The organism is Candidatus Mycobacterium methanotrophicum (genome assembly GCF_023515995.1).
GTDB lineage: Bacteria > Actinomycetota > Actinomycetes > Mycobacteriales > Mycobacteriaceae > Mycobacterium > Mycobacterium methanotrophicum.
In genome coordinates this window covers 228,518-284,270 of record NZ_CP097320.1, presented here as the reverse complement: position 1 = coordinate 284,270, position 55,753 = coordinate 228,518, and the positions used below count along the sequence as shown (strand labels likewise).

The 55,753-nt window shown below is 65.5% G+C and carries 58 protein-coding genes, 1 tRNA gene and 6 pseudogenes (2 of these 65 cut by a window edge); 29 read left to right on the top strand and 36 right to left on the bottom strand.

What is annotated here, in order from left to right; all coding sequences use genetic code 11:
• Both ltrA and M5I08_RS01485 read left to right on the top strand, forming a co-directional pair.
• Positions 1 to 578 carry the final stretch of a group II intron reverse transcriptase/maturase gene (ltrA, locus tag M5I08_RS01490; protein ID WP_249763030.1) on the top strand. It extends 688 nt beyond the left edge of the window, so 578 of the gene's 1,266 nt are visible here — the last part of the coding sequence; the start codon falls outside the window, past its left edge; it ends in the stop codon at positions 576 to 578.
• A gap of 156 nt (positions 579 to 734) precedes the next feature.
• A complete protein-coding gene (locus tag M5I08_RS01485) occupies positions 735 to 1,565 on the top strand; it encodes an IS3 family transposase (RefSeq protein WP_370328614.1) in 831 nt (276 codons plus the stop codon).
• Positions 1,566 to 1,666: 101 nt separating this feature from the next.
• Here M5I08_RS01485 and M5I08_RS01480 read toward each other — a convergent pair.
• Positions 1,667 to 1,807, bottom strand: a pseudogene (locus M5I08_RS01480) (transposase); the annotation flags it as partial.
• 210 nt (positions 1,808 to 2,017) lie between these two features.
• On the opposite strand from M5I08_RS01480, the gene M5I08_RS01475 reads away from it, so the two are divergent.
• The 6 genes from M5I08_RS01475 to M5I08_RS01455 all read left to right on the top strand — a co-directional run bounded on the left by M5I08_RS01475 (position 2,018) and on the right by M5I08_RS01455 (position 6,944).
• A complete protein-coding gene (locus M5I08_RS01475; RefSeq protein WP_219070705.1) occupies positions 2,018 to 2,374 on the top strand; it encodes a DsrE family protein in 357 nt (118 codons plus the stop codon).
• Between the two features lie 93 nt (positions 2,375 to 2,467).
• The gene (locus tag M5I08_RS01470) at positions 2,468 to 3,742 is read left to right on the top strand and encodes an NAD(P)/FAD-dependent oxidoreductase (protein ID WP_219070706.1); all 1,275 of its coding nucleotides are present in this window, start codon (positions 2,468 to 2,470) and stop codon (positions 3,740 to 3,742) included.
• A gap of 50 nt (positions 3,743 to 3,792) precedes the next feature.
• Positions 3,793 to 4,170, top strand: coding sequence for a DsrE family protein (locus M5I08_RS01465; protein WP_219070708.1), 378 nt, complete (start codon positions 3,793 to 3,795; stop codon positions 4,168 to 4,170).
• A gap of 69 nt (positions 4,171 to 4,239) precedes the next feature.
• Positions 4,240 to 4,515, top strand: a complete 276-nt coding sequence (locus M5I08_RS26445; protein ID WP_370328613.1) for a glycogen debranching enzyme N-terminal domain-containing protein — start codon at positions 4,240 to 4,242, stop codon at positions 4,513 to 4,515.
• Positions 4,442 to 6,280, top strand: a complete 1,839-nt coding sequence (locus tag M5I08_RS01460; protein WP_370328553.1) for an amylo-alpha-1,6-glucosidase — start codon at positions 4,442 to 4,444, stop codon at positions 6,278 to 6,280. The genes M5I08_RS26445 and M5I08_RS01460 overlap by 74 nt, the downstream gene beginning before the upstream one ends.
• Before the next feature lie 10 nt (positions 6,281 to 6,290).
• Positions 6,291 to 6,944, top strand: coding sequence for a hypothetical protein (locus M5I08_RS01455; RefSeq protein WP_219070714.1), 654 nt, complete (start codon positions 6,291 to 6,293; stop codon positions 6,942 to 6,944).
• A 112-nt stretch (positions 6,945 to 7,056) separates the two neighbouring features.
• Here the strand turns inward: M5I08_RS01455 and tnpC are convergent, their stop codons facing one another.
• From tnpC to ssd, 9 genes are all read right to left on the bottom strand, one after another.
• Positions 7,057 to 8,235: an IS66 family transposase gene (gene tnpC / locus M5I08_RS01450; RefSeq protein WP_249763029.1), complete on the bottom strand. Its 1,179-nt coding sequence runs from the start codon at positions 8,233 to 8,235 to the stop codon at positions 7,057 to 7,059.
• Positions 8,236 to 8,239: 4 nt separating this feature from the next.
• Entirely contained in the window at positions 8,240 to 8,611 is a 372-nt protein-coding gene (locus M5I08_RS01445) for a hypothetical protein (RefSeq protein WP_249763028.1), read from the bottom strand.
• Between the two features lie 353 nt (positions 8,612 to 8,964).
• On the bottom strand, positions 8,965 to 9,465 hold the full coding sequence (locus tag M5I08_RS26440; protein WP_307728207.1) for an Rv3654c family TadE-like protein: 501 nt from the start codon (positions 9,463 to 9,465) through the stop codon (positions 8,965 to 8,967).
• Positions 9,466 to 9,496: 31 nt separating this feature from the next.
• Positions 9,497 to 9,799, bottom strand: coding sequence for a TadE family type IV pilus minor pilin (locus tag M5I08_RS01435; RefSeq protein ID WP_219067000.1), 303 nt, complete (start codon positions 9,797 to 9,799; stop codon positions 9,497 to 9,499).
• A gap of 23 nt (positions 9,800 to 9,822) precedes the next feature.
• Positions 9,823 to 10,029 carry a DUF4244 domain-containing protein gene (locus M5I08_RS01430; protein ID WP_219066999.1) on the bottom strand — a complete coding sequence of 69 codons (207 nt, stop codon included), beginning with the start codon at positions 10,027 to 10,029 and terminating at the stop codon, positions 9,823 to 9,825.
• A 36-nt stretch (positions 10,030 to 10,065) separates the two neighbouring features.
• A complete protein-coding gene (locus M5I08_RS01425; RefSeq protein WP_219066998.1) occupies positions 10,066 to 10,656 on the bottom strand; it encodes a type II secretion system F family protein in 591 nt (196 codons plus the stop codon).
• Between the two features lie 49 nt (positions 10,657 to 10,705).
• Positions 10,706 to 11,497: a type II secretion system F family protein gene (locus M5I08_RS01420; protein ID WP_219066997.1), complete on the bottom strand. Its 792-nt coding sequence runs from the start codon at positions 11,495 to 11,497 to the stop codon at positions 10,706 to 10,708.
• Entirely contained in the window at positions 11,494 to 12,657 is a 1,164-nt protein-coding gene (locus M5I08_RS01415; RefSeq protein ID WP_219066996.1) for a TadA family conjugal transfer-associated ATPase, read from the bottom strand. The genes M5I08_RS01420 and M5I08_RS01415 overlap by 4 nt, the downstream gene beginning before the upstream one ends.
• Positions 12,654 to 13,745, bottom strand: coding sequence for a septum site-determining protein Ssd (gene ssd, locus M5I08_RS01410; protein WP_219066995.1), 1,092 nt, complete (start codon positions 13,743 to 13,745; stop codon positions 12,654 to 12,656). The genes M5I08_RS01415 and ssd overlap by 4 nt, the downstream gene beginning before the upstream one ends.
• Positions 13,746 to 14,150: 405 nt before the next feature.
• On the opposite strand from ssd, the gene M5I08_RS01405 reads away from it, so the two are divergent.
• Positions 14,151 to 14,999 (top strand): HAD-IB family hydrolase, encoded by an 849-nt coding sequence (locus tag M5I08_RS01405; protein WP_219066994.1) that lies wholly within the window; start codon positions 14,151 to 14,153, stop codon positions 14,997 to 14,999.
• Positions 15,000 to 15,616: 617 nt separating this feature from the next.
• Here the strand turns inward: M5I08_RS01405 and M5I08_RS01400 are convergent.
• From M5I08_RS01400 to M5I08_RS01380, 5 genes are read right to left on the bottom strand one after another with little or no spacing between them, the layout of a single operon-like run.
• Entirely contained in the window at positions 15,617 to 16,372 is a 756-nt protein-coding gene (locus M5I08_RS01400; RefSeq protein ID WP_249763027.1) for an oxidoreductase, read from the bottom strand.
• A complete protein-coding gene (locus tag M5I08_RS01395) occupies positions 16,369 to 18,063 on the bottom strand; it encodes a dipeptide ABC transporter ATP-binding protein (protein ID WP_219067010.1) in 1,695 nt (564 codons plus the stop codon). The genes M5I08_RS01400 and M5I08_RS01395 overlap by 4 nt, the downstream gene beginning before the upstream one ends.
• Complete coding sequence (locus M5I08_RS01390; protein ID WP_249763275.1) at positions 18,060 to 18,905, bottom strand: ABC transporter permease; 846 nt, start codon at positions 18,903 to 18,905, stop codon at positions 18,060 to 18,062. Before M5I08_RS01390 ends, M5I08_RS01395 begins: the two co-directional genes overlap by 4 nt.
• A 13-nt stretch (positions 18,906 to 18,918) precedes the next feature.
• Positions 18,919 to 19,845 (bottom strand): ABC transporter permease, encoded by a 927-nt coding sequence (locus tag M5I08_RS01385; RefSeq protein ID WP_219066991.1) that lies wholly within the window; start codon positions 19,843 to 19,845, stop codon positions 18,919 to 18,921.
• Between the two features lies 1 nt (position 19,846).
• Positions 19,847 to 21,424 (bottom strand): peptide ABC transporter substrate-binding protein, encoded by a 1,578-nt coding sequence (locus M5I08_RS01380; RefSeq protein ID WP_219067009.1) that lies wholly within the window; start codon positions 21,422 to 21,424, stop codon positions 19,847 to 19,849.
• A gap of 133 nt (positions 21,425 to 21,557) precedes the next feature.
• Here M5I08_RS01380 and acs point away from each other — a divergent pair, with 133 nt between their 5' ends.
• Complete coding sequence (gene acs / locus M5I08_RS01375) at positions 21,558 to 23,507, top strand: acetate--CoA ligase (protein ID WP_219066990.1); 1,950 nt, start codon at positions 21,558 to 21,560, stop codon at positions 23,505 to 23,507.
• Between the two features lie 83 nt (positions 23,508 to 23,590).
• Here acs and M5I08_RS01370 read toward each other — a convergent pair whose 3' ends face one another.
• Positions 23,591 to 24,292 carry a chymotrypsin family serine protease gene (locus M5I08_RS01370; RefSeq protein ID WP_219066989.1) on the bottom strand — a complete coding sequence of 234 codons (702 nt, stop codon included), beginning with the start codon at positions 24,290 to 24,292 and terminating at the stop codon, positions 23,591 to 23,593.
• A 313-nt stretch (positions 24,293 to 24,605) separates the two neighbouring features.
• Between M5I08_RS01370 and M5I08_RS01365 the strand changes: the two genes are divergently transcribed.
• Both M5I08_RS01365 and M5I08_RS01360 read left to right on the top strand, forming a co-directional pair.
• On the top strand, positions 24,606 to 25,136 hold the full coding sequence (locus tag M5I08_RS01365; protein WP_249763026.1) for a phage holin family protein: 531 nt from the start codon (positions 24,606 to 24,608) through the stop codon (positions 25,134 to 25,136).
• On the top strand, positions 25,137 to 26,102 hold the full coding sequence (locus tag M5I08_RS01360) for an alpha/beta fold hydrolase (protein WP_219066987.1): 966 nt from the start codon (positions 25,137 to 25,139) through the stop codon (positions 26,100 to 26,102). It begins immediately after the preceding gene.
• On the opposite strand, the gene marP is transcribed toward M5I08_RS01360, so the two are convergent.
• The 4 genes from marP to nth are packed head-to-tail and all read right to left on the bottom strand — an operon-like array spanning position 26,095 to position 29,499.
• Entirely contained in the window at positions 26,095 to 27,285 is a 1,191-nt protein-coding gene (gene marP / locus M5I08_RS01355) for an acid resistance serine protease MarP (RefSeq protein WP_219066986.1), read from the bottom strand. The genes M5I08_RS01360 and marP overlap by 8 nt on opposite strands.
• A complete protein-coding gene (locus M5I08_RS01350) occupies positions 27,285 to 28,106 on the bottom strand; it encodes an NUDIX hydrolase (RefSeq protein WP_249763025.1) in 822 nt (273 codons plus the stop codon). Before M5I08_RS01350 ends, marP begins: the two co-directional genes overlap by 1 nt.
• Positions 28,107 to 28,147: 41 nt before the next feature.
• Positions 28,148 to 28,801, bottom strand: coding sequence for a TlpA family protein disulfide reductase (locus M5I08_RS01345; RefSeq protein ID WP_219066984.1), 654 nt, complete (start codon positions 28,799 to 28,801; stop codon positions 28,148 to 28,150).
• Between the two features lie 17 nt (positions 28,802 to 28,818).
• A complete protein-coding gene (gene nth / locus M5I08_RS01340; protein ID WP_370328552.1) occupies positions 28,819 to 29,499 on the bottom strand; it encodes an endonuclease III in 681 nt (226 codons plus the stop codon).
• Positions 29,500 to 29,730: 231 nt separating this feature from the next.
• On the opposite strand from nth, the gene M5I08_RS01335 reads away from it, so the two are divergent.
• Positions 29,731 to 30,072 carry a hypothetical protein gene (locus M5I08_RS01335; RefSeq protein WP_249763273.1) on the top strand — a complete coding sequence of 114 codons (342 nt, stop codon included), beginning with the start codon at positions 29,731 to 29,733 and terminating at the stop codon, positions 30,070 to 30,072.
• Positions 30,073 to 30,179: 107 nt separating this feature from the next.
• A complete protein-coding gene (crp, locus tag M5I08_RS01330) occupies positions 30,180 to 30,854 on the top strand; it encodes a cAMP-activated global transcriptional regulator CRP (RefSeq protein WP_219066981.1) in 675 nt (224 codons plus the stop codon).
• A 52-nt stretch (positions 30,855 to 30,906) separates the two neighbouring features.
• On the opposite strand, the gene M5I08_RS01325 is transcribed toward crp, so the two are convergent.
• Genes M5I08_RS01325 through sp36 form a run of 3 tightly spaced genes read right to left on the bottom strand, consistent with a single transcriptional unit; the run spans position 30,907 to position 32,311 of the window.
• A complete protein-coding gene (locus M5I08_RS01325; protein WP_219066980.1) occupies positions 30,907 to 31,701 on the bottom strand; it encodes an MBL fold metallo-hydrolase in 795 nt (264 codons plus the stop codon).
• The gene (locus tag M5I08_RS01320; protein ID WP_219066979.1) at positions 31,698 to 32,153 is read right to left on the bottom strand and encodes a RidA family protein; all 456 of its coding nucleotides are present in this window, start codon (positions 32,151 to 32,153) and stop codon (positions 31,698 to 31,700) included. The genes M5I08_RS01325 and M5I08_RS01320 overlap by 4 nt, the downstream gene beginning before the upstream one ends.
• Positions 32,150 to 32,311 (bottom strand): Sp36 family protein, encoded by a 162-nt coding sequence (gene sp36 / locus M5I08_RS01315; RefSeq protein ID WP_005138621.1) that lies wholly within the window; start codon positions 32,309 to 32,311, stop codon positions 32,150 to 32,152. Before sp36 ends, M5I08_RS01320 begins: the two co-directional genes overlap by 4 nt.
• 102 nt (positions 32,312 to 32,413) lie before the next feature.
• Between sp36 and bagA the strand changes: the two genes are divergently transcribed.
• Both bagA and bagB read left to right on the top strand, forming a co-directional pair.
• Entirely contained in the window at positions 32,414 to 33,439 is a 1,026-nt protein-coding gene (gene bagA, locus M5I08_RS01310) for an ATPase BagA (protein ID WP_219066978.1), read from the top strand.
• On the top strand, positions 33,436 to 34,611 hold the full coding sequence (gene bagB / locus M5I08_RS01305) for an ATPase BagB (RefSeq protein ID WP_219066977.1): 1,176 nt from the start codon (positions 33,436 to 33,438) through the stop codon (positions 34,609 to 34,611). The genes bagA and bagB overlap by 4 nt, the downstream gene beginning before the upstream one ends.
• 118 nt (positions 34,612 to 34,729) lie before the next feature.
• On the opposite strand, the gene M5I08_RS01300 is transcribed toward bagB, so the two are convergent.
• Positions 34,730 to 35,083, bottom strand: a complete 354-nt coding sequence (locus tag M5I08_RS01300) for a WhiB family transcriptional regulator (RefSeq protein ID WP_219066976.1) — start codon at positions 35,081 to 35,083, stop codon at positions 34,730 to 34,732.
• A 313-nt stretch (positions 35,084 to 35,396) separates the two neighbouring features.
• Here M5I08_RS01300 and ponA2 point away from each other — a divergent pair, with 313 nt between their 5' ends.
• Both ponA2 and M5I08_RS01290 read left to right on the top strand, forming a co-directional pair.
• Positions 35,397 to 37,820 carry a transglycosylase/D,D-transpeptidase PonA2 gene (ponA2, locus tag M5I08_RS01295; RefSeq protein WP_219066975.1) on the top strand — a complete coding sequence of 808 codons (2,424 nt, stop codon included), beginning with the start codon at positions 35,397 to 35,399 and terminating at the stop codon, positions 37,818 to 37,820.
• Between the two features lie 56 nt (positions 37,821 to 37,876).
• On the top strand, positions 37,877 to 38,836 hold the full coding sequence (locus M5I08_RS01290) for a metallophosphoesterase (protein ID WP_219066974.1): 960 nt from the start codon (positions 37,877 to 37,879) through the stop codon (positions 38,834 to 38,836).
• A gap of 25 nt (positions 38,837 to 38,861) precedes the next feature.
• On the opposite strand, the gene M5I08_RS01285 is transcribed toward M5I08_RS01290, so the two are convergent.
• On the bottom strand, positions 38,862 to 39,041 hold the full coding sequence (locus M5I08_RS01285) for a hypothetical protein (RefSeq protein WP_219066973.1): 180 nt from the start codon (positions 39,039 to 39,041) through the stop codon (positions 38,862 to 38,864).
• A 214-nt stretch (positions 39,042 to 39,255) separates the two neighbouring features.
• Between M5I08_RS01285 and M5I08_RS01280 the strand changes: the two genes are divergently transcribed.
• Positions 39,256 to 39,329: transfer RNA gene (locus tag M5I08_RS01280), tRNA-Pro, on the top strand.
• A 136-nt stretch (positions 39,330 to 39,465) separates the two neighbouring features.
• On the opposite strand, the pseudogene M5I08_RS27220 reads toward M5I08_RS01280, so the two are convergent.
• Positions 39,466 to 39,561 (bottom strand): annotated as a pseudogene (locus tag M5I08_RS27220) (ATP-binding protein); the annotation flags it as partial.
• 125 nt (positions 39,562 to 39,686) lie between these two features.
• Complete coding sequence (locus tag M5I08_RS01270; protein ID WP_249763024.1) at positions 39,687 to 39,887, bottom strand: hypothetical protein; 201 nt, start codon at positions 39,885 to 39,887, stop codon at positions 39,687 to 39,689.
• Here M5I08_RS01270 and M5I08_RS01265 point away from each other — a divergent pair.
• Positions 39,871 to 40,284: a helix-turn-helix domain-containing protein gene (locus M5I08_RS01265; RefSeq protein WP_249763023.1), complete on the top strand. Its 414-nt coding sequence runs from the start codon at positions 39,871 to 39,873 to the stop codon at positions 40,282 to 40,284. The genes M5I08_RS01270 and M5I08_RS01265 overlap by 17 nt on opposite strands.
• A gap of 100 nt (positions 40,285 to 40,384) precedes the next feature.
• Here the strand turns inward: M5I08_RS01265 and M5I08_RS01260 are convergent.
• Positions 40,385 to 41,017, bottom strand: a pseudogene (locus M5I08_RS01260) (transposase); the annotation flags it as partial.
• Positions 41,018 to 41,190: 173 nt separating this feature from the next.
• Positions 41,191 to 41,655, bottom strand: coding sequence for a GatB/YqeY domain-containing protein (locus tag M5I08_RS01255; protein WP_219066969.1), 465 nt, complete (start codon positions 41,653 to 41,655; stop codon positions 41,191 to 41,193).
• Positions 41,656 to 41,832: 177 nt separating this feature from the next.
• On the opposite strand from M5I08_RS01255, the gene M5I08_RS01250 reads away from it, so the two are divergent.
• From M5I08_RS01250 to M5I08_RS01230, 5 genes are read left to right on the top strand one after another with little or no spacing between them, the layout of a single operon-like run.
• Positions 41,833 to 43,032 (top strand): hypothetical protein, encoded by a 1,200-nt coding sequence (locus M5I08_RS01250; protein ID WP_370328551.1) that lies wholly within the window; start codon positions 41,833 to 41,835, stop codon positions 43,030 to 43,032.
• Positions 43,033 to 43,045: 13 nt separating this feature from the next.
• Entirely contained in the window at positions 43,046 to 43,699 is a 654-nt protein-coding gene (locus M5I08_RS01245) for a DUF4129 domain-containing protein (protein WP_219066968.1), read from the top strand.
• Positions 43,681 to 44,814 carry a DUF4350 domain-containing protein gene (locus M5I08_RS01240; RefSeq protein WP_219066967.1) on the top strand — a complete coding sequence of 378 codons (1,134 nt, stop codon included), beginning with the start codon at positions 43,681 to 43,683 and terminating at the stop codon, positions 44,812 to 44,814. Before M5I08_RS01245 ends, M5I08_RS01240 begins: the two co-directional genes overlap by 19 nt.
• Positions 44,811 to 45,794 (top strand): AAA family ATPase, encoded by a 984-nt coding sequence (locus M5I08_RS01235; protein ID WP_219066966.1) that lies wholly within the window; start codon positions 44,811 to 44,813, stop codon positions 45,792 to 45,794. Before M5I08_RS01240 ends, M5I08_RS01235 begins: the two co-directional genes overlap by 4 nt.
• On the top strand, positions 45,794 to 47,116 hold the full coding sequence (locus M5I08_RS01230; RefSeq protein WP_219066965.1) for a DUF58 domain-containing protein: 1,323 nt from the start codon (positions 45,794 to 45,796) through the stop codon (positions 47,114 to 47,116). The genes M5I08_RS01235 and M5I08_RS01230 overlap by 1 nt, the downstream gene beginning before the upstream one ends.
• A gap of 71 nt (positions 47,117 to 47,187) precedes the next feature.
• Here M5I08_RS01230 and M5I08_RS01225 read toward each other — a convergent pair whose 3' ends face one another.
• Positions 47,188 to 48,180 carry a stage II sporulation protein M gene (locus tag M5I08_RS01225; RefSeq protein WP_219066964.1) on the bottom strand — a complete coding sequence of 331 codons (993 nt, stop codon included), beginning with the start codon at positions 48,178 to 48,180 and terminating at the stop codon, positions 47,188 to 47,190.
• A 113-nt stretch (positions 48,181 to 48,293) separates the two neighbouring features.
• Between M5I08_RS01225 and M5I08_RS01220 the strand changes: the two are divergent.
• Positions 48,294 to 49,031, top strand: a pseudogene (locus M5I08_RS01220) (RDD family protein); the annotation flags it as partial.
• A gap of 42 nt (positions 49,032 to 49,073) precedes the next feature.
• On the opposite strand, the gene M5I08_RS01215 reads toward M5I08_RS01220, so the two are convergent.
• Positions 49,074 to 49,364, bottom strand: a complete 291-nt coding sequence (locus M5I08_RS01215; RefSeq protein ID WP_219066962.1) for a hypothetical protein — start codon at positions 49,362 to 49,364, stop codon at positions 49,074 to 49,076.
• 261 nt (positions 49,365 to 49,625) lie between these two features.
• Here M5I08_RS01215 and M5I08_RS01210 point away from each other — a divergent pair, with 261 nt between their 5' ends.
• Positions 49,626 to 50,342 carry a PadR family transcriptional regulator gene (locus M5I08_RS01210; RefSeq protein WP_219066961.1) on the top strand — a complete coding sequence of 239 codons (717 nt, stop codon included), beginning with the start codon at positions 49,626 to 49,628 and terminating at the stop codon, positions 50,340 to 50,342.
• 84 nt (positions 50,343 to 50,426) lie between these two features.
• On the opposite strand, the gene glpK is transcribed toward M5I08_RS01210, so the two are convergent.
• The 3 genes and pseudogenes from glpK to M5I08_RS01195 all read right to left on the bottom strand — a co-directional run bounded on the left by glpK (position 50,427) and on the right by M5I08_RS01195 (position 52,345).
• A complete protein-coding gene (gene glpK, locus M5I08_RS01205) occupies positions 50,427 to 51,953 on the bottom strand; it encodes a glycerol kinase GlpK (RefSeq protein ID WP_219066960.1) in 1,527 nt (508 codons plus the stop codon).
• 35 nt (positions 51,954 to 51,988) lie between these two features.
• Positions 51,989 to 52,123, bottom strand: a pseudogene (locus M5I08_RS01200) (type II toxin-antitoxin system VapC family toxin); the annotation flags it as partial.
• A pseudogene (locus M5I08_RS01195) lies at positions 52,120 to 52,345 on the bottom strand (antitoxin). The pseudogenes M5I08_RS01195 and M5I08_RS01200, both read right to left, overlap by 4 nt.
• Positions 52,346 to 52,441: 96 nt before the next feature.
• Here M5I08_RS01195 and M5I08_RS01190 point away from each other — a divergent pair.
• Complete coding sequence (locus tag M5I08_RS01190) at positions 52,442 to 53,917, top strand: glutamate-cysteine ligase family protein (RefSeq protein ID WP_219066959.1); 1,476 nt, start codon at positions 52,442 to 52,444, stop codon at positions 53,915 to 53,917.
• 19 nt (positions 53,918 to 53,936) lie between these two features.
• Positions 53,937 to 54,617 (top strand): class I SAM-dependent methyltransferase, encoded by a 681-nt coding sequence (locus M5I08_RS01185; protein ID WP_219066958.1) that lies wholly within the window; start codon positions 53,937 to 53,939, stop codon positions 54,615 to 54,617.
• A 3-nt stretch (positions 54,618 to 54,620) separates the two neighbouring features.
• Here M5I08_RS01185 and egtE read toward each other — a convergent pair whose 3' ends face one another.
• Together egtE and egtD are read right to left on the bottom strand one after the other, a co-directional pair.
• Positions 54,621 to 55,751: an ergothioneine biosynthesis PLP-dependent enzyme EgtE gene (gene egtE, locus M5I08_RS01180; RefSeq protein WP_219066957.1), complete on the bottom strand. Its 1,131-nt coding sequence runs from the start codon at positions 55,749 to 55,751 to the stop codon at positions 54,621 to 54,623.
• Positions 55,748 to 55,753 carry the 3' end of an L-histidine N(alpha)-methyltransferase gene (gene egtD, locus M5I08_RS01175; RefSeq protein ID WP_219066956.1) on the bottom strand. It continues 960 nt past the right edge of the window, so 6 of the gene's 966 nt are visible here — the last part of the coding sequence; its start codon lies beyond the right edge, outside the window; its stop codon occupies positions 55,748 to 55,750. The genes egtE and egtD overlap by 4 nt, the downstream gene beginning before the upstream one ends.

Sequence of the window (55,753 nt, the reverse complement as noted above, 5' to 3'; positions counted from 1 at the left end):
TGGATGACGCGGTGATCCACTGTGTCAGTGAGCGTCAGGCGCTGATGCTGAAGGCCGCCATTGGGGAACGTTTCGCCGCGGTGGGGTTGGAGCTGCATCCGGACAAGACGAAGATCGTCTACTGCCGGGACGAGAACAAGCGCACGCTCGATTCCGAGCACACCTCGTTCACGTTCCTCGGCTATGAGTTCCGAATGCGGTCGGCGCGCAACAAGTTCGGGGAGTTGTTCACCTCGTTCTTGCCTGCCATCAGCCGCGACGCGGAGAAACGCATCAACCGGGAGGTCCGCAGCTGGGGCCTGCACCGACACACGGATTGGACTCTGGGCCGGATCGCACGATGGATCAACCCCATCGTGCGAGGCTGGCTGCGATATTACGGTCTGTTCTATCGGACGAAACTGTATGCGCTGTGCAAACGCATCAATACCTACTTGGTGCGGTGGGCTCGCAAGAAATATCGACGGTTGCACGGGTTCAAGAAGGTCAACGCCTGGTGGAAAGCCTTGGGGGAACGATATCCTCGAATGTTTGCTCACTGGGAATATACCCGTGGCTTCATGGCGACTGGATGGTAAGAGCCGTGTGACGGGAGACTGTCATGCACGGTTCTGTGAGAGCCCGGGGGTGAGATTCCCCCGGGCCACTCGACCTACCGCCTTCTTCGCGAAGAAACAGCAACCGTAGACGTTTACGCAGCTATTTCCGCTGAAGAAGGCAACTATTCGGTGGCCATGATGTGCAATGCCGTATCAGTGTCCCGGTCGGGCTATTACGCGTGGAAAAACCATGTACCGTGTGCCCGGGACCTCGAACGGCGTCGCTTGGAGAACCTGATCGTGGCGATCTTCGACGATTCCGACCACACGTATGGCTACCGGCGTGTGCATGCCCAGCTGGCGCGCCAGGGTGAGCAGATCGACGACGACACCGTCCGCCAGATCATGGGTGATCTGCACCTGGTGGCCTGCCAGCCACGGCCGTTTAGGCCTGTCACCACGATCGCTGGCGATATCGCCGGCCTGCCTGATCTGGTCAACCGGGACTTCACCGCGACCGCGCCCGGGGCCAAGCTTGTCGGGGACATCACCTACATCCGCACCTGGGAAGGATGGTTGTACCTGGCGACCGTGCTGGATTGTTTCAGCAAGAAAGTCCTCGGATATGCCATGGACTCCACCATGACATCGGCACTCACCTGCGACGCATTATCCATGGCTGCTGACAGAATTCCTATCACTGCCGGAATGACAATTTTCCATTCGGACCGCGGGACTCAGTATACTTCCCAGGATTTCGCCGATCACGCGAAAGGGCTTGGCATCCTGCGCTCCGTCGGCCGCACCGGTGTGTGTTACGACAATGCCTGGGCCGAATCGTTTAACGGCACCCTGAAAAACGAGCGAGTGAATCGCACCGTCTATCCCACACGTGAACACGCACGAAAGGACATCACCAAATACATCGAACTGCGCTACAACAACAAACGACTTCATTCAGCACTGGACTACTGCACGCCGAATGAGGTAGAACCCGAATGGTTCAATAACCACAGGGCCGCCTAAAACGATAAATAAACAACTGTCCGAAAACGGCCGGGCAGGTCAAGTCGTGCACGCTCGTCGATCTCGAGTGGCTTTTCCTTGAACTCGCCGCGTTTCTTCGCTGCTTTCACCCAGTTCCCTAACGTTCCGTCACCGATTCCAAGATCTCGGGCAATTTCGGCTATCGGCTTACCCGAGCTGATGACCAACTCTACGGCCTCGGACTTAAACTCAGGGGTGAACTTCCGCCGTGTCGAACCCATAACAGTTTTCTCCTTGCAGACAATCATTCCACTTCGATGACTGTCTACGGAAGCGGTCGTCCTCCAGTGTGCGGTCTGCCGGCCATACCGGAATTCGCTTCGTTTGTGGCGAGGTGAACGAGCAGTTGTCCGAGACTATGGTTGATCGTGATATCGCCGCACATCCAGTCCTAGTGAGAGCTCCGACCCCAGTAAGAGGAAGGCCACCACATGTCCGGATCCGAGACGTCGACTCTGGTTGTGCTCACGACCGGAAAAGAGGCCTTCGTTCGGGCGAACGCGATACTGCAGATGACCCTGATGGTGCGCAAGACCGGCAGAATGCCTGTGGAGCTGCTGCTGCTTGGTCCCGGAATCGAGATTGTGCGGTCGAACCAAAAGAATTCCCCGCAGTTTGAGCAGCAGCTGACAGAGCTGCGCCAGGAGGGTGTGCAAGTCGCCGTCTGCGAGGTATCACTGGCAAGTCTGGGGCTCACCCGAGACCAGATGTTCGACGCTGATGTGGTCAAAGGTGGGGTTGAAGTAGGCACCCGGATCATGCAGGGGTGGAATGTCCTTACCTTTTAAGCCTTTTCGGTCTTCTCAGCAGCGGTCGTCTGGCGGCCGGCTCCCGGCGGCCTTAGCCGGCCGGCACTGTTGTACCAAGAGAGAGGATCTATTGTGAGTCCAGCCAAGCCGAAGGTGGTGGTGTTGGGCAGTAGCTTCGCGGGGCTAACGACTGCCCGTTTTATCCGGGAGCACGCCGGTGACAGAGTGGATGTTGTGGTCGTCGACCGCAATCCATATCTCACGTTCGTGCCGAACATCCAGATGGAGGTCTTTGCCGGTCACGATCCGTTGGAGACGATGCTGCTTTACACCCCGGCCATCCATGCAAAGGACGCCAACACGTTTCTGAACGCCGAGGTCGTGGCGCTCGACCCGGATGCGCGTCGAGTGCAGATCGTGCCCAGCGACCGTCCCGGTTCGGCGCCGGAGAGCCTGAGTTATGACTATCTGGTGGTCGCGCTGGGCTGTCGTCTTGCCTATGACCAGATCGACGGGTTCGGCGACCACGGCGACACGGTATCCAGCGGGTTCTACGGCAACAAGCTGCGCCGACGGCTGGCGGCCTACAAAGGTGGCCCGATCGCGATCGGCTCGGCCCGATTCCATCAAGGCCTGCAAGACAAACCGGACTGGCTACCGGTGGGCCTGGCCGCCTGCGAGGGTCCGCCACTGGAGCTGGGCCTGGGCATGGCGCACTGGCTGAGCACCCACCACCTTGGGGACGCACAGAAAATCACGTTGTTCACCCCGGCAGGCATGATCGCCGAAGACGCCGGCGAGGCGATCGTCACACCGTTCCTCGAGATGGCGGCCAAGAAGGGGTTCGGTTACCTTAACAACGCCCAAGATGTGCGGCACGTTCACGCCGACGGGATCGAATTTGAGTCCGGAGCAAGCCTGGACGCCGAGATCAAACTCATCGTCCCCGACTGGGTGCCGCACCGGTTCCTGGTGGAGCTGTCGATCACCGACGAACGCGGTTTCGTGCTGACCGATCGCTGGATGCGCAACCCCACCCACCCGGAGATCTTGGCGGTCGGTGACGCCGCGGCCCTGACCGTCCCCAAGCTCGGCAGTCTCGGTCACCAGCAGGCCGAGATCGTGGCACGTCAGATCGCGATCGCCGTCGGGGCACTCGGCCATGGCGACACCGGCGCCGACTATCAACCCGAAATCCTCTGCTTCGGCGACATCGGCGGCTTCCAGGGCTTTTACATCCACTCCAATACTTGGTACGGCGGGACGACCAGCGTGTTCAAGATGGGTTACGCGCCCTACGCGATGAAGCTGGCCTTCAAAGAGATGTACTTCCGCACCGGCGGCAAACCCCCAGCTTTCGGGGTACCCGCCACCCACCTGCTCATGGATCACTTTCCCGGCGAATAACACACGGGTTCATTCTCGCCAACCATGCTGATCGAATAGCGTTCTGTCATATGACGGCCAGCGGCGACGATCGGCTCGATGTCAGCCACGTCCGCGCGGTGATCCACGTCGACGACGCCGATATCGGGCGCCAGCGCCTAGCATCGGGCAACGTGCTGAATCTGCTGGACGACACGGCTGTGGCCAGCGCCGACATCGAGATTGTGTTCAACGGTGCGGCGATCTGGGCGCTGACCCGCCAGTCTGCGTTAACTGCTGAGCTCGCTCGACTGCAGGCGCGAGGCGTCGCGCTTCTCGCGTGCAACGATTCGATGCGCACTGCCGGCGTCACCGTCGATCAGCTCATCCCGAATGTGACCGTGGTCCCTTCGGGGATTTCGCATCTCGTCGGACGCCAGCACGAGCAATGGGCATATATTCGGCCCTGATTTACGGGGAGCAGGAACAGGGTGCAGGCAAAGAATCGTCACCTTCTGCGCGAAGAGTCTTGGGGCGGGATGGCGTTGGTCTCAGGCCCAGCCCCGGCTGTTGGTCTGGGCCGAACGAGCTGCGGTGAACTCGAGGTCGCGGAGCGCCGCGAGTGGCTGGTGGCAAACGGCCGGGGTGGCTATGCCTCCGGGACGGTGGCCAACATGCTCACCCGGCGGGTATCACGGCCTGCTGGTCGCTGCGCTCTCGCCGCCGTTGGGGCGCACCGTCATGCTGGTGAAGACGGACGCGACACTCACCTACCGCGGATCGTCTTACGACTTGTTCGCCAACCGTTGGAGTGACGGCGCGGTGGCTCCGGCGGGTCATCGGCTCATCGAGCGATTCTGGCTTGATGGCACGATCCCGGTCTGGCGGTTTGCTTGCGGGGATGCCCTGGTGGAGCAGCGTATCTGGATGGAGCCCGGCGCGGATACCACCTATGTCCAGTACCGGATGGCCGCGGCGCGCGAATCCGCCATCATCGGCATCAAGGCCATCGTCGATTATCGGGATTTCCACGGTCGGACCGGGGCGGGTCAGTGGGAAACCAGCTACGAGATGATCGATCAGGGGGTGCGGATTGTTGCTTTCCCGGGTGCACGACCGTTAATCCTTCGGGCCAGTGCTGGTGACATTTCGATCGCCAATCACTGGTACTACGGTTTCGAATTGGCGCGTGAGCGGGGGCTGGCGGACCGCGAGGATCATCTGCACGCGGTGACCGCGCACGCGGAGGTCAAACCCGGCGAGAACTTCATCCTGGTGGCGAGCACAGATGACGCTGCCCGGCCGGACGCCACCGCACTGGATCGTCGACGCGGCTACGAGACGGGTCTTCTCGATACCTGGTCGGCTACTCGGCCCGACAACGAGTCCCCACCCGCGTGGGTACGTCAATTGGTGCTCGCAGCTGACCAGTTCATCGTCGCCCGCCCAACTGATATGGGCACGGATGGACGAACCGTGATCGCCGGCTATCACTGGTTCGGCGATTGGAGCCGCGACACGATGATCAGTCTGCCCGGTTTAACCCTCGCCACCGGGCGGGCGACCATTGCTAAAAATATCCTTCAGACATTCGCCGGTTGTATCAGCCAGGGCATGCTTCCTAATCGATTCCCCGACCGGGCCGAGACCGTGATGTATAACACCGTCGACGCCACACTGTGGTATTTCGAGGCGATCCGCGCCTACTATGAGTCGACAGGTGACAATAATTTCCTCAACGGAATTTTCCCCATTCTCGACGATATTATCACCCAGCATTTGCGCGGAACCCGCTATCGCATCAAGGTGGACGAGGCCGACGGCCTGCTCTACGCGGGACAGCCAGGCGTCCAGCTCACCTGGATGGATGCCATCGTCGACGGGCAGGTCGTCACAGCCAGGATCGGTAAGCCGGTCGAGGTCAACGCACTTTGGTACAACGCACTGGTAAGCATGGCGCGTTTCGCTGTGCGACTGGGCCGGCCGGTGGCCAGATACCAGGATCTAGCCGCCAGGGCGTTGGCGGGATTCGAGCGGTTCTGGAATCCCGGCATGGGATATTGCTTCGATGTGCTCGACGGTCCAGCCGGCAACGAGGACCGGCTACGGCCCAATCAGATTCTCGCGGTCTCGCTGCCCGCATCTCCGCTTCCTCCTGATCGACAGCGCGGCGTGGTGGACGCATGTGAGCGCTTCCTATTGACTTCGGCGGGATTGCGTAGTCTCGACTCCTCCGATCCGGATTACCGGGGAACCTATTGCGGGGACCAGTTCCACCGCGATTCGGCTTACCATCAAGGTACTGTCTGGGGTTGGCTTTTAGGACCGTTCATCCAGGCTCATCTGCGTGTTTATCACGATGTCGATCGGGCCGAGTCGTTTCTGTGGCCCTACATCGATCTTGTTCGCGCCATGGGGCTGGGCAGTCTCAGCGAGATAGCCGAGGGCGACCCGCCGATGCGCCCGGTGGGTTGTATCGCTCAAGCCTGGAGCGTCGCCGAGGCGCTTCGCGCGTGGGATCTCGTCCAGCGGGCTCACCGCGCCGGACTAACCTCGTCCCCCAATTCCGTCCAAACTTAGGTGATCGGTAATGACGAGCCAACCAGTCAACCACACGGCCGAGGAGCGGCGGCTGGCCGAGGCCAAGCAGGTCGAAACCCTCACCGGCGATGCCACAAAGGCGATCAACTGGCGTCTGTGGGGTACGTATCTGAGCGATCGCCAATGGGGAACCGTCCGCGAGGATTACAGCCCGGACGGGACCGCATGGGACTACTTACCCCACGATCATGCGCGGTCACGCGCTTATCGCTGGGGTGAGGACGGCCTGGCCGGCTTCTGTGACCTCAAACAGCGGCTCTGCTTCGCTCTCGCACTGTGGAACGGCGTTGATCCGATTCTCAAGGAGCGGCCCTTTGGTCTGACCAACGGTGAGGGCAACCATGGCGAGGATGTCAAGGAATACTATTTCCACCTGGACAATACCCCGACACACAGTTACGCGAAATGGCTCTACAAATATCCCCAACAATGGTTCCCCTATACCGATCTCGTTAATGAGAACGCCCGACGCAAGGCCGATCCGCACTCGTTCGAATATGAGCTGCTCGATACCGGCTGCTTCGCCGATAATCGCTACTTCGATGTGGTTGTGGAATTCGCTAAGAAGTCCCCCACCGACATTCTTATCCAGATCAGCGTCACCAACCGCGGTCCAGAGGCCGCCGTAATCCACGTCCTGTAAACATTCAGCCCCGACGTTGACCTGTGGTTCGACTTGTGTGATTGCGCCCCGCGGCGCCCCCGCCGGAATGGTTGGATTCGGTGGTGGCGGTCGGGCCGCTGTCGCGCCGCGGTCAGGCCGGGGCTGGGTCGGGTGGCATCCAGGGTTGGCCGATGATGGCCTCGCGCAACGTGCCGAAAGTGTTGCGGCCGTGCTTGGCCGCGGTGGACAGGTAGCCGCGGATGCGGTAGCGGTCTTCGGTGCGTTTCTCGCTGGTGAGCCGCCCGGAGATGTTCTGCTGGATCTTGGCCGGCCGCAGGTCGCGTTCGGCCTGGTTGGAGGTGGGCGGCACACGCAGGTCGAAGGCGAAGCGCAGCGTGTCGGCCTCGCGGTCGCGCAGGGTTTCCAGCAGCAGCCGAGCCTTGCGTTCGCCCGGACGGTCGCCGCCGCTGGTTGTCTCCGAAAGCCCTACCAGCACTCCGTGTTTGAACTCGCCGACAAGGTTGTCACGCACGGCGGGGTCGATGCCGTCGGCACCGGCGGCGCGGGCGAGGTTGGCCTGGTGGATCAGCGAGCGCAGCGCCCGAGCGACCTGGGGCGGCCATTCCGCGTCGGGGTAGACCTCGCCGGCATCGCCCAGATCCCGCCCGAGGTGCTGACAGCACAGCTGATGGGTGTGATCGCCGAGCGCGGCAGAGTCGTAGTTCTGGTAGCGGTCGTGCACGAGCACCGCGCCGTCCAGCTCGGTGATCACGGACCTCTTGAACGTGTCCAGATCCCGGTCGCCGACCAGATAACTGGTGCACCACTCGGTGCAGGCGACCAGCAGATACTTCTCGGCCTTCTTCCGGCCGAGCTTGGGGGTCCTGGGTCCGACCCGCAGCGGGGTCTCGTCGCAGCACACCGCGTACGCCAGGGTGATCAGGGCGCGGATCCGTTTGTCCACCTCGGCCAGCAACGCGGAGGCGCGCGCGAGCATGCCGTGCACGAACCCCACCGAGGGGGCGGCGCCGGTCAGCGAGTCCAGCAGCTCCACCACCCGGTGCGCGGGGATGAACTGCACCACCATCAGATACACCGCGAGAGCCTGCAGGTTCGGCCCGTACCCGACCGGCCCGGACCGGGCACCGTCGGGGCGGGTCGCGGTGTGCACCCGGCCGCAGCCGCACATCACCCGATGCTGGTCGTACTGGGTGATCCGCACTTCGATCGCGGGGATCTCGTGCTGCTGGTAGCGGTCCACGATCCCCAGATCCGCCGCCCCGGCCAGCTCCGCGCCGCACCCGCACCGCCCCTGCGGGAACCGGTCCACTCGCTCAGCCGGGCCGTCGGTCCAGGCCAGATGCGTCCCCGGGGCTCCGGGCTGCTTGCCCCTCTTCCGCCCCGACCCGCTCCGACGCTTCGGCTTCACCGGCCGACGCCACCGGCCCCAACAGCCGCGGCTGTTCACCGAGTACCACCACGTCGCTGATGTCGCGGCCGCCATCGGCGATCGATACCGCCACGTCGCGCAGCACCGCGCCCCGGTCGTGGACCACTTCCGGGCGCGACACCGCCGCCGACAACCCCGCGGTGAGTCCGAGCCCATCGGCCAGCATCCGCGGCAGTACGCACCCGGCGTGCTGCGCCACATCGTCGCCGCGGACCTCGACTCGCAGATTCTTCGACCAATCACTGATAGCCTGCATCTGTCAGGTGCACTCCCGTGTCGGGTACCGGAACCATTAACACTCCGATTATCCTTGCGGCAGTGCACCTTTCGTGTTAGCGACACCCACCAACACCGAGTTAGTTGAAAAACCGAGGCCGACAGCCCCGCAAGGGTCGACCGTGATCGCCGTGCCACGACGAGGCACGGTACCACGGATATTAAGAATAATAAGGGTTACTTAAGCTAACAGTAAGGTCGCTGGCAACGTCGGAACAGGCGTGGACGGCTGACCTTCCCACCGCAAAGTGCTGACCTGGCCAACCCCGCCACGTAAGGCCAGGGCCTACCGCGGTGCAATGGGAGCCAGGCTCGGGAACCCAGGCGGGCTTGTCATCTGCAAGCTCTTGCGAAAGAAGCGGCACCGAGTTCGTCGAACGCAGCCTCTCGTTGTTGCAATCGAAGGAGCGTGATGAACTGGGAGGTCAGAGGATAAAGGACCGGCTCCCTGCGATAAGTGAACTGCGGGGAGGATGTCAACGAGTGATCCGCACCGAGCCCACGTTGATTTCGGAGGCTCGCGTGGGGCGACTGGACCCGGTCTGCCGGGCCGGCGCGGGCGGCGGCGCGCGCCTTGCCCCATCCGCCGACTGCGAGGCGGACCTCGGTTGTGACGACGACGTCCAGGTCTTCCACGACGCAGCCCGTGGTGTCAACCCGCATCTTGCTGGCCACCGCCTTCGCCTGCGCGCACGCTGTCTCGGGTCCAGCGGCCAAGCGCGCCGCAGCGGCCAGCGCGGCCAAATCGGCCGCCGCCTGGGCCCGGTGGCGGGCTACCACCGCAGAGCCCAGATACACGCCGCCGCCGGCGATGGACAGCAGCACAGCGGCCATCGCGGCCGCGACTAGGGTGGCTGAGCCCCGTTCACCGCGGCGGCTCCACAGCCGACACACCGGTAGCCGTGATTCCCAGCGCCGGCAGCACATTCGACCGGGCGGTGACCGTCGCAACGACGAACTCACCGTCTCGACGCAGCTGCACCAGGGCTCCGCCGGGCGCGATACCGCGCGCGGTGGTGATCGCCGAACGCTCATCGCCGCGCGCAGCCAACCGGGCGGCCTCCCGGGCGGCGTCAATGCAACGCAGCTGCATGGACACCGCGGCGACACCGGCCAGGCACAGCACCAGCACCGCGACCAGCGTGACGACGCCCAGCGCGGCCTCCACGGTGCTCGCGCCGGCATCGTCGACTATGCCTTGGTGTTGAGCGCGCGGGCGATGATGTTGGTCAATGCCTTGACGATGGAGTCGCCGGTCACCACCGTGTAAAGAACCGCAGCAAACGCCGCCGCCGCGATCGTCCCTATGGCGTACTCGACCGTCGACATCCCGGCCTCGTCGACCGCCAAGACGATCGCACGCGCGCGTAGCACCCGAAACTTGTTGACTATCTTCATTTTTCCTTCCTCGGTAACCACGTCTAGAGCCCGCCGTCATAGCAAGCCCGACTGCAGTAGGTCGCCGGCCAGCCCGGCTACCACCGGAACAATGCCCAGGCACACGAACGCGGGTAGGAAGCACAGTCCGAGCGGACCCGCGATCAGCACCGCGGCACGCTCGGCAGATGCCGTGGCACCGTGCGCGGCGTCCTGGCGACAGTGCGTGGCAAGCGCGGCCACCGCCTCGGCCAGCGCCACACCCGATGCCGAAGACCGTCGTGCCAGCCGCAGCAATGCATCGGTCTGCTCGTCCAGGGAACCGGGCGGCAGATCCGGCGGCGCCGCCCATGCGATAGCGGGGTCGGCACCCAACGCCAGCAGATCGGCGGCGCGACGCAGCACCCGTGCCAGCAGTGTCGGCGCCGAGGGCGCAGTCGCTGCCGCAGCGCTCGATACCGCCATGCCCGTCGCCAAGCACACAGCCAGCACGTCCAGGGTCGAGGCGACGGCCAGTGGATCCGGGCCGCGCGTCGGCCGTTGCGGCGTCCCGGGCGTGCGGGCGGCCATCATGGCCCGCGCCCGAACCCTCGACGGCCGGGCACCGCTCAACAGAGCGAAGGCCAGCAGCAGCGCGGCCGTACTCATGAGCGCGGCTCCTCCCCATCGCTTCGCTCCGCATCGTCGCCGACGCGAGTCATGATGCCGCCCCATCGGTGATGCGGTCCGACCACAGCAGGCCGCCGCAAACCAGTACCGTCCCGGCCACCAGCAGCCAGCCCCCGGCCTGCCCGGCCAGCAAGAACCCCACCGGGTCCGCCCCGACGACTTGGCCGAACAACACCGTCAGCATCGGCAGGCCCGCCAGGATCGCCGCGGTGGCACGGGCACCAGCCATCGCAGACATTACATGTCCTGAAAACCGATGCCGCTCAACGATATCGCGCTGCGCCGCGCGCATTAGGGCCGACATCGCCAGACCGTGTTCGGATGCCAGCTCCCAGCACACCGCTAGCCGATCCCAGTGCGCCGGCAGCGCCGAGGTCTGCGCGACGCTGCGCAATCCGGCGGTGACGTCGGCGCCCAACCGGGCCCGAGCCGCCACCGCTCGGCACGATTCCGCGACCGGGCCGGCCGTTTCGTTCGCCGCGACCGCGAACGCCTGAGCCGGGTGGGCGCCGACCCGCAGTTCGCCGACCAACACATCGATCGCGGTTTCCAGCTGCCGGGCCTCATCCATGCCGCGACGGCCACGGCGCCGGCGGCGGTAGCGCAAGCCTGCGGTTGCAGCCAGCGCCGCAGTCGCGAGAACCGTTGTCGGCGGCAGCAATACGGCACCGCCAGCCGCAGCACAGACGGCACACCATCCGATGACCCGCGGCGGCAACCACGTGCGGCCGCGATCAGGGCGCGCAAGTCGGCGACGCGGCGATCCCGGTGATACCAGCACCGCTGCTGACAATGCGAGCGCCGCCACCGGGGCGGTCATCTTGACGTCCTGCTCTGCATCAACAGGCGCAAGCTCGCGACCTCATCGGTTAATCCGCGGTCGGCATGCCACACAGTGACGGCGCCGACCCTTCCATCGCTTTGACGTAGCACGGCAATTTCGTTCAGTCGCCGCTGGCCGGTGCGATCACGCGCAACATGCAGCAGCACCTGAACGGCCGCCGCCAGCTGACTATGCAGCGCACCGCGACCCAGTCCGCCGAGAGCGCCCAGCGCCTCCAAACGAGCTGGGACCTCGCCCGGATTGTTGGCATGCACGGTGCCCGCACCGCCGTCGTGACCTGTGTTCAGCGCCGCCAGCAGATCGACGACTTCGGCGCCCCGAACCTCTCCGACGACGATGCGGTCCGGGCGCATCCGCAGCGCTTGCCGAACGAGTTGACGGACCGTAACTTCGCCGACGCCTTCGACGTTGGCGCAGCGCGCGACCAACTTGACCAGATGGGGATGCGGCGGGGCCAGCTCAGCGGCGTCCTCGACGCACACGATCCGCTCGTCCGGCGCCACCGCGTTCAGCATCGCCGCCAGCAGCGTCGTCTTTCCGGCGCCGGTGCCACCGGACACCAAAAACGCCAACCTGGCGGCGATGACGTCAGCGACCAGCGCGGCGGCCGTGGGCGCGATGGAGCCCGCCGCGATCAGCGCGGGCAAATCTTGGGTGGCCGGCCGGAGTACCCGCAACGACAGGCACGTGCCGGCGACGGCGACCGGTGGCAGCACGGCATGCAGCCGGACCGCGAAGCCGCCAGCGCCCACCCCGGTCAGCTGACCGTCCACCCACGGTTGCGCGTCATCGAGACGGCGACCCGCCGCCAACGCCAGCCGTTGCGCCAGGCGCCGGACGGCGGCTTCGTCGGCAAACCGAACATCGGTGCGCCGCAAACCATTTCCATCGTCGACCCACACCGCGTCCGGCGCGGTGACCAGCACGTCAGTGGTGCCGTCCGCGCACAACAGCGGCTCGAGAATCCCGGCGCCGGTCAACTCCGTCTGCAGTACCCGTAGGTTGCTCAACAGCTCCGTGTCGCCGAGCACCCCGCCGGATTCGGCCCGAATTGCGTCGGCCACCACTACGGGACGCAGCGGAGCGGATTCCGTTGCCAGCCGCTCACGCACCCGGTCGATGAGCGAACCGGTCATGCCGCCCTGCTTTCCATCGCACCCACCGGCCGTGCCGGCAGCACATCCAGGACCCGGCGAGCCGCCGCCGCCAGCGCAGAGCGTAGTGATAGCCGCAGACCGCCGTGTTCGAGCTGCTCGGCCAGCCGCGGGTACGGCCTCATCGAGGCCAGCAGTGGCACGGCGGCGATCTCGGCCACCTCCTCTGCCCGCAGCCCACCCGGCGAGGGGCCACGCACCACCAGCCCGACGTTGGGATTGATGGCGGTAAGCACCGCCGCGATGGTCGCCGTGGCCGCACACGCCCGCACATCGCAAGGGCTGACTACGACGACGAGATCGGCGGTGTCCAAGGCAGTTTGGGCGGCATCAGTTAGTCGGCGCGGAAGGTCGCAGACCACAGTCGCCCCGCCACGGCGGCCGGCATCGACGACGGCGTCCACCGCCGCGGCGTCCAGTTCGTGTCCGCACCGAGTGCCCGACAGCATGCAGATCCCGCGATGGCGCGGCAACGCCTCCCGCACTGACGACCAGTTCAGCCGCCCGCCTTGCAACGCCAAGTCGGGCCAGCGCACGCCGGGGGTGGTCTCGCAACCCACCAGCAGATCGATGCCGCCGCCCCAGGGATCGAGATCGATCAGCAACGGATCGGTGGTGACGTGTGCCAGCGCGGCGGCGAACACCGACGCGCCCGCCCCGCCACGCCCACCGATAACTGCGACGACCTCGCCCCGCGGGCGGTCGTCCCGCGTGCAGTCGCCGGCATCGGCGAGCGCGCGGACCAGCTCACGCTCTTGGATCGGCAGCCTGAGCACCTGCCGGGCGCCCACGTCGACGGCCGCGGCCCAGGTCGCCGACGCCGGTTCGCCGCCCGTCACCACGATCACGTGTGCGCGGCGCGGCAGTCCAGAGCGTGCGCATCCGTGCGCCGCGGCCTCGTCGAGCACCACCGCCGCGGCCGCCGACCAAGTTTTCCGGCTGATGGGCGAGGCGCCCCCGGTGTGGACGACCCGTACACCGACGGCGGCCGCAATCCGGTCGACGTCATCGCGCAATGCGGGTTGAGCTACGCCGGCGAGGATTCCGCGGATGCCGGCAGAGGTGGTCATTGGGCCACCGTGCCCTGGCATGCTCCGGCGCCGCCAGTCGCAAACGAGGATTTGTGGACAACGTCTGATCTGTGCACAACGCGGAACCGCAACCCGGCAAAGCCCGCGGGCCGCGGCGACGGCTGTTACCCGACAAAAGGGACGACCCCCGCCAGGGGGGGAGGAGGCGAGGGTCGTCGTGTATCAGCCCCGGGGGGTCGGGCTGATACACCCTCGGCTAAGCCGAGTACTGGTTACTATACACATGACAGCATCTTGCAGCGCAAGAGCCGTTTTGGTTGTGCACACGGCTTTTGGTCGCGTCGCGCGTGCGCCGTGCCGCCGTCGCGAGCAACCGAGCCGTCGTTGACCGGGCATTTTGTGCGCCATGTGCGTTTTGTCGCCTTTTCCCCCTATGCTGGGGCGGTGACCGTCCCGCACTCGGCCGCTGACCAGCAAACATCACCACCAAGCACCGGTCCCAGTCCGCGCACCGCCGCATTTTTCGATCTCGACAAGACCATCATCGCCAAGTCGAGCACGCTGGCGTTCAGCAAACCGTTCTTCGATCAGGGATTGATCAACCGGCGGGCCGTGCTCAAGTCGAGCTACGCCCAGTTTCTGTTCCTGCTGTCCGGCGCCGACCACGACCAGATGGACCGGATGCGCATCCATCTGTCCGCCATGTGCACCGGCTGGGATGTCGAGCAGATCAAGTCGATTGTCAGCGAGACTCTGCACGAAATTGTCACGCCGCTGGTGTTCGCCGAAGCCGCAGACCTGATCGCCAGCCACAAGCTGTGCGGCCGCGATGTCGTGGTGGTGTCGGCATCTGGCGAGGAACTGGTGGCACCGATCGCGCGTGCGCTCGGCGCCACCCACGCGATGGCCACGCGCATGGTCGCCGAGGACGGCAAGTACACCGGCCAGATCGCGTTCTACTGCTACGGCGAAGGCAAGGTGCAGGCCATCCGCGAGTTGGCCGCGTGCGAGGGCTACCCGCTCGAACATTGCTACGCCTACTCCGACTCGATCACCGACCTGCCGATGTTGGAAGTCGCCGGGCATCCGAGCGTGGTCAACCCTGACCGCGCGCTGCGCCGGGAAGCGGCTGCCCGCGGCTGGCCGGTGCTGGCGTTTTCGCGGCCGGTATCGTTGCGCGACCGTATTCCGGCGCCGTCGGGAGCTGCGGTCGCCACGACCGCGGCGGTGGGTGTCAGCGCGCTGGCCGCCGGGGCGCTGACTTATTCGCTGCTCCGCCGGTTCGCGCTGTAGTCGCCGTCACCGGTCGTAGCAAACTCATTCGGTAACCCGGCAGGCATATCCCGTGCGCGCTTTGAGGGTAATCGACTCCCTGATTGACCCCGTCAGGCAACAAGTCTTTAGTGTGCCAATATGTCTGCGGCGCTGGCGGGCGCGTTGGTGCCTGCGGCGCTGGCGGGCGCGTTGGTGCTGGAAGCGTTGGCACACACTTGACCCCGAAAACACCCGCAGTAAGGGGCTAGCTCACCCAGGTGAGGCACGTTTGACTCTTGATGTGAGCAGGGTCACGTAGTACAAAGGAGTCACGGAAGCCCGATGAGGCCAAGATCGTTCCGGAGGAGAAGGCTCGATCTCCCGAACTGGGCGACCCAGCACGGTTCCCGGCACCCACGCGGAGTCACAGCCGCGAAAATGGCAGAAGTGTTGCGGGCCTGCGTGATTGCGAGGAGCGGACGACGTCGACGACCCTTTGGGTGGGGTTGCCGCCGGAAGCTTCGCAAGATCGCCGAGGCCAACCCACGCAGCCCGGAGTTGCACGCTTGGTAACCGAGTCCCGTGCTGGCGGGCGGCGAGCCGAAATCCTTCGGATCGTCGCCCGCTTTGTCCGTCTGGACCACGCGTGCGGCAACCTAATCGGTAAGCGATTCGGCGATCAACAGTGCCTCTTGTGCGCCGTCGCGCATCGCGCGGCAACACAGCACCAACCATGCAGCCATCCCGTTGGGCGTTCCGGCGGCGAACGCGCGGGCGGCGTCGCGGTAGTCCGCGGCGCGACGCATCCAGCCGACCTCCGGTACGCCCAGTCCGTGGGGGTCGAGACCGGTGGCGATGGTGACCAGCCGCGCCACGGCCCGGGCAACCACACCGTCTGCGCTGCCGAACGGTGCCAGGGTCAGCAGTTCACCGTGGGCAACCGCGGCGATCACCGGGGCCGGCGCCCGGCTACCACCGGTGACGACCTTCGCGAGCAGTTCGAGGCGGGGCCCGACATCGGGCTCGGCGCGTGGGCGGCCCAACCGGCCCTCGTCGACCTGGTCGGCGGCGGCGAGCATATGCAGCCGCGCCAGCGCCTGCAGCGGCGCACGCTGCCATACGCCGACCAGAGTGGTCTCGCCGCCTTCCAGCGCCTGGGCGACGCGCAGCGCACCGGCGAACACCGGATCGCTGGTCGCCGAGACTTCCAGTTGCTCATCGTGTTTCAACCCGCCGCCGTCGAGCACGGCCGACGCCCTCGCCGCGCGCAGCGCCGCCTCGGCGGCGGTCACCGGCCAGCGCCGCAAGTTGGCGCGGTGGCGATGCGCTCGGCCGAGCGCATCGCGCGCCTGGTCGCTGGCGTCGGCGACGCCAGGAAGCGCCATCAGCGGCGCCAACGGGTCAGAACTCACGAGCTTTGACCATAGGGCCTACTTGATTGCGGCGACCCGCCGCGCCCGGCTTCGCCGCGCTTGCGATCGCCGCCCGGGATCGCCGCCAACAGCTGACGAGTGTAGTGCTGCTGCGGGCGGGTGAAGACCTGGTCGGTGGCCGCGTGCTCCACCACCCGGCCGGCTTGCATCACCAGCACCTCATCGGCGATCTCTCGGATGATGGCCAAGTCGTGACTGATGAACAGATAGCTCAGGCCCAGCGCCTCCTTCAGCTCGGCAAGCAGGTCGAGTATCTGCGCCTGCACCACGACGTCGAGCGCGGAGACGGCTTCGTCGAGAACCAGCACCTGAGGCCGCAAGGCCAGGGCCCGCGCGATCGCGACGCGTTGCCGTTGCCCGCCAGACAACTCGCGGGGCCGCCTATCCAGTACCGACGACGGAAGCGCCACCTGTTCGGCCAACTCTCGAACGGCCGCGCGCCGCTCGTATCGGTGACCGACCCGGTGGATGCGCAGCGGTTCCTCGATGGTCCGAAACACCGTGTACATCGGATCCAAGCTGCTGTAAGGGTTTTGGAAGACCGGCTGCACCCGCCGGCGAAACGCCAGGGCATCGCGTCGGCTCAGCGCAGCAACGTTTCGGCCGTCGAAAGTCACCGTACCGGAAGTCGGCGCCAGCAGGCCAAGCGCCATGCGCGCCAGGGTGGATTTGCCAGATCCGGATTCACCCACGACTGCCAGCGTGGTCGCTTCGCGAAGGCGAAACGACACACCGTCGACGGCATGGAATTGCTCTTTGCGCCATGGCTTTCCGCGGGTTGGCCGGTAGACCTTGGTGAGCTCACAAGCGATCAGGAGGGCGTCGTCGTCGGCCTTCTCGACGGGCGCTGCGTCGCTGCGCCGTGGCTCAGTCGACGTCCCACCGGCAGGATGCACCTGTGGTGCGGCGGCGACCAGTTGCCGGGTGTAGGGGTGCTGCGGGTCCGTCAAAATCGATTGCGCTGGCCCGGTTTCTACGACGTGGCCGCGGTGCATGACGTAAAGCTTCTCGGCGCGCTCGCCCGCCAATGCCAGATCGTGGGTGATCAGCAGCAGCGCGGTGCCCAATTCCGCTGCCAGCTGCTGCAGATGGTCGAGCACCTGCCGTTGCACGGTGACGTCCAGTGCCGAGGTTGGTTCGTCGGCGATCAGCAGGCGCGGCCGGCCCGCCAACCCCATCGCAATCAGCGCCCGTTGACACATCCCACCGGAGAGCTGATGCGGATACCGTCCGGCTTGAGTCGGGGGGTCCGGCATGCCCGCGTCATCGAGCAGCTGCAGTGAGCGTTGCCCCACGCCGCGGATATTGTTGGCGCGCAACGCCTCCCGTATCTGAAAACCAACCTTCCACACCGGGTTCAGGTTGGTCGCCGGGTCCTGTGGCACATAGCCGATGCCAGTTCCCCTGATCGAGCGGAGCCGACGGGGATCCGCCGATGTCAGGTCGATGCCGTCGAACACGATGCGGCCGGCGGTGGTTCGTCCGCCCGGTGCGAGCAGGCCGAGAATCGCGGCGGCGGTCGTCGACTTTCCCGAACCCGATTCACCGACAACGGCGACAGTCTGCCCGCTGTGCACCGACAGCTCGACGTTGCTGACGGCGGGAGCGTCGTCGCCGAACCGGACTTCCAGACCCACGACGCTCAGCAGCGGCTGATCGGCGGTCGTCACCGGGAATCCAGGACATCGCGCAGCACATCGCCCATCATCAGAAACGCCAGCACTGTAAGGCCCAGGGCGCCAGCGGGATAGAACAGGATCGGTGAGCCCGCCCGTAGCCTTGTCTGTGCCACGTTGATGTCGCCGCCCCATGACACCACCGACGGCGGCAGCCCCACGCCGAGGTAGGACAACGTCGCTTCCGTCACGATGAACAGCCCCAGCGAGATGGCGGCGACGGCGATCACCGGGCCAAGAGCGTTGGGCACTACGTGGCGTATCAGAACCCCGAATCTGTTCAACCCCAGCGCCTGCGCGGCCAGCACATAATCGCTGCCACGCACCGCGAGCACCGCACCGCGGGCGATCCTGGCCACCTGCGGCCAACCGAACAGCCCGAGGATCGAGATCACTGTCCACACCGTCCGGTGATGCATGACCTGCATGAACACAATGGCCGCCAACAGCAGTGGGATTGAAAAGAAAACATCGGCGAGACGGGAAACAACCACCTCAATCCAGCCGCCGTAGAAGCCGGCCAACGCTCCCGACACGCCACCGACAACGAAGACCAGCAGGGTGGCGCCGACGCCGACGGTGATCGAGGCGCGGGCGCCATATACCGTGCGGGCGTAGATGTCGTGGCCCTGCAGGTCGGTGCCGAACCAATGCGCCGCCGACGGTGGCAGCAGGCTCTGATACGGGTCGGCGTAGCCGGGATCGGCTGACGTGAACAGCGCCGGGAATACCGCCAACACGAGAAAGAACACGATCAGTGCGGCCGCGATCACGAATTTCGGGCGCCGCCGCAAGCATCGCCAGCTATCACGCCAAAACCCTGTACCGCCATGCATTTCGGCGCTGTCATCAGCCATAACGGATCCTGGGATCCAGCGCAGCGTACAGCAAATCCACCACCAGATTGGTCACCAGATAAATCACCACCAGCACCGTCACGATCGACACCACCGTCGGCGCCTCCTGACGGGTGACCGCCTGATAGAGCACTCCCCCGACACCATGAATATTGAAAATGCCCTCGGTGACGATTGCCCCGCCCATCAACGCCCCGAGGTCGGCGCCCAGGAAGGTCACCACCGGGATCAGTGAGTTGCGCAGGATGTGGATGGCGATGACCCTGGGCCGCGACATGCCGGTGGCCGTCGCCGTGCGCACATAGTCGGCGTGCGCATTGCCGGCCACCGCAGAACGGGTCAACCGCACCACGTAAGCCAGCGATACCGATCCCAGCACCACACCGGGCAGCAGCAGCCGCGCGAACGTCGGTTGATCACCGACGGTGACCGCCGCAACACCCAGCCGGACCCCGAATACGAACTGCGCCAAGAACCCCAACACGAAAATCGGGACCGCAATGACAACCAGACTAGTGATCAGCACCGTGGCGTCGAAGCCGCGGCCTTGTCGCAGCCCGGCGATCACCCCGAAGCCGATTCCGAGGACTGCCTCCACTGTCAGCGCTATCAAGGCCAGCCTGATAGTCACCGGAAATGCTTGGGCGAGAACGGCACTGACCGGCAGCCCGGAGTAGGCGCGGCCCAGGTCGCCGTGGATAATGCCGCCCAGATAATGCAAGTACTGCAACAGGAACGGGTCGTTGAGATGATATTGGGCGCGTAGTTGTGCGGCCACCGCGGGACTCAGCGGACGATCACCGCCCAGAGCGGCAATTGGATCGCCGGGCAGCGCGAACACCATGGCATAGATCAGCAGAGTGGCACCGATAAAAACCGGAACCATGATCGCGATACGGCGAGCGATATACCAACCCATGTCAAGCCTTGACGACGCGCTCGTAGTCGGGCAGGCCATTCCAGGTCAGCGCGACGTGGCTGACGGCGGGTGATGTCCCGGCCACGCTGACCGTGTACCACAGCGGCACCACAGGCATGTCCCGCAATAGAATTCGCTGGGCAGCGTTGGTGAGGGAAAACGACTGCGGCAAGTCGGGCGCGGCTTCGGCCGCGGCGATGGCGGCGTCGAATTGCGGGTTGGAATAGCCGACGTCGTCAGCGCCCGCGCCCGTGACGAACAGCGGCTCTAAAAATTCCAGCATCGACGGGAAGTCGCCCTGCCATCCGGCACGGAAAGCGGTCGCTATGCCTCGGGTGGTGATCTGGGTGCGAAACGCGGCAAAAGTCGGCTGCGGCGCGCCGAGGGCGTCGATACCCAAAATGTTCTTGATGCTGTTGGCTACCGCGTCCACCCACTCCTGATGCCCGCCGTCGGCGTTGTAGGCGATCGCGTATCGGCCGGACCATTTCGAAATCGCGTCGGCCTGCGACCACAGCCGCCGCGCCCGGTCCGGATCGAAGTTGAGCGCTTCGTTGCCCTCAATGTGGGGGTCAAAACCGGGCAGCGAGCTTGCAGTGAATTCACGCGCCGGTGCGCGCGCTCCGGCATAGATCTGGCGGCAAATCTGCGATCGGTTGATGGCCGCCGAGATCGCGAGCCGGCGCAGCCTGCCTTCCTCGCCGCCGAAATGCGGCAATCGCAGCGGGGTGTCGAGGGTCTGATTCGCCGCTGCCGGTGCGCTGACGTAACGATCGCCCAGATCCCTGCGGTAAACGGACAGCAAGCTGGACGGAATCGTGTCCAGCACATCAAGATTGCTCGACAGTAAATCGGCGTACGCTGTGTCCAGATTGGCATAGAAGACGAAGCGCAGCCCGTTGTTCCGCGGCGCCCGGATGCCGTGATAGCCGGGATTGGGCACGAGATCCAGTTTGACATTGTGTTGCCAGGCGGCACCGCCCGGCGCATCGGCGAACTCGTAAGGGCCGTTGCCAATGGGATGCTGGCCGAAGGTCGTCATATCGTTGAACGCGGCAACCGGTAGCGGATAGAACGGCGAAAACCCAAGCCGCAGTTTGAAGTCGATGGTCGGTGCCTTGAGCCGCACGGTGAACTGGTGATCGTCGATGACGTGCAACCCAGACATTGTGGTCGCTGTCGGTTTCGCCGCTGTCACCTCGTCGAAACCGGCGATCGGGCTGAAAAAGCTCTGCTGCAGTTGGCCGTTGGCAGCCAGGGCGCCGTAATTCCAGGCGTCGACGAACGAGTGGGCGGTCACCGGTGTGCCATCGCTGAAGGTCCAGCCTGGCTTGAGAGTTATCCGGTAGTCGACGTCATCGCTGGTGTCGATCGACTGGGCAACCTCCAGTTCGGGCTCGCCCTTAGCGTCATAGGCCATCAGGCCCGCGAACACGCGGTCGATGATGCGGCCGCCGTTGATGTCGTTGGTGTTAGTCGGAATCAGCGGGTTCTGCGGCTCACCGGCGTTGACGATCACCATGTCGGTGCGGACATTGCCGACCCCGCAGCCGGCCAGCGGAGCGACAGTGAGCAGCATCGCCGTCGCCGCCACGACGCGTAACCGACGCAAGCCGTCCTCCTCCGATCAGCTCTGACGACTACAACCGTCTCACGGGGCGGGCTATCCGGTGCCCCGCCCGCCCCCTCAACGGCCGACTACGCTCGATTGTGTGACCGAGACGCAGACCCATGCACCGTCGCCGTCCGCGGAGTTCGCCGCGCGAGCCAACGCCGGCGACGAGCTATACCGCGAGGCCGAGCAGGACCGGCTGGCGTTCTGGGCCAACCAGGCCAACAGCCTGACCTGGGCAAAGCCATTCGACGAGGTGCTGGACTGGTCGCAGGCCCCGTTCGCCAGATGGTTCACCGGCGGAGCGCTCAATGTGGCCTACAACTGCGTGGACCGCCACGTCGAAGCCGGCAACGGTGATCGCGTGGCGATCCACTGGGAGGGTGAGCGGGTCGGCGAAGCCCGCGCCCTGACCTACCGCGACCTGCAGGCCCAGGTATGCAGAGCGGCCAACGCGCTCAGCGGTCTGGGCCTGGTGGCCGGTGACCGCGTCGCGATTTATCTGCCGATGATCCCGGAAGCCGTCATCGCGGTGCTGGCCTGCGCGCGACTGGGCGTCATGCACAGCGTGGTGTTCGCCGGTTTCACCGCAACCGCGCTGCGCGCCCGGATCGCTGACGCCCAAGCCAAACTGCTGATCACCGCCGACGGACAGTTCCGGCGCGGAAAGCCGGCGCCGCTGAAGGAGGCCGCCGACGAAGCGGTCGGCCAGGACAGCCCTGTCGAGCATGTTCTGGTGGTGCGCCGCACCGGGGTAGACGTCGGGTGGACGCAAGGCCGCGACCTGTGGTGGCATGACGTCGTCGAGACGGCGTCGCCGGAACACCACGCCGAGGCGTTTGACGCCGAACACCCGCTGTTCCTGCTCTACACCTCGGGTACCGCCGGAAACCCCAAGGGCATCGTGCACACCAGCGGCGGCTATCTCACCCAGTCGTCCTACACCCACCACTGCATCTTCGATATCAAGCCGGAAACCGACGTGTTCTGGTGCACCGCCGATATCGGCTGGGTTACCGGGCACACCTACAGCGTCTATGGCCCGTTGTCCAATGGTGTGACGGAGATTCTCTACGAGGGCACGCCCGACACGCCTAGCCGGCACCGGCACTTCGAGATCATCGAAAAGTACGGCGTGACAATCTATTACACGGTGCCGACGATGATCCGGACTTTCATGAAGTGGGGCCGCGAAATCCCTGACGCCCACGACTTGTCGAGCCTGCGGCTGCTGGGATCGGTCGGCGAGCCGATCAACCCGCCGGCCTGGCGCTGGTTTCGCAACGTCATCGGCGGCGACCGCACTCCGGTGGTGGACACCTGGTGGCAGACCGAGACTGGCGCAGCGATGATCTCGCCGCTGCCCGGCGTCGCCGCGCTCAAACCGGGATCGGCGATGGCGCCGCTGCCCGGTATCTCTGCGAAGATTGTCGACGACGACGGCAACGAGCTCATCCCCCCGTCGAGCGACGAGGGCGAGCACGTTAGCGGATACCTGGTGCTCGATCAGCCCTGGCCGGCCATGCTGCGCGGCATCTGGGGCGATCCGGACCGCTTCCGGGAGACGTACTGGTCGAAATTTGCCGAGCAGGGCTGGTATTTCGCAGGTGACGGCGCTCGGTACGACTCTGACGGGGCGATCTGGGTGCTGGGTCGCATCGACGACGTGATGAACATATCGGGGCACCGCATCTCGACCACCGAGGTGGAGTCCGCGTTGGTCGGACATTCCGGGGTAGTCGAGGCTGCGGTGGTGGGGGCGACCGACGACACCACCGGTCAGGCGATCTGCGCGTTCGTTGTGTTGCAAGCCGATCATGCCAAGACGATGGGCGAAGAGATTATCGACGAACTGCGCACCGAAGTGGCCAGGGTCATCTCGCCGATTGCCCGGCCGCGCGAATTGCACGTAGTGCCCGAATTGCCGAAGACCCGCAGCGGCAAAATCATGCGACGCCTACTGCGCGACATCGCCGAGGATCGCGAACTCGGTGACACGTCGACGCTGCTCGATCCGGCTGTGTTCGACGCGATCCGCGCAGCCCGGTGACGATGCCGCAGGTCACCCCCAGCCCTGCAGCGGCGAGGGGGCGAACCGGGCGATCGGTAGCGGCCCGGCGCGCAGTCCGCCAATCAGGGAGGAACCGGCACGAATCCCGCGCCGGGACGGTTCTTTGCGTTGACGTCGGCGAGGATCGCGTTGATCGACTGAACCACTGCTGGGGTGTGCAGCGGGATGTACTTGGTGACGCAGACTGGCAGCTTATCGCTGAAGGCGCCGTGGATCATGCCGACCAGCAGGTTGTTGACCGTAACCGGAGCGCCCGAGTCGCCCGGCTGTCCGCATACCTGCATGACGATCGTGCCCGGGTCTTGGCCCGGGCCCCACGTGACGCCGCACGAGTTCCCGGTCGTGCGGCCCTGTTTGCAGGCGATCTGACCGAACGCGGGATCTGGCCCAATGCCGTCGATCTCGAAGCCGTCGAAGTTAGCGACCGGCATCACCTTGGCCGGATCGAACTGGATGACCGCGTAGTCGAGATTGTCATTGCCGGCCACCATAGTTCCGACCGTTCCACGGTCTTTCGCCGCCTCGGCGGCCACCACCGCGCCCGGGCCACCGCAGTGCGCAGAGGTGAAACCGACCAGCGCGCCTTTACCGTCGGTGCCGATGGTCGTCAGCGTGCACAGCGTGTCGCCGTTGACCACGATGCCGGCTCCGCCGCCAAGCGGAAGTTTGTCGTCGGCGCCTGCGTGCGCGCCGTGCAGGCCCGCCGCGGCCATTGTGACCAGCGCCGCCACGACACGAAGTAACCGACGGTGCGTGGTCTGCAAAGCAATACTCCCGTCGACAAGCTCGGAGTCGTACCCGAAGCGGCCGCGTCAGTCTAACGTGACCAATCCCCGCCAGCTCCGATCCCAACCCGGGCTTCCGGATCGCCCGACTCGCCCCGCGCCGCACCAGCTGCATCCTCGCCGGGCGGGTCTCCGGTTGGCCTCGTATGGCAACCGGCCGCATGGCAACATGAACCGCGACGACAGTGTGTCCGGTGAGGAGCCGGACAATCAGGTCGTCCGGTGACGACGCAGAGCGCGAAGCGCGATGAGAGGGAGCCGGACAAATCAGCTGCAGCCGGGAGGACAGTCTGTGAGTAAGCCGGATCGTAAAAACGCCGACCGCAAGGACGGCGTTCCTCACACGCTGACCACGATTCCCCTGACCGACCCCCACGCGTTGTCCGCCGAGCCGTCGATCGGCGAGTTGGTCAAGGATGCCACCGCGCAGATGTCGACACTGGTGCGCGCAGAGGTCGAACTGGCCCGCTCGGAAATCACCCGTGATGTCAAGAAAGGCCTTACCGGCAGCGTGTTTTTCATCTCGGCGCTGGTGGTGGGGTTCTACTCGACTTTCTTTTTCTTCTTTTTCCTCGCCGAACTGCTCGACACCTGGCTGTGGCGCTGGGTGGCTTTCCTGATCGTGTTCGGAATCATGGTGGTGTTCACTGCGGTACTGGCGCTGTTCGGCTACCTGAAGGTGCGGCGCATCCGCGGTCCGCGGCAGACCATCGAATCGGTCAAGGAGACCCGGACCGCGCTCACCCCGGGCCACGACAAGGCCTCCGGGCGCGCGCTCAGTTCGCCGCAGGGCGGGACACCCGCCGACCCCTCGGGTTGGTAGATGGTGCCACCAGATCCGTCGGTGACCCGTATCGATGGGCCATGGCGCCATCTGGACGTGCATGCCAACGGCATTCGGTTCCATGTCGTCGACGCATCGCCCGTCGACCGGGGTGCGCCCAGCTCTGCGACGGCGCGGCCATTGGTGATCATGCTGCACGGCTTCGGCTCGTTCTGGTGGTCATGGCGTCATCAGCTACGCGGTTTGCGCGGAGCCCGGGTGGTCGCAGTGGATTTACGCGGCTACGGCGGCAGCGACAAACCGCCCCGCGGCTACGACGCCTGGACGCTCGCCGGGGACACCGCCGGACTGATCCGCGCGCTGGGACACACATCGGCGACCCTGGTCGGTCATGCCGACGGCGGGCTGGTCTGCTGGGCAACGTCGGTCCTGCATTCACGGCTGGTCCGCGCCATCGCGGTGGTCAGTTCGCCGCACCCCGCCGCACTGCGACGCTCCGCGCTCACCCGCCCCGATCAGGGTCGTGCGCTGTTGCCCTCGTTGCTGCGCTATCAGGTTCCGATCTGGCCGGAACGGGCGCTGACCCGGCATGACGGCGCCGAGATCGAGCGTCTGGTGCGGAGCCGCGCCACCGCTAAATGGGTTGCATCCGAAGACTTTTCCGAGACGATTGGTCATCTGCGACAGGCGATTCAAATTCCGTCAGCAGCACACTGCGCGCTGGAGTATCAGCGGTGGGCAGTGCGTAGCCAGCTGCGTGAAGAGGGGCGGCGCTTCATGCGATCGATGAAGCGAGGCACCGGCCTTCCTTTATTGCACATCCACGGCGATGCCGATCCGTACGTGCTGGCGGACCCGGTCGAGCGGACACAGCGCTACGTGCCGCAGGGTCGGTATGTATCAGTCGCCGGCGCGGGGCATTTCAGTCACGAAGAGATGCCGGAGGAAGTCAACGGCCATCTGATGCGCTTCCTCGACCGGGTATACCAGTCGCCGCTTAGCTGACACACTGCCCGGTGCCCACCGGCGCGGTGTCGCCGATGTGCGCCAGCTGACCGGCCACCTCCGTGGCCGTCAGAACGAAACCGGTGTCGTTGTCGTCGACCGCCGCGCCGAACACCACACCGAGCACCCTTCCGTTCAGGTCGATAAGGGGCCCACCCGAGTTGCCTTGTTCCACAATGGCTCTGAGCGTATAAACCTGCCGGTTGACGGTCGCATTCCGGTAGATGTCCGGCCCGCTGAGTTCGATGAGTTCCCGGACCCTGGCCGGAGTTGCCACAAAGCCACCGCCACCGGGGTAGCCCATCACTATTGCCTCGGTGCCCGATGCCGCCGGGCTGTTGGCGAACGCCAGCGGCCCGGGCGGCAGGTTGGGCACAGCGAGGATCGCGACGTCGACCGTCGGGTCGTAGGACACCACGGTGGCGTCATAAGGGTTGCCGCTGGCTTCGACCGTGACGCTGTTGGCGCCGGCAACCACGTGCGCGTTGGTCATCACCCGGTCCGGCGAGAGGACAAACCCGCTGCCTTCCAACACTTTCTGACAACCTGGCGCAATCGCGCGGATCTTCACCACGCTGGGTGCAGTGGCCGCGACCACCGGGCTGTTGGCCAGCGCAGCATCTGGAGCCGCCACCGCCACGACCGGTGTGCGACTGAACGGTTCCAGCACCTGCGGCAGACCCGAGGTGTCCAGCAGCGACGACAGTCGTTTGGGCACGGTCTTGAGCCAATCCGGCGCGAAGCCGTTGACCTGGGCCAACACGCGCGAACCGCGAACCGCAGCAGCCAGGCTGGGCTGGCCCGACGACGACGTCAGCGGCGTCGCCAGCAGCCATGCCGCTACCAATACCACCACCAGCTGCACCGCCACCCCGATCAGCGAGTCGAAGAATCGGACTGAGCGGCTGTGAATCGCGCCGCGCACCGCGCGACCGAGCACCACACCGGCGACCTCGCCAACCACGACCAGCCCCAGGATCAAAAACAGCGCAGCGAACAGCTTGGCCCGCGGCGCGCCGATGTGGGCAACGAGGTGCGGCGCCAGCAGGACGCCGGCGATCGCGCCGAGCAGTACACCGACGAATGACAGCAAAGAACCAAGTGCGCCCGAACGCCAACCTGAGATCGCCGCAACGAAAGCAATGCCCAGCACGGCGATGTCCAGCCATTGTGATGGGGTCATCAAGCATCACCCTCGTCGCCGAGCAGGGCCATCGCTTCGTCCAATTCCCGAATATCGCTGGTATCCCAGGGTTTAGCCCAACCAGCCACGTCCAGCATCGCTGAAATCACTTGGCCGGTGAATCCCCAAACCAGCATCTCGTTCAACAGGAACGCCGGCCCGGCGAAGCGGCGGTGCAACGCGCTGCGGTAGACCATCAGCCGATTGGCCGGATTGATGAACGCCTGCACCGGGACCCGGGCGACGATTGCTGTCTCCGCTTCATCGACAACGGCCACCGGCCCGGGATCCGGCGAATACGCCAACACCGGGACGACGTGAAAACCCGACGGCGCGATGAACGTTCGCTCCATCGTGGCCAGCGGATGCAGCTTGCCCGTATCTATGCCGGTCTCTTCGTGTGCCTCTCGCAGCGCGGTGGCCACCGGCCCGTCGTCGTCCGGATCGGAGGTGCCCCCAGGGAAGGCCGCTTGGCCGGCGTGGTGACGCAATGTGCAAGCCCGCACCGTGAGCAGCAGATCGGCTCCATCGGGAGGGGAGCCGGGCCGAGCGCCGTTGGCTTGGCTGGACGGGGGACCGGAGAACAGCACCAGCACCGCTGCGTCGCGAGCATCTTTGCGCAGCGAGGCCGTCGCCTTGGCGGCAGTCACCGTGGCCAGTACGTCGGCGGGGAGCCGACGCCGGTAAGCGTCGGGCACCTGACTGACGTTGTCGACCAACCTGCGCAGCCAGGACGGGCCCAGCCCGGGCCTCAACGGAATCGTTCCTCGCGGGTGGGTGAGGTCGCCACCGCGTGGTCGTTGAGTGCCCCCTGCGCTCACCGGCCCCTCCTTCGTCCAATCACCCTGGTCCTCCGCGGGCGTCATCGCGTCTGATCGCCGAGCGCAGCTGCGATCTCGTCGGCGTTGGCGAAAGCGCGCGGCAGGGTCTGCGCAACGCTACCGTCCAATCTCAGCACTACTGTCGCGGGCATCACATTTGGCACCCGTAACGCCGCCGCGATCCGACGGCTGCCGTCCTGCAGCGTCGGCAATCGGACACCCAGGTCCGCCAATCGCACCAAGGCCGCCGTCTCGTTCTCGGCCTGGTGGACCGTCACCACCATGGCATTGCTCCCCACGCGGCGTTGATACTCGGCCATCGCAGGAAGTTCGGCCACGCACGGTGCACACCAGTACGCCCACAAGTTGAGCACCACCCGATGCCCGGCCAGGGCCGGCCCGACGTCGACAACCGAGCCGTCGGCTGCGCATTGCGCGGTCACACCGCGCAACGCCGGCGGACCAGGATCGGCGCCTGGGTGCGGACACGGCGCGAGGTTGGCGCGCTGCCGCGGCCCGGCCAGGGCCGCTGGGGTGTCGGCGTCGCGATGCTCGCGGCCGGAGCCGGCCGGTGGGGGTCCCCCCACTTGCCGGGGCCTATCACCCAGCTCAACGAAGAACGCGGCCAGCAACGCCCCAACGAGCACCAGCGCCGCGATGGTCCAACCGGCGGTTCGAGGCGTGCAAGTGATCATCTGGCGGGCGTGCTGCGTTACAAGCCGGCCATTGCCAGAAGGTGCTCGGTTTCCGGCCCCTGCACCAAGGCGGCAGCAATCAGCGGTTCGGTAGGCCCAGTTCCGAACGAGGGACAGTCCTTGGCCAACACGCAAACTCCGCATGCCGGTTTGCGGGCGTGGCATACCCGGCGACCGTGGAAGATCACCCGGTGACTGAGCAAGGTCCACTCCTTGCGTTCGATGAGTTCGCCGACCGCGTGCTCGACCTTGACCGGGTCCTCTTCGGCCGTCCAGCGCCAGCGCCGAACCAGCCGCCCGAAATGCGTGTCGACGGTGATTCCGGGGATATCGAATGCGTTTCCCAGGATGACGTTGGCGGTCTTGCGGCCCACCCCGGGCAGCGTCACGAGTTCGGTCATGGTGGCCGGCACTTCGCCGTCGAATCGCTCCACCAATGCCTGCCCCAAGCCGATCAACGACGACGCCTTGTTGCGGTAGAAGCCGGTAGGGCGGATCAGGGTTTCGAGTTCTTCGCGGTTCGCCTGCGCGTAGTCCAGCGCTGTGCGGTAACGCTTGAAAAGCGCTGGGGTAGTGAGGTTCACCCGTTTGTCGGTGCTTTGCGCCGACAAGATCGTCGCTACCGTCAGCTCCAGTGGTGTGGTGAAATCCAATTCGCAGTACACATGCGGAAACGCTTGGGCAAGTTTGCGATTCATGCGGCGAGCTCGTCGCACCAAACCTGTCCGGGTTTCCGAAGACCAACGGTGTGCGACGGCGCCATCCGGTGTTCTGGACACGTGGGCGACGGCTCGAGAAGGTTTGCCCATTGTCACCCTCGACAGAGTACTAATTCGTGATCCCGTAATTCGTGATCCCACTGAAACCTTAGCCGTGTTTACTTGCTGCTTGTGTCTTGGTTGCTCGTGGCATTCATTCCGGGGTTGCTGATGCTGGCGACCTTCGGGCTTGAACGGCTGGAGGCGGGCTTAGCAGAGAACACAGTTACGGCAAGCGATGTGGCGGAATTTCTCGCGAGCGCCGAACCCATCGATGTGCGCACATTGGCCAGGGAAGGAATGCCCGAAGCGCTGGATTGCCTGCACCGGCGTGTCGGGCACATCACCGACGAGTTGGCCGATCGACCCGTCGACGCCGAGACGACCACCGATCCGCTGCTGACGGCCGCCCTTATTTCCGGTCCCGGACCCCCCGGCGTACCCAGACAGCGGCATAACCGTTCCCGGGCGAATCGGCAATTTGGCCCGCCTCAGCACGCCGATCGTGTGTAGCGTTGGCAGGTCGAGTTGATGGCTGATCTCTAGACTGCTGGTCGGCCCGTCAACCGACCCGGGCATCCTGGGCAAATCTAGAGTCATTTAAGTAGCGAAGGGGCAACGTGGACGAGATCCTGGCGAGGGCCGGAATCTTCCAGGGGGTTGAACCAAGCGCCGTCGCCGCGCTGACCAAGCAACTGCAGCCCGTCGACTTCCCCCGCGGACACATGATTTTCGCGGAGGGCGAGCCGGGTGATCGGCTGTACATCATCGTTGCCGGGAAGGTCAAGATCGGCCGCCGTTCACCGGACGGCCGGGAAAACCTGCTGACCATCATGGGCCCGTCCGATATGTTCGGTGAGCTGTCGATCTTCGATCCCGGGCCGCGGACCTCCAGCGCCACCACAATCACCGAGGTGCGCGCGGTGTCGATGGATCGCGACGCGTTGCGGGCGTGGATCGCGGATCGGCCCGAAATCGCCGGGCAGCTGCTGCGGGTGCTGGCCCGCCGGCTGCGACGCACGAACAACAACCTCGCCGACCTCATCTTCACCGACGTGCCCGGCCGGGTCGCCAAGCAACTGCTGCAGCTGGCCCAGCGTTTCGGCACCCAGGAGGGCGGCGCTATGCGGGTGACCCACGACCTGACCCAGGAGGAGATCGCCCAGCTGGTCGGCGCGTCGCGGGAGACCGTGAATAAAGCGCTGGCCGACTTCGCCCACCGGGGCTGGATTCGTTTGGAGGGCAAAAGCGTGCTGATCTCCGACTCGGAACGGTTGGCTAGGCGAGCACGCTAGATCCCGAGATCGACGTTTCGCAGGCGCCTACTCATCGTTTCGCTGCAAAACGTCAATCTCGGCGCAAGTAGTTCAGCTGCGCCTGCACTGACCATTCCGCGACGCCCCACAGTTCCTCGTCGACGTCGACATAGACGTGCTCGACAACCTGGCGTGCGGTGGCGTCGTCGCCGAGAGCACGCAATGCCGAGCGCACCTGCTCCAGCCGCTGCTCCCGGTGCGCCAGGTATCCCGACGCTACGGCTTCTAGATTCGCCAAGTCCGGGCCGTGGCCGGGTAGCACTGTTCGCTGGCCCAGCCCACGCAGCCGGTGCAGCGACTCCAGGTACCGAGCCAGGCTGCCGTCTTCGGTGTCGATGACCGTCGTTCCGCGACCCAACACCGTGTCCGCGGTCAGCACCGCGTCTTCCAGCACGAACGAGAAAGAATCGGCGGTGTGGCCAGGCGTCGCCAACGCCGTGATCCGCAGGCCGGCGGCGTCGATCACTTCGCCGTCGGCCAGTTCGGCCGACAGGCCACGCAGGAACCCGCTGCCAGCCGAACGGACCGGCGCGCCGGTGCGCTCGACCAGCTTGTCGATGGCATCGGTGTGGTCGCCGTGGCGGTGGCTGATCAGCACCAGGGCGATGCGGCCCAGGCCGGCGATTTTCGCGATGTGCTCGTCGTCGTCGGGGCCAGGATCAACGACCACCATCTCGTCGCTGCGTGGTCCACGTAGCACCCAGGTGTTGGTGCCGCCCAGCGTCATCGGACCCGGGTTGTCGGCCAACAGCACCGATGCGGTTGCGGTGACCGAACGCAGCCGACCGTACGCGGGATGAGTCGGCGACTCAACCGTGGCAGTCACCCGACCTCGACCACCAACTCGACCTCCACTGGAGCGTCCAACGGCAACTCGGATACGCCGACGGCGGAGCGGGCATGGCTGCCCCGATCCGCGAACACCGCAGCAAGCAAATCTGATGCGCCGTTGACGACGCCGGGCTGGCCGTTGAATCCGGGTACGGACGCAACGAACCCGACCACCTTGACCACCTGAGTTACCGCGTCGATGCCCACCAGCGAATCGACAGCGGCCAGCGCGTTGAGTGCGCAGATCCGGGCCAGCGCCTTGCCCTCCTCCGGGGTGATGTCGGCGCCGAGCTTGCCGGTCGCGGCCAGCTTGCCGGCCTGCATCGGCAATTGACCCGCCGTGTACACCAGGTTGCCGGTACGCACCGCGGGAACGTAGGACGCCAACGGCTTCGGTACTTCGGGGAGTTCGAGCCCCAGCTCAGCGAGCCGGGCGGACGCACTCACTTCGGGCGTTTCAGGTACGCTACGTGCTGTTCGCCGGTCGGCCCGGGCAACACGGCCACCAGCTCCCAACCGTCAGCACCCCACTGGTCGAGGATCTGCTTGGTGGCGTGTGTCAACAGGGGGACTGTGGCGTACTCCCACGTGGTCGGTTGGCTCATAACTCGAGCTTATCGGCAGCGGCGGTGAGTCCCGTGGCGCCCGGCGACGATGCGCGCAGCCGAGCAGCGCGAGGAGCAGCCGGGCGACGTGGTTAGCATGCATTGGTGGCGACCACACCGAGCGACGGCAACACCACGCGCTGGCCATCGCGATTATCCAAGGCCCGGCTGCATTTCGTGACCGGCAAAGGCGGTACCGGTAAGTCGACGGTGGCCGCCGCGCTCGCGCTTACTCTCGCGTCGGGAGGACGCAAGGTCTTGCTCGTAGAAGTTGAAGGGCGCCAAGGGATTGCGCAACTGTTCGACGTGCCGCCGCTGCCCTACAAAGAGGTCAAGGTCGCAACTGCCGAGTACGGTGGTCAGGTCAACGCGCTGGCGATCGACATCGAGGCCGCGTTCCTGGAATACCTCGACATGTTCTACAACCTCGGCATCGCGGGCCGGGCGATGCGGCGCATCGGGGCGATCGAGTTCGCAACGACGATCGCGCCGGGTCTGCGCGACGTCCTGCTCACCGGCAAGATCAAGGAATCGGTGACCCGCTTGAACAAGGGGGCCATGGACCCGGTTTACGACGCGATCATCGTCGACGCGCCGCCGACCGGCCGCATCGTACGCTTTTTGGACGTCACCAGGGCGGTGTCTGATCTCGCCAAGGGCGGTCCGGTGTACTCGCAGGCCGAAGGTGTGGTGAAGCTCCTGCACTCGGATCAAACGGCGATCCACCTGGTCACGCTTCTGGAGGCGCTGCCGATGCAGGAGACGATGGAGGCGATCGATGAGTTGCAGCGGCTGGGACTACCCATCGGCAGCGCGATCGTCAACCGCAATATCGCGGCCCACCTGCAACCCGACAATCTCGCCAAAGCCGCCGAGGGCGACGTCGATGCCGACGCGGTGCACGCGGGTTTGGCCGCCGCCGGGATCAAGCTGTCCGACGCAGATTTTGCGGGACTGCTCACCGAGACGATTCAGCACGCCACCCGAATCACTGCGCGAGCAGCAACCGCAGAGCAGCTCGACGAGCTGAAGGTACCCCGGCTTGAGCTGCCCACCATCGCCGACGGCGTCGACCTCGGGAGCCTCTATGAGCTTTCCGAATCCCTTGCACAGCAGGGAGTTCGATGAGCATCACACCGCCGAAACTCGATGTTGCCGCGATCCTGGCCGACACCGCTAATCGCGTCGTGGTGTGCTGCGGCGCGGGGGGGGTCGGCAAGACCACCACCGCCGCAGCAATGGCATTGCGTGCAGCCGAATATGGCCGCACCGTCGTGGTTTTGACGATCGACCCGGCTAAGCGGCTAGCCCAAGCGTTGGGAATCAACGACCTTGGCAACTCGCCGCAGCGGGTGCCGCTGGCGCCAGAAGTACCCGGCCAACTGTTCGCGATGATGCTCGACATGCGCCGCACGTTCGACGAGATGGTGATCCAGTATTCGGGACCCGATCGGGCCCAAGCGATTTTGGATAACCAGTTTTATCAGACTGTCGCTACCTCACTGGCTGGCACGCAGGAGTACATGGCGATGGAGAAGCTCGGCCAGCTACTCAGCGAGGACCGTTGGGATCTGGTTGTGGTCGATACCCCACCATCGCGTAATGCCCTGGACTTCCTGGATGCGCCGAAACGGTTGGGCAGCTTCATGGATAGCCGCTTATGGCGACTGCTGTTAAGCCCAGGGCGCGGCATCGGTCGACTCGTCACAGGTGCGGTCGGCTTGGCGATGAGGGCGCTGTCAACCATCCTCGGTTCCCAGATACTTTCCGATGCTGCTGATTTCGTGCAGTCACTGGATGCCACCTTCGGCGGCTTCCGGGAAAAGGCGGACCGTACCTATGCCTTCTTGAAGCGCCGCGGTACTCAGTTCGCGGTGGTGTCGGCCGCCGAGCCGGATGCGCTGAGGGAGGCATCGTTCTTCGTGGACCGGCTCTCGGAGGAACGTATGCCACTGGCGGGGCTCATCCTGAACCGAACCCATCCGATGTTGTGTTCGTTACCGCTTGAGCGGGCGATTGACGGCGCCAAGACCCTCGAGAACGAGTCAGAAGGTACTGGCGAATCGGACACAACGGACTTGGCAATGGCTGTCCTGCAGATCCACGCCGAGCGCGCGGCGACCTCCAAGCGCGAGATCCGCCTGCTGTCAAGGTTCACCGCGGCCAACCCGCATGTCGCCATCGTCGGAGTGCCGTCGCTGCCGTTCGACGTTTCCGATCTAGAGGCGCTGCGTGCGATCGCCGACCAGATGACTTCGGTCCCCGTCGAAGACGACGCAAGCCGCAGCGCAGCCCGCTGAGAATCCAGCCGGCCCAGCCTCGAAACCGGAACGCCGCGGGACTAGCCGAAACAACCAGGCCCCAAGCTGATTGTCGCCGCATGACCCAATACGGGTCGATACTTTGCCGGACGGCTAGTTAGCCAACGCTGCGGTGCTTGCGCTGCGCGGCGAAGAACTCCGCCCAGGAAACCACTTCGGGATGTTGCTTGAGTAGCGCCCGACGCTGGCGTTCGGTCATGCCGCCCCACACACCGAACTCGACACGGTTGTCCAGGGCGTCAGCGCCGCATTCCAGCATTACCGGGCAGTGCCTGCAGATCACAGCAGCCTTACGTTGTGCCGCCCCCCTGACGAACAGCTCGTCAGGATCGGCGGCCCGGCACAAGGCCTTGGAAACCCACGCGATCCTCGACTCGGCATCAGCGCCACACAAAATGTTGCTTGTCGGTGCTGCGCTCGTCCTACGCACCGCGGTCCGCGTACCTGACACCAGCGATTCCCCTTAGCTCCTGCCACCGCTCCGGCGACCCCGTGTTAGATCCAGGAAACCCACGAGATCTGCCGATGCGAGCTGCGCCACACTCTCCGCTTCGGTGTTACCTGTATCTCATTGTGTGCATAAGCTACGTGGTCAGGTATCAATTACGCAACAGTCCGATACATCCTGTTTTGGGACGACCGTGCCGTCCGATCTTGAAAATGCCCCTGAAATGCGACGAAGCGACGGCCAACATGGCCCTGAGCTGCGACTGAGAGAGACCTGAGCGCTTACATTGGCACAACGCGCCGCTAATCTAGTAGCCATGCCGGAGCGTCCCACGACTGCGATCACCGTCGCCAAGCTCGTCGGGTGCTGCGTTCTGGCCAGCGTCGTCGTCGCGGCCCTGCTGTTCCCCCTGGTCGGCGGTATCGGGCTGGCATCGAATCGTGCCTCCGAAGTCGTCGGCAACGCGTCCGCCCAACTGCTCGAGGGGGAAGTCCCAGCGGTGACCACAATGGTCGACGCGAAAGGCAACACGATCGCTTGGCTGTATTCGCAACGGCGCTTCGAGGTACCCGGCGACAAGATCGCCAACACCATGAAGCTGGCGATCGTTTCGATCGAAGATAAGCGGTTTGCCGAGCACAACGGCGTGGACTGGAAAGGCACCCTGACCGGGCTGGCCGGCTACGCATCGGGCGACGCTGATACCCGCGGCGGCTCCACGATCGAGCAGCAGTATGTAAAGAACTATCAGCTGCTGGTAATCGCGCAGACCGACGCCGAAAAACGCGCGGCAGTCGAGACCACGCCAGCGCGCAAACTTCGCGAGATTCGGATGGCGCTCACTCTTGACAAGACGTTCGCTAAACCGGATATCCTGACCCGCTACCTGAACCTGGTGTCCTTCGGTAACAACGCTTTTGGCGTGCAGGACGCCGCGCAGACCTACTTCGGTGTCAACGCGTCCGACCTGGACTGGCAGCAAGCGGCGCTGCTGGCCGGCCTCGTCCAGTCGACCAGCGCGCTGAATCCCTACACCAATCCGGACGGCGCGCTGGCCCGCCGAAACCTGGTGCTGGACACCATGATCGAGAACCTGCCCAATGAGGCCGACGCGCTGCGGGCCGCTAAGGCTGAGCCGTTGGGAATCTTGCCGCAGCCCAAGGAGTTACCGCGTGGCTGCATCGCAGCCGGCGATCGGGCGTTCTTCTGCGACTACGTGCAGGCCTACCTGGCCCGTGCCGGCATCAACAAGGAGCAGCTGGCACGGGGTGGCTACTTGATCCGCACCACTTTGGACCCCGACGTACAGGAGCCGGTCAAGCACGCGATCGATACCTACGCCAGCCCCACCCTCGAAGGCATTGCCAGCGTGATGAGCGTGATCAAGCCGGGCAAGAACTCGCACAAGGTGGTGGCCATGGCCAGCAACCGCACGTACGGGTTGAACAGCGCGGCCGGCGAGACCATGCGGGCGCAGCCGTTTTCGCTGGTTGGCGACGGCGCCGGATCCATCTTCAAGATCTTCACCACCGCCGCGGCGATGCAGATGGGTATGGGTATCAACACCCAACTCGAGGTGCCGGCCAGATTCCAGACCAAGGGCATGGGAAGCGGCGGCGCCAAGGGTTGCCCCAAGGAAACCTGGTGCGTGATCAACGCCGGCAACTATCGCGGATCGATGAATGTGACCGATGCGCTGGCCACCTCGCCCAACACCGCATTCGCCCGGCTGATCCAGTTGGTGGGGGTGCCGCGCGCGGTCGATATGGCGATCAAGCTCGGCCTGCGGTCCTACGCCGATCCCGGCAGCTCCCGCGACTACGATCCCGACAGCAACGAAAGCTTGGCCGACTTCATCAAGCGGCAGAACATAGGCTCGTTCACGCTGGGACCGTTCGAGCTGAACGCGCTGGAACTGTCGAACGTCGCGGCGACACTGGCCTCTGGAGGCACGTGGTGCCCACCGAATCCGATCGACAAACTGATCGACCGTAACGGCAACCCAGTCGCGGTCACCACCGAGGCCTGCGACCAGGCAGTACCGGAAGGGTTGGCCAACACGCTGGCCAATGCGATGAGCAAGGACGCGCAGGGCGGCGGCACCGCGTCGGGGTCCGCCGCGGCGGCGGGATGGAATCTGCCGGTGTCCGGCAAGACCGGCACCACGGAGGCCCACCGGTCGTCAGGCTTCGTCGGCTTCACCAACCGGTACGCGGCGGCCAACTATATCTACGACGACTCGACTTCGCCGTCCGATCTGTGTTCGTCACCGCTGCGACGCTGCGGCGATGGCAACCTCTATGGCGGTAACGAGCCGGCCCGTACCTGGTTCACCGCGATGAAGCCCATCGCCACGATCTATGGCGACGTGCACCTGCCCCCCACCGACCGGGAGTACGTCGAAGGCGGGCCCGGTTCTCATGTCCCGAGTGTGGCGGGTCTGGACGTCAACGAGGCGCGGCAGCGCTTGAAGGAAGCCGGCTTCCAGGTCGCCGAACAGCCCGCCTCGATAAACAGCAGTGCGAAATACGGCGAGGTGGTCGGAACCACACCCAACGGCCAGACGATCCCCGGCGCGGTGGTGACCATCCAAACCAGTAACGGCGTCCCGCCGGCTCCGCCCCCGCCGCCGGAAGGCGGTCCGGTGCCGGTGGGCTCGCAAGTCATCGAGATTCCGGGGCTGCCACCGATCACGATCCCGATCCTGGGGCCGCCGCCGGCTGCGCCGCCGCCGCCATAGGCGGCCTCCTGGTGTGTGTTCAGATGCCAACCGTCGACGGCAGTAGGCTGAAACCTATGCCTTCTGCTATTTCTGCTCTGAAAAGCACCGGCGCTATTGCGCTCGGATCGGCTGTCGCCGGTATCGGCTACGCCTCGATCATCGAACGCACTGCGTTCGCCCTGCGAGAGCTGACGTTGCCCGTGCTGACGCCGGGTTCCGCGCCGCTGCGGGTCTTGCACATCAGCGACATCCACATGCGTCCCGGCCAACGCCGCAAGCAGGCGTGGCTACGCGAACTCGTCAGCTTAGAGCCCGACCTGGTCGTTAACACCGGGGACAACCTGGCGCATCCCAAGGCGGTGCCTTCGGTCATTCAGAGCCTCAGCGACCTGCTTTCGGTGCCAGGCATTTTCGTCTTCGGCAGCAACGACTATTTCGGACCACGCCCGAAGCCCCCACTGAACTATTTGACGAACCCGGGTCGCCGCGTGCAGGGGCAGCCGCTGCCCTGGCAGGACTTGCGGGCGGCATTCACTGAGCGCGGCTGGCATGATCTCACCCACAACCGTCGCGAATTCGAAGTGTCAGGACTGCACGTCGCGGCCGCAGGCGTTGACGACCCGCACATCGCACGGGATCGCTACGAGGCGATCGCGGGTCCGGCCAGCCCGGCTGCCAACCTGCGGCTGGGGCTGACCCATTCGCCAGAGCCCCGCGTGCTGGACCGCTTCGCCGCGGACGGGTACCAACTGGTGATGGCCGGGCACACCCATGGCGGACAGGTGTGCTTGCCCTTCTACGGAGCCCTGGTCACCAACTCGGGTCTAGACCGCTCCCGCGCCAAGGGTCCGTCGAAGTGGGGCGCCACCATGCGCCTGCACGTCTCCGCCGGGATCGGCACGTCGCCATTTGCGCCGGTGCGGTTCTGCTGCAGGCCCGAAGCCACCCTGTTGACATTGATTGCGGCGCCGATCGGTGGGCGCGATTCGCGTAGCGACCGGGCCCGGTCGCAGCCAACGTATTCAGCACATTGAGTCCAGCGATCCGGGTCGCCGTTCACTATCCCAAAAATACCTCGGCCGGCGGCAACGTCTCCGAGCCCGCCGCACCCTTGACTGAGTTCGAACGCTCGAGCTGATTCCAGGTCTGGTCAACCTCGCTGGCCGGAGCGGTAACCAGCAGCCACAGCACACCAAGGGCCAGAAGTCCGCCGAACACCACGGCACCCAAGACCGTCATGATTCTCTCGCTTCCCTTGCACCCGACGAGCGCCAATTAGTTTATTTAAGGTCACCGACATCCGGTTTATTCCACGCCGACGTATGTGCACAGGCCTACACAGGGCTCGATGCGACGTGCACAGCAACGACCATTGGGAATCCCGGGCAGCAGGCCGCCGCGATACGCTTTGGCGAATCGCGGGGTTGGTGCGATACGCTGTCGTAGCTTCAAGCGGGGTGTGGCGCAGCTTGGTAGCGCGCTTCGTTCGGGACGAAGAGGCCGTGGGTTCGAATCCCGCCACCCCGACTCGTACGTCAATGGCCATCTGAAACTGCCCACCGGTGGCCACGAGAACTGCCCGTTGGTGGCCAATAAGAACTGCCCGGTGGCGGACACGAATCTGCCCATGATGGGGTGTCAGCCACCGCTTGTTCGATAGTGGTTAGATCAACGCTTTGACCCCCTGTCCTTGGAGTGCCTGGGTGAGACGCACGGAGTCTCGGCTGGTTTGGCAGACGTGGGCGTGGTGCAGCAGCCGAAAGCGCGCGGGTTCGCCGATTCTTGGTGGTGGATATCGTGGAACATGCACGTGCTTAAGCGTTTTGCGGTCCAGTGTGGTGCGAGTTCGCGTAGCTGGCAGCGGGGTTGCGTGCCCGAGCTGTGTTATCGAGGTGCGGTCGAGCGGCGTTCAGGGTGGGCGGCCTGGATGTAGGTCGTGGCGGTCTTGGCGCTGATGCCGAACACGTGCATGAGGTGGACCGGGTCGGCGGTGTGGGAGGCCTCGTCGAGAATGCGGTCGCGGCGCAGCTGCGACGGGGCGAGCCCAAGCCGCTCGAAGATAGTGTCCGTGACTTGGTGGGACACGGGATCCGTTGGCACACAGGCGCATCCGACGAACTCCGAGTGGATCGTGCCGTTCACCCCGGGACAGCTGTGCGCAGTCCCTAGCCCGCGGTCGAGATGGTCACCCGGCTCGGCCCGACCACCGCCACCAACGAGCTGGCGGGCATGCTCAACGGCCCCGAACCCCTACGCGGACGGCGAGATCAGTGTCGCTGACACCGCCGAACGGCTCGGCGTCAGCACCGGCGTGGTCTACGACTGGATCAACACCGGCAAGCTCACCGCCCGCCGCGGCACCGGCAACCTGCTTTGCATCCCCTGGAACGAGCACATCGAGTCCGAATGCCGTTGCCGCATCACCGAATCCGGCCACCTCAACCCATCGGCCCGACACACCAGCTCCCGCACTCGGGCCTAAACGCCCACGATGTCAGCGTCGGCTGGCATCATAATGGGCAACCACCTCCACCAGCCCCACAAAGGAATCCGATCCCTACATGCGACTGCAGGGTGGCGGGTTCGGCGTCGCCGGCGCTGCCCGCGGTGACTTTGGTGGCGGTGATGATCTCGGCGTCGGGGTCGATCGCGATGTGGCCCTTGTATCCGTCGAAACCCCGCGCGGAGGTCTTGTGGCCGTGGCGGGCATCGGGGTCCGCGGTGGAGATCACCCGATCGGCGGCGACCCGGCGCGCGATGCGGAACATCCCGTCGCCGGCGTCTTGGCCGAGGTCCTGGCCGGCCACGGTGGCCAACAGCTTGGCCGCCTTGTCCAACCCCGACTCCAGCGTCTGCTCATCCAGGCAGGCCAGCAGCGCGTACGCGTCGCGGGCCAGCGCGTCCACCAGCTCCTCGCGCGCCTCCGCATCGTCGTAGTCACACACCGGTTTTCCCGCCCGCGCGTAATCGTCGTCGCGGGACAGCCGCGCGCGCAGCCCGGCCTGCAGCTCCGCGCCGGCCACCGCCAACAGCCCCCGGATCGCCGAGCGGATCAGCGTGACCGTGTCCATCGTGGCCACCGCGTCATACAGCGGGGTCGAATCCAGCACCCGCTTGCGTCCGACCAGCCCGCCTGCCGCATACTTCCACCGCGCGTCGAACGCGAACCGCTGCACCGCCTCCCGATCCGAGAGGCCCTCGATGCGATGCAGCACGCCGTAAATCGAGTCCGGCGCCACCCGGCCCTCGCAGAAGTCCACCGTCGTCCGCCACAAATCCGCCTGCTTCGGCGTCAAACCCAAACTCACCCAACCATTCTCACTGACCACAGCCGATTTCCGGGTCAACGGCGCGCGAAAAACACCAGCCACCTAGAGCCGATTGCCGGCTAAAGCCGGTCTTTAACCGCCGCAGATAGCCGTGCCCCGTCGGCCTTGCCGGCGGCCAGCGCGGTCGCGGCCTTCATCACCAATCCCATCTGCTTCATGCTGGGCCGGTCGCCCAATTGCTCGGCTACCTGCGCGATAGCGGTATCGGCCACGTCGGCGACCTCGGCTTCAGTGAGCGGTGTCGGCAGATACTCGTCGATGACACGAGCTTCGGCGTGCTCGTTGGCCGCCAGTTCTCCGCGTCCGTTTTGCGTGTAGATCTCGGCTGCTTCGCTGCGTTTCCTGGACTCCTTGGCCAGCACCTTGAGCACCTCGTCGTCGGAGAGCTCCCGTGCCGCCTTGCCGGAGACCTCCTCGGTCTGAATCGCGGCCAGCAGCATGCGCAGTGTCGCGGTACGCAGCTTGTCCCGCGCCTTCATCGCATCGGTCAAATCTGTCCGAAGCCGGGATTTGAGTTCCGCCATGGCGCAGACGCTACTCGCCACACCGCCAAGCAAGCCTGACCGTGCGGCATCGCACGACGTTGAGAAATGCTCCGGCGCTCGACAGTATGGAGCCATGACCCGCGCCGGCGACCATACAGCTGGAAGCGATGGGGTCGAGCGGCGCTGCTTGGCCAACAACGACCGCGGTTCTCCCTGGTGAGCGCGCCGCCACCCGATTACCCCGATTACCCGGACTATCCCTCGTTCGGCTATGGTCCCCCCGCGTACCCGCCGATGGGCTATTCGGGGTATCGGCCGGCTGGCTACGGCCCGCCCGCCAACTATCCACCGCCGCCCGGTTACGCTTCCTACCCTCCGTCGCCCTATCCGCCTACGCCGGGCTATGCGGCGCCGCCCGGCTACGGCAGCACACCACCGAACCGTTTTCCAACGATCCCGTCCGGGATAATCCCGTTGCGGCCGTTGAGCCTCAACGACATTTTCAATGGCGCCGCCGCCTATATCCGGACCAACCTGAAGGCTACTTTGGGGCTGGCTGCGATCGTCGTGGTCGGTACGCAGATCATCACGTTGATCGGCGCCGTCGGCCCCCTGGCTGCTGCCAACCGGCTACGGACCGCCCCGCCCGACGACCTGACCGAGGGCGACATCGCGGCCTGGATGATGTCAGCTGGGCTGGCCGGCGTGGTTGGCTGGCTGGCCGGCGTTGTGCTCAGCGGCATGCTCACGGTCGTTGTGGGCCGGGCGGTTTTCGGCTCAACAATCGGCCCGGCCGAAACGTGGGTCAAGATTCGTGCGCGGCTGCCCGCCTTGATTGGCCTGGTGGCGGTGGAGTCGGTTGGGCTGGTGTTGCTGGTCGGCCTGGTGGGCCTGATCATCGGGGCGGTCGGCGCCGCCGGCAACGCGGCGGCGGCCGTTGTCATCGGTTTGCCCCTGCTGCTGGTGTCTATAGCGACGGTGGTCTTCTTCTACACCACCCTGTCGTTCGCGCCGGTGTTGATAGTGCTGGAGCGGCTACCGGTGATCGACGCGATCACGCGGTCATTTAAGTTGGTCCGCAACAGCTTTTGGCGAGTGCTGGGCATCCGGGTGCTGACTTGGGTGGTGGTGGTGTTGATCGCCAATGCGCTCGCGGCGCCGTTCAATTTCGTCGGTGCCCTGCTGGTGGGATCCAGTGGATCGTCGCTGCTCGGCGCGACGGTGGGCGCCGTCGGATCGGCGATCGGGCGGATTATCACCGCTCCATTCAGCGCAGGCGTCGTCGTCTTGCTCTACACCGACCGCCGGATCCGGGCCGAGGCATTCGATCTGGTCCTGCAGTCCGGCGCCGGCCGGCCTGCGCAGTCTCGGCCGGCGGCTTCTACCGACTATCTGTGGCTGACTCGGCCGGTATAGCGACGAGCCGAAGTTGCCCGCCATTGACATCGACCGCGATGCCGCGCACCAGGCCGCCCAACGCGAACTCGACAAACCGATCTATCCCAACGGATCGCTGGCGCAGCGGGTGCATGAATGGATTCACCAGCTGCTCTTCCGCCTCATCGAAAACGGCTCTGCGGTGCCGGGCGGATGGTTCACCGTCAGCGTGCTGTTTACCTTGCTGATCGTCGCGATGGTAATCGCCGTCCGCGTCGCGCGACGCACCATGCGCGCTCATGGCGGCGGCGACCATCAGCTGCTCGATGCCGGCCAGCTCAGCGCCGACCAGCATCGTGGTGTCGCGGAACAGTTTGCCGCCGAAGGTAATTGGTCGGCAGCGATTCGACACCGGCTGCGTGCAGTGGCCCGCGATCTGGAGGAGGCCGGAATCCTGGACCCAGCGCCGGGCCGCACCGCCAACGAGCTGGCCTGTGACGCCGGTGCCCGCATGCCTCATCTTGTAGTCGAATTATCCCACGCGGCAAACGTATTCAATGACGTCGCCTATGGCGAACGCCCGGGGACACCGGCTGCCTACCAGATGATTGTCGAGCTTGACGACCACCTGCGATCCCGGTCTACGGCCGGTCGCCAAGGGCTGGGTGTGTCCGCCCCGGTCGACGCATGGGCGCCGGTGCGATGACTGCCGTCCTACGCCAACGGCGGTCATGGCGGTGGCCGCTATTTGCGCTGGCCGCGGTCTGCGTGTTCGCAGCGGTCGGCGCCTATCTGACGGGGCCCCGTCCCGGCGGGCGGATGGACCCGGCCTCGACCGGACCCAGCGGCGCTCACGCATTGGTCACGCTGCTGCGGGACCGCGGGGTCACCATTGTGGTCGCCGCCAACATTGCCGATGTAGAAACCGCCGCACGCCCGGGAACATTGCTGCTGTTCGCCCAGACCCAGCGCGTCACCAGCGATGCGCTGCTGCAGCGGCTGGCCGCTACGCCCGGCGATCTGCTGCTGGTCGAGCCGACCTCCCATGCCCGCGCCGCGCTTGCCCCCGGTGTCCGCAGCAGTGCCGCCAGCGTGCGCAGCACCGAGCCGAATTGTGCGCTACGCGAAGCTAACCGGGCCGAGTCGGTAGATTTCGGCCCGTCCAACATTTTTCAAGCTGCCCCTGACCAGACGGTTACCAGCTGCTACGGCGGAGCGCTGGTCCGCTACCGTGATTTCGACCGCACGGTGACAGTGGTCGGAAGCACCGATTTTATGACGAACGGAGGGCTGCTGCGGGCCGGTAATGCCGCGTTGGCAATGAATCTCGCCGGCCAGCATTCCCGGCTGGTGTGGTACGCCCCGCAGCGGGTCGAAGGCGAATCTTCGAGTTCGACAACGATCTTCGGGCTGATCCCCGATAACGTCATCTGGATGGTTGCGCAACTCTGGCTGGCGGTGCTGCTGTTTGCGTTGTGGAAGGGCCGTCGACTCGGTCCGCTGGTCGCAGAGGAGCTTCCTGTGGTAGTGCGCGCGTCGGAGACGGTCGAGGGCCGCGGCCGGCTATACCGGTCGCGGCGGGCCCGCGATCGCGCAGCCCAAGCATTGCGCGCCGCGACTCTGCAGCGACTACTACCCCGGCTCGGCCTGAGCGGTAAGGCGTCCGCGCCTGCAGTGGTGGCAGCCGCCGCGAAACGCAGCGGATTTCATGCAGAGTCGTTGCGCCATAATCTGTTTGGCCCGTCACCGGCTTCCGATGCCGACTTGGTACAGCTTGCCCGCGCACTCGACGACATCGAAAGGCAGGTCACACAACGATGACCCAATCGCGCGCCACCTCCGCCCAGCCGCCGCTGGCGGAATCGGCGCGTCAGGCCCTGCTGGCGTTGCGCGGCGAGATCGGCAAAGCTGTTGTCGGGCAGGATGCCGTGATCACCGGGCTGGTGATCGCACTGCTATGCCGCGGACACGTGTTGCTCGAAGGTGTGCCCGGCGTGGCGAAGACACTACTGGTTCGTTCGCTGGCCGCAGCCCTCCAGCTGGAATTCAAGCGTGTCCAGTTCACCCCGGACTTGATGCCTGGCGACGTCACCGGATCGCTGGTCTTCGACGCTCGCACCGCTGCCTTCGTGTTCCGAAGCGGCCCGGTTTTCACCAATCTGATGCTGGCCGATGAAATCAACCGCACGCCACCGAAGACCCAGGCGGCCTTACTGGAGGCGATGGAAGAGCGTCAGGTAAGTGTGGACGGCGAACCGCGGGCGCTGCCCGACCCGTTCATCGTCGCCGCGACGCAAAACCCGGTCGAATACGAAGGCACATATCAGTTGCCGGAGGCGCAGCTGGACCGGTTCCTGCTCAAACTGACTGTGCCAGTGCCACCGCGCGGTGACGAGATTGCCATTCTCGGTCGCCACGCACATGGCTTTGATCCGCATGACCTGTCGGCGATCCGTCCCGTGGCCGGACCGACCGAGCTGGCAGCGGGCCGCGATGCCGTGAGCCAGGTGCGCGTGGCCCAGGAGGTGCTGGGTTACATCGTCGACATCGCCGGCGCCACCCGGTATTCGCCTGCGCTCCAGTTGGGTGTGTCGCCGCGCGGCGCAACCGCATTACTGGCCACAGCGCGGTCGTGGTCGTGGCTCTGCGGGCGTAACTACGTCACACCTGATGACGTGAAGGCCATGGCCCGGCCGACCCTGCGCCACCGGGTGATGCTTCGGCCGGAGGCGGAGCTGGAGGGCGCCACACCCGATGGCGTACTCGACGGGATTTTGGCCTCGGTCCCGGTGCCACGCTAGTGATCCTGACGGGGCGCACCGGGCTGATTGCACTCATCTGCAGTCTGCCCGTGGTGCTATCAGCTTGGCCGGCAACATCTTTTGTGATACTGCTCGCGGCGCTGGCCGTCGCGGTCATCGCTGACATCGGCATGGCGTCAAGCCCATTCCAATTGCGGTACACCCGGCTGCCCAACGGCGCGGTGCGGCTCGGCGAAGCGGTGAATGCCGGGCTGCTGATCCACAATGCTGGCCGGCGGCGGTTTCGCGGGCAGTTTCGGGACGCCTGGGCGCCTAGCGCCCGGGCTGACCCGGCTATTCACGCCATCGACATCGCCGCCGGCCGGATGCAGCGGATAGACACCTGCTTGCGGCCGATCCGCCGCGGTGATCAGCGGTCGGCGGTGGTCACTGCACGGTCAGTCGGCCCGCTGGGCATGGCGGGCCGACAGAGGTCACATCCGCTGCCCGGCCAAATCCGCGTACTGCCAATGTTCTTGTCGCGCCAGCATCTACCGGCGCGCCTGGCCAAACTCCGAGAAATCGACGGCCTGTCGCCAACCCTGACGCGGGGAAAGGGCACCGAATTTGACTCGCTGCGAGAGTATGTCGTCGGTGACGACGTCCGCTCAATCGACTGGCGCGCCACCGCTCGTCGAGCCGACGTCGTGGTGCGTACCTGGCGACCTGAACGTGACCGCCGGGTCGTCATCGTGCTCGACACCGGGCGCACGGCTGCCGGCCGGGTCGGTATCGATCCCACGGCCACCGATCCAAGTGGTTGGCCCCGACTGGACTGGTCGATGGACGCCGCTCTGCTGCTGGCGGCGCTCGCGTCGCGAGCCGGTGATCATGTCGACTTCCTCGCGCACGACCGCGTGATCCGCGCCGGCGTATTCGGCGCATCGCGAACCGAACTACTGGCCCGACTGGTCGACGCGATGGCTCCGCTGCATGCTGCGTTGATTGAATCTGACGCGACCGCGATGGTTTCCACTATCGTCCGCCGAACCAGACGGCGCTCGCTAGTCGTGCTGCTGACAGACCTCAACGCGACCGCTCTCGAGGAAGGGCTGTTGCCGGTGCTGCCCCAGCTCTCGGCCAGGCACCGGGTGATCCTTGCCGCCGTCGCCGACCCGCGGGTCGACCACCTTGCCGCAGGGCGGGCGGATGCGGCCGCGGTCTATGACGCCGCAGCCGCCGAATATTCCCGAAACGACCGGTATGCCATCGCCTCTCGGCTTCGGCACAGCGCAGTAGAGGTGATCGACGCGGTTCCCGGCGAGCTCGCGCCGGCGCTGGCCGACTGTTACCTGGCTATGAAAGCCGCCGGGCGGCTATGACTGTCGCCGAATGTGTCGTTGACACCTGTTTTTTCGCAGATTGCGTGACGCAACCCCACGTTCGCCGCGAGTCAACGGGTGGGAACGACGTCTGGCGCGTCGGCGATGTCGCCGGTCTCGCGGGCCCGAACCGCACGCCGACCGAAGTACACGATGTACGTCAAAAACCCCGCCTCGGCGAGGATTCCGATGCCGATCCGCAACGCTGTGGGCAGCGTCGACGGGGTGACCAACGACTCGATGATGCCCGAGATGAGCAGCACCACGACCAACCCCGCCGCGACCGCGACGACGGCACGACCCTGCTCAGCGAGCACCTGGCCGCGTGGGCGATCACCCGGTGCTATCACCGACCACCCCAGCCGCATGCCAGCGGCGCCCGCCAAGAACACCGCCGTCAGCTCCAGCAGGCCATGCGGAATCAACAGCCCGAGCATGACGCCACCCTTGCCGGCCGCAAGCATCAGCCCTGCTACGAGTCCGAGGTTGGCGGCGTTGGCGAACAACACAAATGGAATCGGCGCACCCAGCACGACGGAGAACGCGATGCACTTGGCGGCTACCCAGGAATTGTTGAGCCAGACTTGCAGCCCGAACGCGGCGGCGGAGTGCTCGCGGTAGTACGAGGCGAAGTCGTGGTTGACCAATTCATCGATCTCGCTTGGTGTTCCGATCACAGATTGGACTTCGGGGCTGTCGATTGCCCACACCGCGACGGCCGCGGCGACGGCGAAGAACACCACCGCCGTCGCCAGCCACCATCGCCAGGCGCGGTAAGCCACCACCGGAAACGACACGGTCCAGAACCGGGTGAATTCCCTGGACAACGGAGCGTGAGCACCGGTGATGGCGGCGCGGCCACGCGCCACCATACTCGACAGGCTGCCGACCAGGGCTGAATCCGACGACACCGAGCGCAGCATCGAGAGGTGCGTCGACACCCGCTGGTAGAGCTCGACGAGTTCGTCGATCTCCGCACCGGTCAAGTGCCGGCGGTTCTTCACCAAATTTTCGAGCCGGTCCCACGTGTCGCGGTGAGCGACTACGAACGCGTCGACATCCACCACTGAAGATGCTAGCCGGACGACGACGCAGGCCTGAAAGGCCTGAGATGGGGGCACCTGCCGCTTGCGGGGGAGGGTCCGGCAATCAGGCCTAGCCGAGTAGCGTTTGCCGTATGCCGCACATGGTGACCGGAGACGCCGTGGTGCTCGACGTTCCGATAGCTCAACTCCCGGTGCGGGCGGTCGGAGCGGCGATCGACATCGCCGTCATCGTCATCGGCTATCTGGTGGCGCTGATGTTGTGGGCGGCCACGCTGAGTCAATTCGACGACTCCCTGACCGCAGCGATCATGATCATTTTCACGGTGCTGGTGTTCGTCGGATATCCCGTCGTCTTCGAAACCGCAACGCGGGGCCGGTCGGTGGGCAAGCTGGTGATGGGGCTGCGGGTGGTGTCGCAGGACGGCGGCCCGGAGCGCTTCCGCCAGGCGCTGTTTCGCGCACTGGCATCGGTCGTCGAGATCTGGATGCTGTTGGGCAGCCCGGCGGTGATCTGCAGCATGCTCTCGCCGAGAGCCAAACGGATCGGTGATGTCTTCGCGGGGACCGTGGTGATTAGCGAACGCGGCCCGAAGCTGCACCCGCTGCCGTTGATGCCGGCGCCGTTGATCTGGTGGGCTGCGGCGCTGCAGCTGTCCGGGCTGAGCCCTGAACGAGCCGAGGTTGCGCGCCAATTCCTCGCCCGCGCACCGCAACTCGATCCGCAGCTGCGCGACCAGATGGCTTACCGGATCGCCGGTGACGTGCTGAGCCAAATCGCCCCTGCGCCGCCGCCCGGAACGCCGCCGCAATTCGCCTTGGCCGCGGTGCTGGCCGAACGACACCGTCGCGAACTCGCGCGGTTACGGCCCAACACGGCGTATGGATGGCCGCGCCGCTAGAAATTGGGGCGACTACTGCGCGACTGTGACGGCAAGGAGGGTGACGTCGGCAACCAACAGCGCCAACGCTAGCAGCGGGACCACGACGCCCCGCCGGCGCTGTGCGGTGAAAAACGAAACGACGACCGTCACCGCGGCCACGAACGGGGCGCCGTAGAACAACACGCCGAAGCTGATCCCGTTGGGCCCGAGGTTGGGGCATTGCTTGTCGCTGCATGCGGCGGTGCTCATCACCGCGCCCAACGCAAATACCATGACCGCGCCGGCGCCCACCACCCCCAGCAGCGCCAGCGCCCAATTCATCCAGAACCGCAGACGATTGCTGCCACCAGTTGCGCGGGCTGTGGCTGACTGTTCGCCTAAGTCCCGGTCTCGACCGGCGCCGATCGTCCCATCGCGGTTTTCTTCGTTCGTCACTGGATGTGCTACCCGGCTCAGTGAAGCCACAAACCCCTGGTCACCCGGCTGACAAGAAGCGCGCCGTTGCATCACGATAGTTTTCGATATATCGTCGTCGTATCGGTAGCGCATCGGGCGCTGCCTTTCCAGAAACGAGCCAACATTATGGATACCCCATTCCCCCACGCAGATGCGCCGTTCCCGGGCGGCCCCGGCGACCCCGGATTCCAGGGCTTCGGCTTCGACCCACAGGCGCGGCGCGCGCTGCACGAACAGCGCAGGCAGGCTCGTCGGGAGCTCCGCGGCTTTGTCCGCGGTCACGACGCCGGCCACCACGGGCCGTTCGGCCCAGGCTTCGGCCCCGGTTTCGGCCCCGGCGCCGGCCGGGGTTTCGGTCCGGGCTTCGGGTTCGGCCCTGGACGGCGCGGCGGACCCGGTCGGCGCGGTCGACGTGGCGACGTTCGCGCCGCGATCCTGGTGCTGCTGGCCGAGCGGCCCATGCACGGCTACGAGATGATCCAAGAGATCGCCGAGCGAAGCCAGGACCTGTGGCGCCCCAGCCCCGGCTCGGTCTACCCGACTCTGCAACTGCTGGTCGACGAGGGCCTGATTGTCGGCAAGGAAACCGAAGGCAGCAAAAAGCTTTTCGAGTTGACCGACGCCGGCCGGACCGCTGCCGAGAAAGTCGAGACACCACCATGGGAGGAGATCGCCGACGGCGTCGACCCGTCGCATCTGAACCTGCGCGCCGCCGTCGGGCAATTGTTCGGCGCCGTAGCACAATCCGCTCACGCCGCCAGCGCTGAGCAGCAGCAGCGCATCCTCGAGGTCGTCAACAACGCGCGTCGCGAGATCTACACGATCCTCGGCGAAGACGACTGACCGGCGCCCCGCGAGCGTGCGTGAAATGCCGTTCGACACCGGCGTGTCGTGGACAAACACGCACGCTCGCGGAAAAGGCGGAGGTCAGGACACGTCGACCCAGCCCAGCGTCCGCTGCACGGCTTTGCGCCAACCCGCATAGCCGGCGGCGCGCTCGTCATCGCTCCAGGCCGGCGTCCAACGCGTGCCCTCCTGCCAATTCGTTCGCAGCTCACTCGGGTCGGCCCAGAAGCCGACCGCCAGCCCGGCCGCGTACGCCGCGCCCAACGCGGTGGTCTCCGCGACCACCGGGCGCACCACGTCGACGCCTAATACGTCGGCCTGGATTTGCATGCACAAGTCATTGGCGGTGACCCCGCCGTCGACCTTCAGCACCTCAAGGCGCACACCGGAATCGGCGTGCATGGCATCGACCACATCGCGGCTCTGGTAACAGATCGCCTCCAACGTCGCGCGGGCCAAATGCGCGTTGGTGTTGTAGCGCGACAGCCCGACGATCGCGCCACGCGCATCAGAGCGCCAATACGGTGCGAACAACCCGGAAAACGCCGGAACGAAGTACACTCCGCCGTTGTCGTCGACCTGGCGCGCCAGCGCCTCGCTCTGCGCCGCGCCACTGATGATGCCCAGCTGGTCGCGCAGCCACTGCACGGCCGAGCCGGTCACTGCGATCGAACCTTCAAGAGCGTAAACGGGTTTGGCGTCGCCGAACTGATAGCACACCGTCGTCAGCAGACCGTTACGGGACCGGACGATCTGCTCACCGGTGTTCAGCAGCAGAAAGTTTCCGGTGCCGTAGGTGTTCTTGGCCTCGCCCGGCGCTAGGCACACCTGACCGACCATCGCCGCATGCTGGTCGCCAAGGATTCCGGTGATCGGCACCTCACCGCCGAGCGGTCCGGTCTCCAACGTCACGCCGTAGGGCTGGCGCGGCGAGGACGCGGCGATCGACGGCAGCATCACGCGCGGGATGCCGAAAAAGGACAGCAGTTCGTCGTCCCAGTCCAGAGTCTCCAAATCCATCAGCATGGTCCGGCTGGCGTTGGTGACGTCGGTGACATGGACCCCGCCGCGAGGACCGCCGGTCAGATTCCACAGCAGCCAGGTGTCCGGGGTGCCGAAAACGGCATCGCCACTCTCGGCGGCCTCGCGGACACCGTCGACGTGCTCCAGCACCCATTGCAGCTTGCCGCCGGAGAAGTATGTTGCCGGCTGCAGACCGGTTTTATGGCGGATCACGTCGCCGCGGCCGTCGCGGTCCAGCGCCGAGGCGATGCGATCGGTACGGGTGTCCTGCCAGACGATCGCATTGCAGTACGGCCGGCCAGTATGCCGGTTCCACACCAGCGTGGTCTCCCGCTGATTCGTGATGCCCAGCGCGGCGATATCTTTGGCCGACAGATTCGTCGCATTGAGCGCCGACATCAGGACCGAGGTGGTGCGCTCCCAGATCTCGACCGGATTGTGCTCGACCCAGCCGGCGCGCGGCAAAATCTGCTCATGCTCGAGCTGATGGCGCCCCGCCTCAGCGCCGTCGTGGTCGAAGATGATGCAGCGGGTGCTGGTGGTGCCCTGGTCGATGGAGGCGACGAACTCAGCGGACTCGGCCATGTGCCTTCTTCCAGCTCAGGCCGCGAAGGGGTCGCGGCGACCGGCCACAGCAGATAAATGAGGCTGGGTCCGACCAAAAATCGCTCGACGAGTACCTTCGCCGTGTCATGAAACGGACTGCCGCGATGCGTCGCCTAAACGTGGACATTGACGTCGACGGTCTCGCTCACGCGTGATAGCCAGGCTGGTCCAGGGCCGCCCAAACTGCATCCTTATCGTCAAGGTCGAGGCGCGGTCGTAGGTCGGCGGTCTCCCAGCGGATGTCCACGTGCGGTCGAGGCTTGGCCGCCAGTGCTTGCGCGAGCAGTTCGGAGACGAGCTGCCCCAACCGTTTTTTCCTCCTCGCGCTGGCGCCGCTTCAATGCACGCAAGACGTCGGCGTCGAGATCGATCTTGTCCCCACACCAGATGCTATCTGAGTCAGCATCTGATGTGTGCGGGGTATGACGCGGTTGCGCAGGAGAAAGCAAACCGGTTGCATCAGCACTGTGGGCGATGAGGTCAAGCGGACCACCTACCGGCGCGTACACCGACAGGAGTACCGGCGCAAGGTGCAGTTGTGCCTGGACGTCTTCGAAACCATGCTGGGGCAGGCCAGCTTCGAATGCGGATGCCGACTTACCGGGATGGAAATCGAATGCAACCTGGTCGACGACGACTATCAGCCGGCGATGTCGAATCAGGACGTGCTGACCGCCATCGCCGATCCGGCTTACCAGACCGAATTAGGCGCCTACAACATCGAATTCAATGTGCCGCCCCGGGCGCTGGCAGGCGCAACCGGACTGGAATTGGAAGCCGAGGTGCGGGCCAGTTTGAACGCCGCCGAGACCAAGGCCAACGCCGGCGGCACCCACATCGTCATGATCGGGATCCTGCCGACGCTGATGCCCGAGCACCTCACCGGCGGATGGATGAGTCAATCGAGCCGATATGCGGCCCTCAACGACTCGATCTTCAACGCCCGCGGCGAAGACATCCAAATCGATATCAGCGGTCCGGAGCCGCTCAGTTTTAACTCGGCATCCATCGCCCCCGAATCCGGTTGCACCAGTATGCAATTGCACCTGCAGGTATCGCCTGCCGACTTCGCCGACAACTGGAACGCCGCACAGGTACTGGCCGGGCCGCAGCTGGCGCTGGGCGCAAACTCGCCGTACTTCTTCGGCCATCAGCTGTGGTCCGAAAGCCGCATCGAACTGTTCGCGCAATCCACCGATACCCGGCCTGATGAGCTCAAGGCCCAGGGTGTGCGGCCGCGGGTTTGGTTCGGTGAACGCTGGATCACCTCGATCTTCGACCTGTTCGAGGAGAACGTCCGTTACTTCCCGTCATTGCTGCCGGAGGTGTCCGACGAGGATCCGGTTGCCGAACTCGCCGCCGGACGCACGCCCCAGCTCTCGGAGTTACGTCTGCACAACGGCACGGTGTATCGGTGGAATCGGCCGGTGTATGACGTTGTCGACGGCCGGCCGCATCTGCGGGTGGAGAACCGTGTGCTGCCGGCTGGGCCAACGGTCATCGACATGCTGGCCAACGCGGCTTTCTACTACGGCACGTTGCGCACACTGTCCGAAGAGGACCGTCCGCTGTGGACCAGGATGAGTTTCGCTACAGCTCAACAGAATTTCCACGATGCTGCTCGACACGGCATGCAGGCACGCCTGTACTGGCCGGGGCTGGGCGAGGTGACGCCTGAGGAACTGGTGCTCGGCGAGCTGCTACCGATGGCGCACGACGGACTTCAGCGCTGGGGCGTCGCCGGCGAGGTGCGCGACCGGTTCCTCGGCGTGATCGAGGGCCGCGTCCGCACCGGACGCAACGGCGCCGTCTGGCAGGTCTCCACGGTGCGCGCGCTACAGATGAGCGGCTTGGCCCGACCAGCTGCGCTGGCGCAGATGCTGCGGCGGTACTGCGAGTACATGCATACCAATGAACCGGTGCACACCTGGGACATCGGCTGACGCGGGTACGTTGGAGCACATGCCAAATGAAGTAATGGACTGGGACAGCGCATATCGCGGGCAAGGCGAATTCGACGGTCCGCCGCCGTGGAACATCGGCGAGCCACAGCCGCAGCTGGCCGCGCTGATCGCCGCCGGCAAGTTCCGCAGCGATGTGCTCGACGCCGGATGCGGCTACGCCGAGTTGTCACTTGCGCTGGCCACCGATGGCTACACTGTGGTCGGCGTCGACCTGACACCCACGGCTGTCGCCGCGGCCAACCGGGCGGCGCGAGAGCGCGGACTGAACACAGCCAGTTTTGTACAGGCCGACATCACGCAGCTCGCCGGCTACGACGGCCGGTTCAATACGGTGGTGGACAGCACGTTGTTTCACTCGCTTTCTGTCGAGGACCGCGACGGGTACCTGCGCTCGGTGCACCGGGCGGCGGCTCCCGGTGCGAACTACTACGTGCTGGTGTTCGCCAACGGCGCGTTCCCCCCGGAAGCCGAACAGGGACCCAACACGGTCGACGAAGCCGAACTGCGCGACGCGGTCTCGAAGTACTGGCGGATAGACGACATCAAGCCGGCGTTCATCCATGCGAACATCCCTGCGGCCAACCCCGATGCGCCGTTCCAAATGCCGGAGTTCTCTCATGACCAGAAGGGTCGAGCCAAACTGCCGGCCTACCTGCTTTCCGCACACAAGAACGGCTGAATATCACACCGCCGCAGTCGCATCAGTGAGCGCCTCGGCGAAGGTCGTCAGGTCATCGATGGTGGTGTCCAGGTGCGGCGAAATCCGCAGCACCGGCGCCGTCAGCTCCAGCGGCGCCCGTTCCGTCCCCGCCGACGTCGTCAGAATGCGACGTTGCGTGATCAGCCACGCACGGATCTTTGCCGGGTCGGCGCCGTCGACGGGGGCCAGCGTGGTGATGGCACTCTGCTCGTCAACCGATTCGATCACCCGCCACCCCCGCAGGTCGGCGAGTACGGTCCGGCTGATGCGGCCCAGCTCGGCCAGACGTGTGCGCACCGCAGCCGGGCCGGATGCAACATGCTCCCCCAGCGCAACCGCAAACCCCACGCGGGCAGCAACATTGGCTTCGCCGAATTCGAGTCGCTGAGCCACCGAGAGCGACGACACGCAATGCGGTGGCGGCAGCCGCGGCCGGAGCTGCTCGATCAGGCTCGGCCGGATGGCAAGCACACCGACCCCGCGCGGACCGGCGACCCATTTGCGCGACGACGCATACGTCGCGTCGGCGCCCGCAGCACAATCCACCTGCCCAAGCGCCTGGGCGGCATCGACGACCAGCGGCACACCCAATTCCGTGCAGAGCCGGGCCATTTCGTGCAGCGGTTGCACCACTCCGCGATGGCTTGCCACCGCGGTCAGGTGGATCAAACCCGGTGGATCGGCGGCCAGGCCGGCGGCTGCCTCGTCGACCACGACCCGGCCTTCGCCGTCGGTCGGCAGCGGGCGGCGGGCGAAGCCGTGCGCGGCCATGACGGCCAGGTTGGGTCCGTATTCGCCGGGCAGGCAGGCCAGGGTCCGTCCGCCAGTCCAGCTGGCCAACAACAGGTCCAGCGCGTGCAATGACCCGGTGGTGAACACCACCTCGGCGTCGGGCATGCCGGTGAGCCCGGTGACCGTGGCGCGTCCGGCGTCGAGAACAGGTTTGGCCGCCTCCGCCGCGACGTATCCGCCGACCTCGGCCTCGCGCCGCGCGTGTGCGGCTGCGGCGTCGAGCACCGCGAAGCTCTGCCGCGAACACGCCGCGCTGTCCAGGTGCAGCCCGGTGGCCGGCGGTCGGGCCGCCCGCCAGGCGTCGGCCAAACTTCGAATCACTT

Excerpts from the sequence above, each read along its gene's own strand:
- ponA2 (WP_219066975.1), top strand. The coding sequence starts at position 35,397 with ATGCCGGAGCGTCCCACGACTGCGATCACCGTCGCCAAGCTCGTCGGG.
- M5I08_RS01290 (WP_219066974.1), top strand. The coding sequence starts at position 37,877 with ATGCCTTCTGCTATTTCTGCTCTGAAAAGCACCGGCGCTATTGCGCTC.
- M5I08_RS01235 (WP_219066966.1), top strand. The coding sequence starts at position 44,811 with ATGACCCAATCGCGCGCCACCTCCGCCCAGCCGCCGCTGGCGGAATCG.
- M5I08_RS26440 (WP_307728207.1), bottom strand. The coding sequence starts at position 9,465 with ATGGCCGCTGTGCTGCTGTCCATCGCCGGCGGCGGCGTGTATCTGGGC.
- M5I08_RS01240 (WP_219066967.1), top strand. The coding sequence starts at position 43,681 with ATGGGCGCCGGTGCGATGACTGCCGTCCTACGCCAACGGCGGTCATGG.
- M5I08_RS01380 (WP_219067009.1), bottom strand. The coding sequence starts at position 21,424 with ATGCTGCTCACTGTCGCTCCGCTGGCCGGCTGCGGGGTCGGCAATGTC.
- M5I08_RS01335 (WP_249763273.1), top strand. The coding sequence starts at position 29,731 with ATGCTGGCGACCTTCGGGCTTGAACGGCTGGAGGCGGGCTTAGCAGAG.
- M5I08_RS01430 (WP_219066999.1), bottom strand. The coding sequence starts at position 10,029 with ATGAAGATAGTCAACAAGTTTCGGGTGCTACGCGCGCGTGCGATCGTC.
- M5I08_RS01385 (WP_219066991.1), bottom strand. The coding sequence starts at position 19,845 with ATGGGTTGGTATATCGCTCGCCGTATCGCGATCATGGTTCCGGTTTTT.
- marP (WP_219066986.1), bottom strand. The coding sequence starts at position 27,285 with ATGACCCCATCACAATGGCTGGACATCGCCGTGCTGGGCATTGCTTTC.
- M5I08_RS01465 (WP_219070708.1), top strand. The coding sequence starts at position 3,793 with ATGACGGCCAGCGGCGACGATCGGCTCGATGTCAGCCACGTCCGCGCG.
- M5I08_RS01445 (WP_249763028.1), bottom strand. The coding sequence starts at position 8,611 with ATGCAGGCTATCAGTGATTGGTCGAAGAATCTGCGAGTCGAGGTCCGC.
- nth (WP_370328552.1), bottom strand. The coding sequence starts at position 29,499 with ATGAATCGCAAACTTGCCCAAGCGTTTCCGCATGTGTACTGCGAATTG.
- M5I08_RS01215 (WP_219066962.1), bottom strand. The coding sequence starts at position 49,364 with ATGAATTGGGCGCTGGCGCTGCTGGGGGTGGTGGGCGCCGGCGCGGTC.
- M5I08_RS01185 (WP_219066958.1), top strand. The coding sequence starts at position 53,937 with ATGCCAAATGAAGTAATGGACTGGGACAGCGCATATCGCGGGCAAGGC.
- M5I08_RS01475 (WP_219070705.1), top strand. The coding sequence starts at position 2,018 with ATGTCCGGATCCGAGACGTCGACTCTGGTTGTGCTCACGACCGGAAAA.
- M5I08_RS26445 (WP_370328613.1), top strand. The coding sequence starts at position 4,240 with ATGGCGTTGGTCTCAGGCCCAGCCCCGGCTGTTGGTCTGGGCCGAACG.
- M5I08_RS01415 (WP_219066996.1), bottom strand. The coding sequence starts at position 12,657 with ATGACCGGTTCGCTCATCGACCGGGTGCGTGAGCGGCTGGCAACGGAA.
- M5I08_RS01210 (WP_219066961.1), top strand. The coding sequence starts at position 49,626 with ATGGATACCCCATTCCCCCACGCAGATGCGCCGTTCCCGGGCGGCCCC.
- M5I08_RS01345 (WP_219066984.1), bottom strand. The coding sequence starts at position 28,801 with ATGATCACTTGCACGCCTCGAACCGCCGGTTGGACCATCGCGGCGCTG.
- M5I08_RS01455 (WP_219070714.1), top strand. The coding sequence starts at position 6,291 with ATGACGAGCCAACCAGTCAACCACACGGCCGAGGAGCGGCGGCTGGCC.
- M5I08_RS01360 (WP_219066987.1), top strand. The coding sequence starts at position 25,137 with ATGGTGCCACCAGATCCGTCGGTGACCCGTATCGATGGGCCATGGCGC.
- bagB (WP_219066977.1), top strand. The coding sequence starts at position 33,436 with ATGAGCATCACACCGCCGAAACTCGATGTTGCCGCGATCCTGGCCGAC.
- M5I08_RS01420 (WP_219066997.1), bottom strand. The coding sequence starts at position 11,497 with ATGACCGCCCCGGTGGCGGCGCTCGCATTGTCAGCAGCGGTGCTGGTA.
- M5I08_RS01390 (WP_249763275.1), bottom strand. The coding sequence starts at position 18,905 with ATGCATGGCGGTACAGGGTTTTGGCGTGATAGCTGGCGATGCTTGCGG.
- M5I08_RS01485 (WP_370328614.1), top strand. The coding sequence starts at position 735 with ATGATGTGCAATGCCGTATCAGTGTCCCGGTCGGGCTATTACGCGTGG.
- M5I08_RS01285 (WP_219066973.1), bottom strand. The coding sequence starts at position 39,041 with ATGACGGTCTTGGGTGCCGTGGTGTTCGGCGGACTTCTGGCCCTTGGT.
- sp36 (WP_005138621.1), bottom strand. The coding sequence starts at position 32,311 with ATGAGCCAACCGACCACGTGGGAGTACGCCACAGTCCCCCTGTTGACA.
- M5I08_RS01460 (WP_370328553.1), top strand. The coding sequence starts at position 4,442 with ATGCTGGTGAAGACGGACGCGACACTCACCTACCGCGGATCGTCTTAC.
- ssd (WP_219066995.1), bottom strand. The coding sequence starts at position 13,745 with ATGACCACCTCTGCCGGCATCCGCGGAATCCTCGCCGGCGTAGCTCAA.
- glpK (WP_219066960.1), bottom strand. The coding sequence starts at position 51,953 with ATGGCCGAGTCCGCTGAGTTCGTCGCCTCCATCGACCAGGGCACCACC.
- M5I08_RS01425 (WP_219066998.1), bottom strand. The coding sequence starts at position 10,656 with ATGAGTACGGCCGCGCTGCTGCTGGCCTTCGCTCTGTTGAGCGGTGCC.
- M5I08_RS01255 (WP_219066969.1), bottom strand. The coding sequence starts at position 41,655 with ATGGCGGAACTCAAATCCCGGCTTCGGACAGATTTGACCGATGCGATG.